47 protein-coding genes and 1 riboswitch (1 of these 48 running past the window's edge) are annotated in these 56,966 nt (G+C 61.4%); of the genes, 19 read left to right on the top strand and 28 right to left on the bottom strand.

The window, feature by feature from the left end:
• From Q8K09_RS21015 to Q8K09_RS20990, 6 genes are all read right to left on the bottom strand, one after another.
• Positions 1 to 618, bottom strand: partial view of a homoserine O-acetyltransferase gene (locus tag Q8K09_RS21015; protein ID WP_305256949.1) — the 5' portion only. Its footprint begins 522 nt before the window's first position; only the first 618 of its 1,140 coding nucleotides appear in the window; the start codon lies at positions 616 to 618; its stop codon lies off the left edge, out of view.
• A 100-nt stretch (positions 619 to 718) separates the two neighbouring features.
• Positions 719 to 2,701: a dynamin-like GTPase family protein gene (locus Q8K09_RS21010; RefSeq protein ID WP_305256948.1), complete on the bottom strand. Its 1,983-nt coding sequence runs from the start codon at positions 2,699 to 2,701 to the stop codon at positions 719 to 721.
• A 211-nt stretch (positions 2,702 to 2,912) separates the two neighbouring features.
• Positions 2,913 to 3,209, bottom strand: a complete 297-nt coding sequence (locus Q8K09_RS21005) for a DUF167 domain-containing protein (protein ID WP_305256947.1) — start codon at positions 3,207 to 3,209, stop codon at positions 2,913 to 2,915.
• A complete protein-coding gene (locus tag Q8K09_RS21000; RefSeq protein ID WP_305256946.1) occupies positions 3,209 to 3,799 on the bottom strand; it encodes a YggT family protein in 591 nt (196 codons plus the stop codon). The genes Q8K09_RS21005 and Q8K09_RS21000 overlap by 1 nt, the downstream gene beginning before the upstream one ends.
• A 40-nt stretch (positions 3,800 to 3,839) precedes the next feature.
• On the bottom strand, positions 3,840 to 4,673 hold the full coding sequence (gene proC, locus Q8K09_RS20995; protein WP_305256945.1) for a pyrroline-5-carboxylate reductase: 834 nt from the start codon (positions 4,671 to 4,673) through the stop codon (positions 3,840 to 3,842).
• A gap of 39 nt (positions 4,674 to 4,712) precedes the next feature.
• Positions 4,713 to 5,393 carry a YggS family pyridoxal phosphate-dependent enzyme gene (locus Q8K09_RS20990; RefSeq protein WP_305256944.1) on the bottom strand — a complete coding sequence of 227 codons (681 nt, stop codon included), beginning with the start codon at positions 5,391 to 5,393 and terminating at the stop codon, positions 4,713 to 4,715.
• Between the two features lie 54 nt (positions 5,394 to 5,447).
• On the opposite strand from Q8K09_RS20990, the gene Q8K09_RS20985 reads away from it, so the two are divergent.
• A complete protein-coding gene (locus Q8K09_RS20985; protein ID WP_172148722.1) occupies positions 5,448 to 6,482 on the top strand; it encodes a type IV pilus twitching motility protein PilT in 1,035 nt (344 codons plus the stop codon).
• Positions 6,483 to 6,594: 112 nt separating this feature from the next.
• A complete protein-coding gene (locus Q8K09_RS20980) occupies positions 6,595 to 7,740 on the top strand; it encodes a PilT/PilU family type 4a pilus ATPase (protein ID WP_305256943.1) in 1,146 nt (381 codons plus the stop codon).
• On the opposite strand, the gene Q8K09_RS20975 is transcribed toward Q8K09_RS20980, so the two are convergent.
• Together Q8K09_RS20975 and Q8K09_RS20970 are read right to left on the bottom strand one after the other, a co-directional pair.
• Positions 7,706 to 8,584: a TIGR03915 family putative DNA repair protein gene (locus tag Q8K09_RS20975; RefSeq protein WP_305256942.1), complete on the bottom strand. Its 879-nt coding sequence runs from the start codon at positions 8,582 to 8,584 to the stop codon at positions 7,706 to 7,708. The genes Q8K09_RS20980 and Q8K09_RS20975 overlap by 35 nt on opposite strands.
• On the bottom strand, positions 8,584 to 9,795 hold the full coding sequence (locus Q8K09_RS20970; RefSeq protein WP_305256941.1) for a putative DNA modification/repair radical SAM protein: 1,212 nt from the start codon (positions 9,793 to 9,795) through the stop codon (positions 8,584 to 8,586). Before Q8K09_RS20970 ends, Q8K09_RS20975 begins: the two co-directional genes overlap by 1 nt.
• A gap of 157 nt (positions 9,796 to 9,952) precedes the next feature.
• Between Q8K09_RS20970 and Q8K09_RS20965 the strand changes: the two genes are divergently transcribed.
• On the top strand, positions 9,953 to 10,351 hold the full coding sequence (locus Q8K09_RS20965) for a TM2 domain-containing protein (protein WP_305256940.1): 399 nt from the start codon (positions 9,953 to 9,955) through the stop codon (positions 10,349 to 10,351).
• 93 nt (positions 10,352 to 10,444) lie between these two features.
• On the opposite strand, the gene Q8K09_RS20960 is transcribed toward Q8K09_RS20965, so the two are convergent.
• The 7 genes from Q8K09_RS20960 to gshB form a co-directional block, all read right to left on the bottom strand.
• The gene (locus tag Q8K09_RS20960; protein WP_305256939.1) at positions 10,445 to 11,716 is read right to left on the bottom strand and encodes a dihydroorotase; all 1,272 of its coding nucleotides are present in this window, start codon (positions 11,714 to 11,716) and stop codon (positions 10,445 to 10,447) included.
• Positions 11,716 to 12,726, bottom strand: coding sequence for an aspartate carbamoyltransferase catalytic subunit (locus Q8K09_RS20955; RefSeq protein WP_305256989.1), 1,011 nt, complete (start codon positions 12,724 to 12,726; stop codon positions 11,716 to 11,718). The genes Q8K09_RS20960 and Q8K09_RS20955 overlap by 1 nt, the downstream gene beginning before the upstream one ends.
• A 5-nt stretch (positions 12,727 to 12,731) precedes the next feature.
• Positions 12,732 to 13,244, bottom strand: a complete 513-nt coding sequence (gene pyrR / locus Q8K09_RS20950) for a bifunctional pyr operon transcriptional regulator/uracil phosphoribosyltransferase PyrR (RefSeq protein ID WP_305256938.1) — start codon at positions 13,242 to 13,244, stop codon at positions 12,732 to 12,734.
• A 32-nt stretch (positions 13,245 to 13,276) separates the two neighbouring features.
• Complete coding sequence (gene ruvX / locus Q8K09_RS20945) at positions 13,277 to 13,714, bottom strand: Holliday junction resolvase RuvX (RefSeq protein ID WP_305256937.1); 438 nt, start codon at positions 13,712 to 13,714, stop codon at positions 13,277 to 13,279.
• A complete protein-coding gene (locus tag Q8K09_RS20940) occupies positions 13,714 to 14,283 on the bottom strand; it encodes a YqgE/AlgH family protein (RefSeq protein WP_305256936.1) in 570 nt (189 codons plus the stop codon). Before Q8K09_RS20940 ends, ruvX begins: the two co-directional genes overlap by 1 nt.
• Before the next feature lie 106 nt (positions 14,284 to 14,389).
• Positions 14,390 to 15,286 carry an energy transducer TonB gene (locus tag Q8K09_RS20935; protein WP_305256934.1) on the bottom strand — a complete coding sequence of 299 codons (897 nt, stop codon included), beginning with the start codon at positions 15,284 to 15,286 and terminating at the stop codon, positions 14,390 to 14,392.
• Positions 15,287 to 15,373: 87 nt separating this feature from the next.
• Positions 15,374 to 16,336: a glutathione synthase gene (gshB, locus tag Q8K09_RS20930; protein ID WP_305256933.1), complete on the bottom strand. Its 963-nt coding sequence runs from the start codon at positions 16,334 to 16,336 to the stop codon at positions 15,374 to 15,376.
• 243 nt (positions 16,337 to 16,579) lie between these two features.
• On the opposite strand from gshB, the gene pilG reads away from it, so the two are divergent.
• The 8 genes from pilG (at position 16,580) to Q8K09_RS20890 (ending at position 29,998) form a co-directional block, all read left to right on the top strand.
• A complete protein-coding gene (gene pilG / locus Q8K09_RS20925) occupies positions 16,580 to 16,987 on the top strand; it encodes a twitching motility response regulator PilG (protein WP_079203716.1) in 408 nt (135 codons plus the stop codon).
• Positions 16,988 to 17,031: 44 nt separating this feature from the next.
• Positions 17,032 to 17,397, top strand: coding sequence for a twitching motility response regulator PilH (gene pilH / locus Q8K09_RS20920; RefSeq protein ID WP_090498029.1), 366 nt, complete (start codon positions 17,032 to 17,034; stop codon positions 17,395 to 17,397).
• Positions 17,398 to 17,441: 44 nt separating this feature from the next.
• A complete protein-coding gene (locus Q8K09_RS20915) occupies positions 17,442 to 17,978 on the top strand; it encodes a chemotaxis protein CheW (protein ID WP_305256932.1) in 537 nt (178 codons plus the stop codon).
• A gap of 84 nt (positions 17,979 to 18,062) precedes the next feature.
• Entirely contained in the window at positions 18,063 to 20,111 is a 2,049-nt protein-coding gene (locus tag Q8K09_RS20910) for a methyl-accepting chemotaxis protein (RefSeq protein WP_305256931.1), read from the top strand.
• A 68-nt stretch (positions 20,112 to 20,179) separates the two neighbouring features.
• Positions 20,180 to 21,037 (top strand): CheR family methyltransferase, encoded by an 858-nt coding sequence (locus tag Q8K09_RS20905; protein ID WP_305256988.1) that lies wholly within the window; start codon positions 20,180 to 20,182, stop codon positions 21,035 to 21,037.
• A gap of 198 nt (positions 21,038 to 21,235) precedes the next feature.
• Positions 21,236 to 28,480: an Hpt domain-containing protein gene (locus Q8K09_RS20900; RefSeq protein WP_305256987.1), complete on the top strand. Its 7,245-nt coding sequence runs from the start codon at positions 21,236 to 21,238 to the stop codon at positions 28,478 to 28,480.
• Positions 28,477 to 29,496, top strand: a complete 1,020-nt coding sequence (locus Q8K09_RS20895; protein ID WP_305256930.1) for a chemotaxis protein CheB — start codon at positions 28,477 to 28,479, stop codon at positions 29,494 to 29,496. Before Q8K09_RS20900 ends, Q8K09_RS20895 begins: the two co-directional genes overlap by 4 nt.
• 31 nt (positions 29,497 to 29,527) lie before the next feature.
• Positions 29,528 to 29,998, top strand: a complete 471-nt coding sequence (locus tag Q8K09_RS20890; protein WP_305256929.1) for a chemotaxis protein CheW — start codon at positions 29,528 to 29,530, stop codon at positions 29,996 to 29,998.
• Positions 29,999 to 30,177: 179 nt separating this feature from the next.
• Here the strand turns inward: Q8K09_RS20890 and Q8K09_RS20885 are convergent, their stop codons facing one another.
• Together Q8K09_RS20885 and Q8K09_RS20880 are read right to left on the bottom strand one after the other, a co-directional pair.
• The gene (locus Q8K09_RS20885) at positions 30,178 to 30,897 is read right to left on the bottom strand and encodes a 16S rRNA (uracil(1498)-N(3))-methyltransferase (RefSeq protein WP_305256928.1); all 720 of its coding nucleotides are present in this window, start codon (positions 30,895 to 30,897) and stop codon (positions 30,178 to 30,180) included.
• Positions 30,898 to 31,038: 141 nt separating this feature from the next.
• A complete protein-coding gene (locus Q8K09_RS20880; RefSeq protein WP_305256927.1) occupies positions 31,039 to 32,445 on the bottom strand; it encodes an adenosylmethionine--8-amino-7-oxononanoate transaminase in 1,407 nt (468 codons plus the stop codon).
• A 253-nt stretch (positions 32,446 to 32,698) separates the two neighbouring features.
• Here Q8K09_RS20880 and Q8K09_RS20875 point away from each other — a divergent pair, with 253 nt between their 5' ends.
• Both Q8K09_RS20875 and Q8K09_RS20870 read left to right on the top strand, forming a co-directional pair.
• Entirely contained in the window at positions 32,699 to 33,244 is a 546-nt protein-coding gene (locus Q8K09_RS20875) for a cytochrome b (RefSeq protein WP_305256926.1), read from the top strand.
• A 63-nt stretch (positions 33,245 to 33,307) separates the two neighbouring features.
• On the top strand, positions 33,308 to 33,886 hold the full coding sequence (locus Q8K09_RS20870) for a YceI family protein (RefSeq protein ID WP_305256925.1): 579 nt from the start codon (positions 33,308 to 33,310) through the stop codon (positions 33,884 to 33,886).
• Positions 33,887 to 34,026: 140 nt separating this feature from the next.
• Here Q8K09_RS20870 and Q8K09_RS20865 read toward each other — a convergent pair whose 3' ends face one another.
• The 5 genes from Q8K09_RS20865 to ahcY all read right to left on the bottom strand — a co-directional run bounded on the left by Q8K09_RS20865 (position 34,027) and on the right by ahcY (position 41,039).
• On the bottom strand, positions 34,027 to 35,886 hold the full coding sequence (locus Q8K09_RS20865) for a DEAD/DEAH box helicase (protein WP_305256924.1): 1,860 nt from the start codon (positions 35,884 to 35,886) through the stop codon (positions 34,027 to 34,029).
• Between the two features lie 153 nt (positions 35,887 to 36,039).
• Positions 36,040 to 36,813 (bottom strand): ABC transporter substrate-binding protein, encoded by a 774-nt coding sequence (locus Q8K09_RS20860; protein WP_305256923.1) that lies wholly within the window; start codon positions 36,811 to 36,813, stop codon positions 36,040 to 36,042.
• A 174-nt stretch (positions 36,814 to 36,987) separates the two neighbouring features.
• Positions 36,988 to 38,361 (bottom strand): nucleotide 5'-monophosphate nucleosidase PpnN, encoded by a 1,374-nt coding sequence (gene ppnN / locus Q8K09_RS20855; RefSeq protein ID WP_305256922.1) that lies wholly within the window; start codon positions 38,359 to 38,361, stop codon positions 36,988 to 36,990.
• A 247-nt stretch (positions 38,362 to 38,608) separates the two neighbouring features.
• Entirely contained in the window at positions 38,609 to 39,454 is an 846-nt protein-coding gene (gene metF, locus Q8K09_RS20850) for a methylenetetrahydrofolate reductase [NAD(P)H] (RefSeq protein ID WP_305256921.1), read from the bottom strand.
• Between the two features lie 175 nt (positions 39,455 to 39,629).
• Positions 39,630 to 41,039: an adenosylhomocysteinase gene (gene ahcY / locus Q8K09_RS20845; protein WP_305256920.1), complete on the bottom strand. Its 1,410-nt coding sequence runs from the start codon at positions 41,037 to 41,039 to the stop codon at positions 39,630 to 39,632.
• Between the two features lie 23 nt (positions 41,040 to 41,062).
• A riboswitch (S-adenosyl-L-homocysteine riboswitch) is annotated at positions 41,063 to 41,157 on the bottom strand.
• Between the two features lie 139 nt (positions 41,158 to 41,296).
• On the opposite strand from ahcY, the gene Q8K09_RS20840 reads away from it, so the two are divergent.
• Complete coding sequence (locus Q8K09_RS20840) at positions 41,297 to 41,917, top strand: TetR/AcrR family transcriptional regulator (protein ID WP_305256919.1); 621 nt, start codon at positions 41,297 to 41,299, stop codon at positions 41,915 to 41,917.
• Between the two features lie 102 nt (positions 41,918 to 42,019).
• On the opposite strand, the gene preA is transcribed toward Q8K09_RS20840, so the two are convergent.
• From preA to hydA, 3 genes are all read right to left on the bottom strand, one after another.
• On the bottom strand, positions 42,020 to 43,294 hold the full coding sequence (gene preA, locus Q8K09_RS20835; protein WP_305256918.1) for an NAD-dependent dihydropyrimidine dehydrogenase subunit PreA: 1,275 nt from the start codon (positions 43,292 to 43,294) through the stop codon (positions 42,020 to 42,022).
• The gene (locus tag Q8K09_RS20830) at positions 43,295 to 44,662 is read right to left on the bottom strand and encodes an NAD(P)-dependent oxidoreductase (protein WP_305256917.1); all 1,368 of its coding nucleotides are present in this window, start codon (positions 44,660 to 44,662) and stop codon (positions 43,295 to 43,297) included.
• Between the two features lie 204 nt (positions 44,663 to 44,866).
• The gene (gene hydA / locus Q8K09_RS20825) at positions 44,867 to 46,306 is read right to left on the bottom strand and encodes a dihydropyrimidinase (protein WP_305256916.1); all 1,440 of its coding nucleotides are present in this window, start codon (positions 46,304 to 46,306) and stop codon (positions 44,867 to 44,869) included.
• 598 nt (positions 46,307 to 46,904) lie between these two features.
• Here hydA and Q8K09_RS20820 point away from each other — a divergent pair.
• From Q8K09_RS20820 to Q8K09_RS20805, 4 genes are all read left to right on the top strand, one after another.
• On the top strand, positions 46,905 to 48,392 hold the full coding sequence (locus Q8K09_RS20820; RefSeq protein ID WP_305256915.1) for an NCS1 family nucleobase:cation symporter-1: 1,488 nt from the start codon (positions 46,905 to 46,907) through the stop codon (positions 48,390 to 48,392).
• Between the two features lie 129 nt (positions 48,393 to 48,521).
• Entirely contained in the window at positions 48,522 to 49,805 is a 1,284-nt protein-coding gene (locus tag Q8K09_RS20815) for a Zn-dependent hydrolase (RefSeq protein ID WP_305256914.1), read from the top strand.
• Between the two features lie 99 nt (positions 49,806 to 49,904).
• Positions 49,905 to 50,291 (top strand): MAPEG family protein, encoded by a 387-nt coding sequence (locus Q8K09_RS20810; RefSeq protein WP_305256913.1) that lies wholly within the window; start codon positions 49,905 to 49,907, stop codon positions 50,289 to 50,291.
• Between the two features lie 101 nt (positions 50,292 to 50,392).
• Complete coding sequence (locus tag Q8K09_RS20805) at positions 50,393 to 50,842, top strand: cytochrome c (protein ID WP_305256912.1); 450 nt, start codon at positions 50,393 to 50,395, stop codon at positions 50,840 to 50,842.
• A 251-nt stretch (positions 50,843 to 51,093) separates the two neighbouring features.
• Here the strand turns inward: Q8K09_RS20805 and ligB are convergent, their stop codons facing one another.
• The 3 genes from ligB to Q8K09_RS20790 form a co-directional block, all read right to left on the bottom strand.
• Positions 51,094 to 52,767, bottom strand: a complete 1,674-nt coding sequence (ligB, locus tag Q8K09_RS20800; protein WP_305256911.1) for an NAD-dependent DNA ligase LigB — start codon at positions 52,765 to 52,767, stop codon at positions 51,094 to 51,096.
• Between the two features lie 104 nt (positions 52,768 to 52,871).
• Complete coding sequence (metK, locus tag Q8K09_RS20795) at positions 52,872 to 54,062, bottom strand: methionine adenosyltransferase (RefSeq protein ID WP_305256910.1); 1,191 nt, start codon at positions 54,060 to 54,062, stop codon at positions 52,872 to 52,874.
• 12 nt (positions 54,063 to 54,074) lie between these two features.
• Positions 54,075 to 55,091 carry a metalloregulator ArsR/SmtB family transcription factor gene (locus tag Q8K09_RS20790; protein WP_305256909.1) on the bottom strand — a complete coding sequence of 339 codons (1,017 nt, stop codon included), beginning with the start codon at positions 55,089 to 55,091 and terminating at the stop codon, positions 54,075 to 54,077.
• A 195-nt stretch (positions 55,092 to 55,286) separates the two neighbouring features.
• Between Q8K09_RS20790 and tkt the strand changes: the two genes are divergently transcribed.
• Positions 55,287 to 56,966, top strand: a 1,680-nt coding sequence (tkt, locus tag Q8K09_RS20785) for a transketolase (protein ID WP_305256908.1), incomplete at its 3' end; no start/stop codon positions are given.

Here is a 56,966-nt window from a genome sequence, read left to right as displayed (position 1 = left end):
CTGCGGGTCGGTGAGAATCGCCTGGCGCGCCACTTCGTTGAAGGCGATGTTCTGCGCCGACAGCTTGGGTGCCGAGGCGATCGCCAGGCAGTGGCGGATGCGCTCGGGATAGCTGATGGCCCACTGCATGGCCTGCATGCCGCCAAGGCTGCCACCGACCACCGCCGCCCACTGCTCGATGCCCAGGGCATCGGCCAGGCGCGCCTGGCTGTGTACCCAGTCTTCCACGGTCATCACCGGGAAGTCTGCGCCAAAGGGTTTGCCGGTGGCCGGATTGAGGCTGCTGGGGCCGGTCGAGCCATTGCAGCCGCCGAGGTTGTTGAGGCTGACGACGAAGAACCTGTTGGTGTCGATCGGCTTGCCGGGGCCGATGCAGCTGTCCCACCAGCCGGGCTTGCGCTCGTCCGCGCTATGGTAGCCGGCCGCGTGGTGGTGGCCTGACAGCGCATGGCAGATCAGCACCGCGTTACTCGCCGTGGCGTTCAGTTCGCCGTAGGTTTCGTAGACCAGTTGGTAGTCGGCCAGGCTGCGCCCGCAGGCAAGCGCCAGGGGTTCGGCGAAGTGCAGTGTCTGCGGGGTCACCAGGCCAACAGAGTCTTGGGGAAAGGCAGTAGACATCGACCCTGCTCGCAGTAAAGGAAGTGCCGCAGTCTAAAGAGCGCCGCCCCGTGCGGCAAGCGTGCGGGACTGCTGGCAGAGCCTTGCCCGCTTCGGGTGGTTATTCGCCGACGCTGTGTGGGCGTGCCACGCCTGGCAGGTTGACCACCTTACCCTGGCGCTGGATCGGTGCTGGACGGCGCAAGCTGCGCAGCATCTCACTGGCCTGGGCCAGTTGCTGCTGCAGTTCGTCACGGTAGCCGCTGAGTTGCTGGCCGCGCTGACGGGCTTGCTGGGTTTGCTGGGCCAGTGCCTTGAGCCGCAGCATGTGGCTTTCCAGCAGCTGTTTGTGTTCCAGGGTGTGCTGCATCAGCGGCATCAGCGCGTCGCTGGCCCACTGCCCGGCCTCAGCCCGCAAGCGTTGGTGCAGGCCGATGACCTCTTGTCCCAGGGTGGCAAAAAAGCGTTTGGTCAGGCTGCGCTGTTCAGTCAGCAGGGTTTTCAGGTGCAGGCGGAATTGGTCGGCCTGGGTCTGCAGCTGTTTGAGTTCACGCCGGTAGCGTTTGATGTTGAACTGCGGTGCATCGACACCTTGCAGCGGGTTCTCCTGATTGTGCCGGTGGTAGATGGCGGCGACCATCTTGTTGGCCGTCTCGGATTCATGCGTCAGGCTGTCCAGGTCATCCTCCACCGAGCGGAAGAAGTTCAGGATCGCCTGGTTGATGCCCAGGGTGGTCCAGCTGCCGGCAAGGTTCTTACGCACTGTATTCAGGTGTTCGTCGAGGCGTTCCGCACGCACAGCGATCTGCAGCAGCTCGCCTTGGCGCTTGAGCAGGCGCTGGTTGGTTTTCAGACCGAGTAGGCGCTTGTGGTGCAGGCTGTGGTCGTCCTTGGTTCTGGCGGTCAGCTCGAACAGTAGTTGGCCGTTGTCATGCTGATGATTGCTCAACAGCGCGTGCTGTTCGGTGACCTTCTCCAGGCGCAGATTGAGTAGATGCCGGCTGCTTTGCAGCAGGCCGAGCACCTGGTTGACTACACAGTCTTCGATCAGGCGTTCTTTCTGGCTGACGATGCGCTCGCACAGCAGGTTCTCCAGATTACTCATCTGGCTGCGCGTCAGCAGCGCCTGATCCTTGCGCACCTTGGCCAGCAGCGCCTGCTTGGCCGACAGCGGTAGCACGTCCTCCGGCTGGATGCCGAGTTGTCTGGCGGTGAGGTCGCGGATCTGGGTGATGGCGTTTTGTACGAAGGCTTCGCCCGCCAGGTCGTCCCACAGGATGTCGATCTTGTTGAGCACGGCGAACAGGCAGGTCTGGGTGTCGTCGTCGAGCTGGCGAATATGCTGCTGCCAGACGGCCATGTCGCTGGCGGTTACTCCGGTATCGGCGGACAGCAGGAAGATGATCGCCTGGGCGCTAGGCAGCATCGACAGGGTCAGTTCCGGTTCGCTGCCCAGGGCATTCAGGCCGGGGGTATCGAGGATGCGCAGGCCCTGACGCAGCAGCGGGTGATCGAAGTTGATCATGGCATGGCGCCATGCCGGCACCAGCACCTCGCCGGATTTACCGGTGCTTTGCAGGGTGTCAGGGTGGAAGCCCAGCTGAATGGCTTGTTCCACCGGCATTGGCTTGCTCTTCGTCACTTGGGTGAAGGCCTGAATCATGTTGTCCGGGTCGCTGAGATCCAGCGGGATGTTCACCCAGTGCCGGGGAATACGCTTGAACTGGGCGACGCTGGCCTCGGTGGCGCGGGTTTCGATCGGCAGCAGGCGGATGTAGGCGTGTTCCGATCGGGGGTCAAAGAACAGTTCCGTAGGGCACATGGTGGTGCGCCCGGCCTGGGACGGCAGCATGCGCTGGCCATACTCGGAGAAGAACAGGCTGTTGATCAGCTCGGTCTTGCCGCGCGAGAACTCGCCGACAAAGGCCAGGGTGATGTGGTCGGTACGCAGCAGCTTGAGGGCGCGTTCGAGCTTGGCATCCAGCGTCTCGGAACTGAGCCGATTGTTGACCAGCCAGCTGCGGTAGCGGGTGATCTGGCGCATCAGTTCGCGCTTCCAGCCGACGTAGGCATCGACCTGTTGACTGAGACGTTCCATGCTCATCCTGGCGTTCCTCTGGCTGGCGCGGCAGCGCCGTTACCGGCGCGGGTCTGCCCGGCAGTGCATGGCGGGCGCCGATGCTCCGGGCAGACAAGCATTATGCGGGGCGTGCAGGGGGTGTCAATTGGCTAGCATGTCGCTGGAAAACTACATGCAAGGGTGATACTGCGTTAAAAAACCGCCTGCCGGTATTTCGATCCGGCCTGATGGTCGCTCAGGTGGGGCGAGCGGTCAGTTCGAGCACGGCGGGCAGTTGTCGCGGTTGCTTGATGCGGACACGCTTTTGACGACTTTGCTGGCCACTTTCCAGGCTGACCTGGCTTTTGCTTACAGCAAAGGCGTCTGCGACAAAGGCCAGCAACTTGGCGTTGGCCTTACCGTCGACAGGCGGCGCGGTGAGGCGGATCTTCAGCCGCTCACCGTGCAGCCCGGCGAACTCGTCGCAACTGGCCTTAGGCTGCAGGTGGCAGTCGAGGATCAGGTCCTCGCCGTCCCAGCGATAAAAACTCATCAGATCGCCAGGCTGAGGCCCTTGAACATGCCGGACATCACCGCCAGGTTGCGAATCACCAGCATGTCGATCAGGTTGAGGATCAGGAAAGCCACGATCGGCGACAGATCCAGCCCGCCCATGCCCGGCAGAACGCGCCGGATTGGTGCCAGCAGCGGTTCGCAGATTTGACTCACCAGTTCTGCCGCCGGGTTACGGCTGCCTTGGGCGACCCAGGACAGGATCACGCTGATGATCAGGGCGAAGAAGAACACCTTGAGGAACAGGGCCGTGACGCCAATGATCGACCAGACCAGCAGTAGCAGCGGATCGCCGACGCCATTGCCCATCAGCAATAGAACCAGGGCCATGAGCACCAGTTGCACCAGGATCGCCAGCACCAGCGAGGCAATGTCGAGCCCGGCGAAACTGGGAATGACCTTGCGCAAGGGTTTGAGCAGCGGATGGGTGGCGCGCACGATGAACTGGCAGAGGGGGTTGTAGAAGTCGGCCTTGACCAGTTGCAAGATGAAGCGCAACAGCACAATAAGCAGATACAGGCTGCCGATGGTTTGCAGGATATAAACCGCTGCGGTACTCAGTCCGATCATGACTTGCTCCTTAATGGCCTATTTGTAGGGGCCGAGTGGTTTATTGACCCAGTTGCTCAGCCAATTCCGCGGAACGCCGCGCGGCGGCATTCAGCGCCTGTTCTACCAGCGCTTCGAAGCCGCCAGCCTGGAATGTCTTGATTGCTGCTTCGGTGGTGCCCGCCGGCGAGGTGACGCGGCGGCGCAGTTCGCTGGCATCGACATCACTGCCGGTCGCCATGCGTGCCGCGCCGAGAGCAGTATGTGCGCTCAGTTGTGCGGCGACGTTGCGGGGCAAGCCAAGTTTTTCTCCTGCGGCGGTCATGGCTTCGATCAACAGGAAGAAGTACGCCGGGCCGCTGCCGGATACAGCAGTGACCGCATCGATCAAGTGTTCTTCATCCAGCCACAAGGTCAGGCCGACCGCGCCGAGCAATTGCTCGGCCTGTTGGTGCTGTTGCGCCGAAACCCGGCTGTTGGCATACAGACCGCTGACGCCCTGGCGCAGCAGCGCCGGCGTGTTGGGCATACAGCGCACGACCGCAGGCGCCGCCTCTGGTCGGGCGCCGAGCCAGCTTTCCAGGCTGGCGCAACTGATGCCGGCGGCGATGGACACGATCAATTGATCCGCGCCGATATGATCGGCCAGCTCCAGGCAGACGGCTTTCATCACTTGTGGCTTGACGGCCAGAACGATCACGTCGCAGCCCTGAATGGCCTCGGCATTACTGGCGAAGGTTTCGATGGCGTGTTCGGCGCTGATCTTGGCGCGTTGTTCAGCACCATGGTCGCTGGCGCGAATGCAGTGTGCGTCGACGCCTTGGGCGCGCAGCCCGCCGATCAGGCTGGCGGCCATGTTGCCGGCACCGATAAAGGCAATGCGGGGAGAATTCATAGGAGGTTTCCTTTTATATCGAGTCGAGTAGAGCTGCACTCAGGAATAGTCACGCTCGCCAAACAGCGCGGTACCGATGCGCACCCACGTCGCCCCTTCGGCAATCGCCGCCTCAAGGTCATGACTCATGCCCATGGACAGGGTGTCGAGGTCGAGGTTCAGCATGGTTTGAAGTTCAGCAAGGCGGGAAAAAGCGGCCTGTTGCGTCGCTCGGTCGTCGCTGGGTTCAGGAATTGTCATCAATCCACGCAGCTTCAGGTTAGGCAGTTGGCTGACCGCCTTTGCCAATGCCGGCAACTCTTCGGGGCTGCAGCCTGATTTGCTGGCCTCGCCACTGACATTTACCTGCAGGCAGATGTTTAACGCGGGCAGGTGCGCCGGGCGCTGCGTGGACAGGCGTTCGGCGATTTTCAGGCGCTCCACCGAGTGTACCCAGTCAAATTGCTCGGCAATCGCCCGCGTCTTGTTCGACTGAATAGGGCCAATGAAATGCCAAATCAATGGCAGGTCGCGCAGATCGAGCTGTTTTTCCAGGGCTTCCTGCAGGTAATTCTCGCCAAAATCCTGCAAGCCCGCAGCATGGGCCTGGCGAATTGCCGTCGCGGGTTTGGTTTTGCTCACTGCGAGCAGGCCTATCGATGCACAATCTCGCCCCGAGGCTTGCGCCGCCTCACGGATGCGTGCTCCGACCTTTGCAATATTCTCTGCTATCGTGGACATTACTTGCGCCAGCCGCCTAGTGTTCGCGGCATTCTACCGTCATTAGGGAGTCCCATGGATATCACTGAGCTGCTTGCCTTCAGCGCCAAGCAAGGCGCGTCGGACCTGCATCTCTCTGCTGGTCTGCCGCCGATGATTCGGGTTGACGGCGATGTGCGCCGGATCAATTTGCCGGCCCTGGATCACAAGCAGGTGCATGCACTGATCTACGACATCATGAACGACAAGCAGCGCAAGGATTTTGAGGAGTTCCTCGAGACCGACTTCTCCTTCGAAGTGCCTGGCGTCGCACGTTTCCGGGTCAACGCCTTCAACCAGAACCGTGGCGCAGGTGCGGTGTTCCGCACCATTCCGTCCAAGGTGCTGACCATGGAAGACCTCGGCATGGGCGAGGTGTTCCGCAAGATTACCGACGTGCCCAGGGGCCTGGTGCTGGTCACCGGACCAACAGGTTCGGGTAAGTCGACTACCCTGGCGGCGATGCTCGACTACCTCAACAGCACCAAGTACCAGCACATCCTGACCATCGAAGACCCGATCGAATTCGTCCACGAGTCGAAGAAGTGCCTGGTCAACCAGCGTGAAGTGCACCGCGACACCCTGGGTTTCTCCGAGGCCTTGCGTTCGGCGTTGCGTGAAGACCCGGACATCATCCTGGTCGGCGAAATGCGCGACCTGGAAACCATCCGCCTGGCGCTGACCGCCGCGGAAACCGGTCACCTGGTGTTCGGCACCCTGCACACCACCTCGGCAGCCAAGACCATCGACCGGGTGGTTGATGTGTTCCCCGCCGAAGAAAAATCCATGGTGCGTTCTATGCTGTCCGAATCCTTGCAGGCGGTGATCTCGCAGACTCTGCTGAAGAAAGTCGGCGGCGGCCGGGTGGCGGCCCATGAAATCATGATTGGCACCCCGGCGATCCGTAACCTGATTCGTGAGGACAAGGTAGCGCAGATGTATTCGTCGATTCAGACCGGAGGCTCGCTGGGCATGCAGACCCTGGATGCCTGCCTGAAAACCCTGGTAGCCAAAGGCTTGGTCACCCGCGACAGTGCGCGGGAAAAATCCAAAACCCCGGAAAACTTCTAACCCTTATATCTGGTCAGCCGCGAGGCTGGCCGAGACCCAGATTGCTGGCGAGGCGCGCGCCCCAGCCGCTGGTGGTTGGCCAAGCGCGTGACAGTGATGGGCGAGATAACGCATGGAATTTGAAAAACTGCTGCGCCTGATGGTCGAGAAAGGCGCTTCTGACCTGTTTATCACTGCCGGCGTACCGCCGTCGATGAAGGTCAACGGCAAGATCATGCCAGTGACCAAAACCCCGATGTCTCCCGAGCAAACCCGGGAAACCGTGCATTCGGTAATGAATGATCAGCAGCGCCGCGACTTCGCCGAGAGTCACGAATGCAACTTCGCCATCAGTGCCCGTGGTATCGGTCGCTTCCGTGTCAGTGCCTTCTACCAGCGTAATCTGGCGGGGATGGTGTTGCGCCGGATCGAGACCAACATCCCGACCCTTGATGACCTCAAGCTGCCGGAAATTCTCAAGAAGCTGGCTCTGACCAAGCGTGGCCTGGTGCTGTTCGTCGGTGCCACCGGTACCGGTAAATCCACCTCGCTAGCGGCGATGATTGGCTACCGCAACAAGAACAGCAGCGGTCATATCATCTCCATCGAAGACCCGATCGAGTACATCCACCAGCACCAGAGCTGCATCGTCACCCAGCGCGAAGTCGGCATCGACACCGACTCTTTCGAGGTGGCGCTGAAGAACACCTTACGCCAGGCACCAGACGTGATCCTGATTGGCGAGGTGCGCACCCGCGAAACCATGGACCATGCCGTTACCTTCGCCGAAACCGGTCACCTGTGCCTGGCCACCCTGCACGCCAACAATGCCAACCAGGCGCTGGACCGGATTATCAACTTCTTCCCGGCTGACCGGCAGAATCAGGTATGGATGGACCTGTCGCTCAACCTCAAGGCTATCGTCGCCCAGCAACTGATCCCGACCCCGGACGGCAAGGGCCGCCGCGCGGTGATTGAGGTGCTGATCAACACCCCGCTGGCTGCCGACCTGATCCGCAAGGGTGAGGTACACGAGCTCAAATCACTGATGAAACGCTCCACCGAACTGGGCATGCAGACGTTCGACCAGGCGCTGTTCAACCTATACAGTCAGGGCGAAATCACCTACGAAGATGCGCTGCTTTACGCTGACTCGGCTAACGACTTGCGCCTGATGATCAAGCTGGGCTCGGAAACCGACGGCGATCATCTGAGCAGTATGTCCCAAGGGTTGTCGCTGGAAATCAGCGAAGAGGATCCGGGCAAGCGCTTTCGTTGAGAGGCGGCGCCTTCGCTGCGCTGCAGTGAATGCGTTTGCCGCCTTGGCGCGCGACCGCCTCGGCTTGGCCATTGCGCTGAGCGCCGGCGCGGGCCTGGCTCATCAGTTGTGGAATCAGCGGGCCTTCCGGCAGGTTTTTCCAGAAGCGCACAGGCAGGTTGTTCTGCAGTGCACTGCGGTTGAGGCGCGCCGGGTTGAAGGTGCTGCCGTAATAGGCCAGCCACAGCGCTTCACCGTCATCTTCGGGCGCTTGCGCCAGGCGTTGCCACTCACTCGGGCAGGGTCGGTGGTGGTGCAGGCGCTGGCCATCCCAATACACGCCGTCATCCGGTGTGGCAATCAGCCAGGTACTCCGGCCCAGTCGCTCGGCAAAGTGTCCGCTGGCGCTCCGTAGAATATCGTGGGCTGGTTCATGCCAGGCGACCAGTTGCGGGCCTTCGGCGTTTTCCGGCCGCGGGTGAAAGCGCAGAAATGCATGCAGATGATGGGTTTCGCGGCGCACCGCTTTTAGCCGTTTATGCAGCACGCTGCCGTCGATATCCCCGGGTAACATGGCGGCGCGATCGCCCTGGGCGACCCGCCAGAGAATCCGGTAGAGCAGGCTCCAGCGATCCGCGATGCGAAAGCGTGCCGCGCTCTGTAGCAACTCAAGCAGCTGCTTGGGGATGCGCGGAGCGGGTGCCTCCGACGGTGTGCTGACGGATACCGGTGCATGGTCAAACAGGCCGCCGGCGTCGCCGTCACCCAGCCAGTTGACCTGATGCGGTGCTACGCCTTGCTGCAATAGCCCTCTGGCAGCCTCACGCCAGCCGGTAAAACTGCCGTCGAACTGCACGCTGAGCATCACCACAGCGCCATCTGCGCGGGCGCTTCACTCAACTGCTGGCGCAGTAGCAGTGATTCGCGGCTGGCCTGCAGGGGACGATAGTCCTGGGTGACGATAAAAGGCTTGGCTTTTTCCAGGGCGCAGCGCAGGCGCGTCAGGTCTTCGAAGCGGATGCGTTTCTGTCGGCGTAGGGCGACCAGGCGCTTGGCGCTGAGTACGCCGATACCGGGTACGCGGGCGATCATCGCTGCTTCGGCGCGGTTGAGGTCGACCGGGAAGTGCTCGCGGTTGTTCAGCGCCCAGGCCAGCTTCGGGTCGATATCCAGGGCCAGATTACCGGGGCCGCTGAGCAGTTCTCCTGCCTCGAAACCGTAGCCGCGCATCAGAAAATCGGCCTGATACAGACGGTGCTCGCGCAGCAGTGGCGGCGCTTCGAAGGGCACGGTATTCGGGCTCTGCGGGATCGGGCTAAAGGCCGAGTAGTACACCCGGCGCAGGCGGTAGTCGCCGTAGAGCGAGGCGGCGGTATGCAGGATGGTGCTGTCGTCGGTGTCATCTGCGCCAATGATCATCTGCGTGCTCTGCCCGGCCGGGGCGAAACGCGGCGCACGTGGTTCCGCTCGGGCTTCGCTCTCGCCCAGATGGATCGAGTGCATGGCCTGCTTGATGGTGCGCACCTGTTTCTCCGGAGCCAGGCGGATCAGGCTGCTTTCGGTGGGCAGTTCGATATTGACGCTAAGGCGATCAGCGTAGCGGCCGGCCTCGGCAATCAGTCGCGGGTCGGCGTCGGGAATGGTCTTGAGGTGGATATAGCCGCGAAACTCGTGCTCTTCGCGCAGCAACTTGGCTACGCGGATCAGCTGCTCCATGGTGTAGTCGGCCGAGCGGATGATGCCTGAGCTGAGAAACAAACCGCTGATGCAGTTGCGCTTATAGAAGTCGATAGTCAGGGTGACCACTTCTTCCGGGGTGAAGCGCGCGCGCGGCACGTCGCTGGAGCGGCGGTTCACGCAGTATTGGCAGTCATACAGGCAGAAGTTGGTCAGCAGGATCTTCAGCAGGGCCACGCAGCGCCCGTCTGGAGTAAAGCTGTGGCAGATACCCATGCCGTTGGTTGAGCCGATGCCACTTTTACCTTTGGAACTGCGCGTGGGCGCACCGCTGCTGGCGCAGGATGCGTCGTACTTGGCCGCGTCGGCGAGGACAGTGAGTTTTTCGATCAGCTGCATGATGCGGCCTGCTTAACTGTTTATCCATACAGTATTTAGCAATAGTAAGCAGGGTTCAAGCGCTGATGTTTAAGGTGATGCCGCGGATTTCCTCGGGCCGCGAACCTCGGGTAGAGTCTGGCGTCAGATACAGCCCAAGCCATCAGGAGACACGCATATGCAGCGTCAGGACACGCACAGCAAACTTATCGGCTATTTGTTGTGGATATTTGGCTTTCTCGGCGCCCACCGCTTTTATTACGGCAAGCCTGTGACCGGGACCATCTGGTTTTTTACTCTTGGCTTGTTGTTCGTCGGTTGGATCATCGACCTGTTTTTGATCCCGGCGATGGACCGGGAAGCCGACCTGCGGTTTACCGCAGGCGACACCGATTACAACGTGGCCTGGATTCTGCTGACTTTCCTCGGCATTTTCGGTGTGCACCGCATGTACCAGGGCAAGTGGATTACCGGGATCATCTACTTGTTTACCGGTGGCCTGTTCCTGATTGGCGTGCTCTATGACTTCTGGACGCTGAACACCCAGATTTCGATCAAGAACGCCCAGCGCGGCTGACGGAAGCCATGCGTCAGCCGGCGCGCAATGGGCTTATCTCGTAGGGTGCGCAGTCAAGCGAGCACCGGGCGCACCCTACGAGAGGTATCTCACTCAGGCCTGATAGCTGATATGCCCATCGACCAAGGTGTAACGCACCGCGCCGGGCAGGCAATGGCCGATAAACGGGCAGTTGGCGCCTTTCGAGTGCCAGCTTTCCCCGGCCAGGGTCGAGGCCTGCGGATCGAATAGCAGCAGGTCGGCTGGCGCGCCTACGGCCAGTCGCCCGGCGGGCAGGCGTAAGGCCTGAGCTGGGCCGCTGGACAGGCGTGCGAGCAGCGTTGGTAAGTCGAGCAGACCGTCTTCCACCAGGCTCATGGCCAGCGGCAGCAGCAGTTGCACGCTGCTGATGCCCGGCTCGGTAGCACCGAAGGGCGCCAGCTTGGCGTCACGCTCGTGGGGTTGGTGGTGGCTGGCGATGGCCGAAATCACCCCGTTCTTGAGTGCCGCGCGCAGGCCATCGCGGTCGCCGCGGGTGCGCAGTGGTGGCTGTACGTGATACAGACTGGAGAAGTCGCTCAGCGCCTCATCGGTGAGGATCAGCTGATACAGCGCCACATCTGCCGTCACTGGCAGGCCACGGGCCTGGGCATCGGCGATCAGTTGGGCGCCGCGGGCGCTGGTCAGCTGGCTGAAGTGGGCGCGCACACCGCTTTGTTCGACCAGCAGCAGGTCGCGGGCCAGGGCCACCGTCTCGGCGGTTTCCGGAATGCCGGCCAGGCCGAGGAAGCTGGCAGTAGGGCCCTCGTGGGCCAAGCCGCCTTCAGCCAGGTCATGATCCTGGGAATGGAAGATCACCGTCAGGTCGAAGGTGGCAGCATATTCCAGGGCGCGGCGCAGGGTACGGGTGTTGCGGAAGCTATCCAGGCCGTTGCCGAAGGCCACGCAGCCAGCGTCGCGCAGGGCCACCAGTTCGGCCAGCTGTTCACCGTCCAGGTTTTTGCTCAATGCGCCGATGGGAAAGACTTTGGTGTGACCCGCCTCGCGGGCGCGGTCGAGGATCAGTTCGGCCACCGCCGGGGTGTCGAGTACCGGTTTGGTAAAGGGCGGGCAGCACAGGCTGGTGACACCACCAGCGGCTGCGGCCAGGGTTTCGCTGGCGATGCTGCCCTTGCGGCTGTAGCCGGGTTCGCGCAGGGCCACGGACAAATCGACCAGCCCAGGCGCTACTACGAGGCCTTGGGCGTTGATGGTTTTTTCTGCGACGAAGTCGAGCGGGGCCTGGCCAATGGCGATGAGCTTACTGCCGTCGATAAACAGGTCGCTGACTTGATCAAGGCCACTGCTTGGGTCGATGACGCGGGCACCGAGGATTGCGATACGCATCAGTTGGATTCCTCGGCTTCCTGGTTGATTTGACGCTGGGCGTTTTGCCCGCTCATGGCCATCGACAGTACGGCCATGCGCACGGCAATGCCGTAGGTGACCTGGTTGAGGATTACCGATTGTGGGCCATCGGCCACTGCCGACTCGATTTCCACGCCACGGTTGATCGGCCCTGGGTGCATGACCAGGGCATCCGGCTTGGCCAGGGCCAGACGTTGCTCGGTCAGGCCGAACAGGCGGTAGAACTCGCCCTCACTGGGCAGCAGGCCGCCGGTCATGCGCTCGCGCTGCAGGCGCAGCATGATCACCACGTCGACGTCCTTGAGGCCTGCGGCCATGTCGCTGTAGACGGTCACGCCGTACTGCTCGATGCCGACCGGCAGCAGGGTTTTCGGTGCGATCACACGGATGTCCGGGCAACCCAGGGTTTTCAGCGCGATCATGTTCGAGCGCGCCACCCGCGAGTGCAGGATGTCGCCGACGATGGCCACCGAAAGGTTCTCGAAACCACCTTTATGCCGACGAATCGTCAGCATATCGAGCATGCCCTGGGTCGGGTGGGCGTGGCGGCCATCGCCGCCATTGATGATCGCCAGGTTCGGGCAGACGTGTTCGGCGATGAAGTGCGCGGCGCCGGAGTCGGCATGGCGTACCACGAAGATGTCGGCTGCCATGGCCTCGAGGTTGCGCAAGGTATCGAACAGGGTTTCGCCCTTGCTGGTCGAGCTGGTCGATACATTGAGGGTGATGACGTCGGCAGACAGGCGTTGGGCTGCCAGCTCGAAGGTGGTGCGGGTGCGTGTGGAGTTCTCGAAGAACACGTTGCACACGGTTTTGCCGCGCAGCAGCGGTACTTTCTTCACCGCTCGCGCACCGACTTCGAGGAAGGAGTCGGCGGTGTCGAGGATTTCCGTCAGCAGCTCGCGCGGCAGGCCGTCGAGGGAGAGGAAGTGGCGCAGCTGACCTTGGTCGTTGAGCTGCAGCGGGCGCTTGGCATCCATGGGAGTCATCGCGATCATTCTCGGTTGGCCAGCGTCTGGAGTTCGAGGGTCAGCGGCGTGGGGCCGGACAGTTTTACCCGCTGATCGGCGGCGAGCGACAGGCTGGCGCCGACCACGTCGGGGCGGATCGGCAGCTCGTGGGCATTCAGGTCGAGCAGGCTGACCAGGGTCACGCTGGCCGGGCGGCCATAGTCGAACAGTTCATTGAGCGCGGCGCGGATGGTGCGGCCGCTCATCAATACGTCGTCGATCAAGACCAGATGCTGGCCTTCAACCTCGAACGGCAGTTCGGACGGCTGTACTTGCGGGTGCAGGCCGTTCTGGGTGAAATCATCGCGGTAAAAAGACACGTCGAGGATGCCCAGTGGCGCTGAATTGCCCAAGGCTTCGAGCAGCGCTTGCGCGACCCACACGCCACCTGTGCGAATGCCGATAAAGCGTGGTTCGCTGATCTGTCGCTGATTGAGGTGGTTGACCAGCGCTGCGGCCATTTGCGGCAGCAGTTCGGCGGGGTTGGGTAAGCTCATGGCAACACTCCAGATACAGACTCGGCGGGCGGTCAGCCCGAGCAATTTTCTTCTAGCCAGCCCTGCAATAAGAGTGCGGCGGCCAGGGCATCGACCGGGCGCTCGCGGTAGCCGCTGGTCTGTCCCTGTTGCAGGCGTTGGCCCTTGGCCTCATAGGTGGTCAGGCGTTCGTCGTGGGTGTGCACGGGCAGATTGAAGCGGCCGTTAAGACGCCGGGCGAATTTTTCCGCGCGGTCGCTCATCTCGCTTTTCGTGCCGTCCATGTTCAGCGGCAGGCCGACGACGATGGCGTCCGGCTGCCATTCCTTGATCAATGCTTCGACCTTCAGCCAGTCTGGTACGCCGTTTTGCGCCTTGAGGATGCACAGTTCGCGGGCCTGGCCGGTGATCACCTGGCCGACCGCAACGCCGATCTGCTTGCTGCCATAATCGAAGCCCAGTAACAGACGCAGCGGTTTGCTCACGCTCATCAGGCGTGCCCGGCTTGCGAGGTGAGCAGGCTGAGGTTGACACCCAGGCGCGCAGCAGCGGCGTTCAGGCGCTGATCGAAGGGCAGGTCGAAGAGGATGGTGCTGTCGGCCGGGCAGGTCAGCCAGGCATTATCGGTCAGCTCGGCTTCCAGTTGTCCGGTATCCCATCCGGCATAGCCGAGGGTGATCAGGTATTTATCCGGTCCGCTGCCGTCGGCAATGGCGAACAATGCGTCCTGGGAGGTGGACAAGCCCAGCTCGCCGAGTTCAAGGGTGGCCTGGAACTGCGGCCCGGTCGGGTGCAGGACGAAGCCGCGGTCTGTCTGTACCGGGCCGCCGGAAAAAATCAGCAGGTTGCGGCAGAGTACCGGTGGCTCGTCGTCAGGTCGCAACTGCTCCAGCACATCGGCCAGGCTGAGGCCGTTCGGGCGGTTGATCACCAGACCCATGGCGCCCTGCTCGTTGTGTTCGATCAGGTAGATCAGGGTCTGCGCAAAATTCGGATCGGCCATGTGCGGCATGGCAATCAGAAATTGGTGCTTGAGGTAGCTGGGTTTGGTGTCTTTCATGGGAATAGTTTCAGGCCTGGAGCCAAGAGCTTCAAGCGTCACGCTGCACGCTGCAAGAAAAAAACCTGATCCTGTGGCTTCGGTGAGCTGATTCTTGCGTGCTGCTTCAGTTGCTGGACAAGCGGTCGCCGCGCTCGAAGCGCCAGGTGCGGATAATTTCCAGGCGGTCGACATCGGCCAGGTCACCGGTGAACGGCGCGTAGGGCGCTGCCAGGCGCACGATGCGCAAGGCGGCCTGGTCAAGGAGTGGCTGGCCGGAGGATTCCAAGACCTGCACTTCGTAGAGCGTGCCGTCACGGTTGATTGATACCAGCACGCGCAGGCTGCCGTAAATTTGCTGGCGGCGTGCGTCGTCCGGGTAGTTGAGGTTGCCAACCCGCTCAACCTTCTTGCGCCATTCGTCCTTGTACCAGGCGCCCTTGTCACGCATGGTCGAGGCGGCACTCAGTCGGTGGATTTTCGGCCGTTTGGCATATTGCTGGATGTCATTGGCCAGCTCGGCTTCCAGGCTGGCAATTTCTGCAGAAAGTTGCGAGCTGTCGAATACCGGTGCCGGCGGTGCCTGCACTGTGGGTTTGACTGCTTCGCGTTTGACCTGGGTCTTTTGCGGTTGCGGGGTGCTAGTCGCTACTGCGGCTTTTGGTGCTTGCTGGCGAACCGCCGGTTGCGGCGCCGCGGCGGGCGGCGTCACGCGCTTGACTTGGGTGTCCTGAAACATGGCCTGCTCGGTGGTTTTCGGTGCGGCCTTGTGTTCCAGGGTGCCGCTACCCTGTTGATTGTCCTTGGCAAGAAAGTCGGCTTCTTTCGGTTTTTCCTCACTTTTGAAGCTCGATAGAGTGATTTCCAGGGTTTTGCTGATCTGGCTGGGCTCGGCCAGGCTAAAGCCCAAACCGAGAATCAGCGCGGCATGCAGCACCGCTGCGAGGAACAGGGTGAAACCCAGCCGATCCGCTGGACGGACGCCCGCGGCGGGTAGGTCGGGTGGGGTGGCGGCTGTGTTCATGCTGTTTCGGGTCTGTTCAAGTTGCCGCGCAGTCTGACGGCTTGGTGCCGCCAGCTGCAAGCGACACGCTTGAAGCTGCTACGTGCTTCAAGTTTTCGCCTTGGCGTGCAGCTTGCTTTCGATGACATCCATCAGGCGCTCGCCGATGCGGGTGTCGTAGGCGGCGTCTATCTCACGAATGCAGGTTGGGCTGGTCACGTTGATTTCGGTCAGGTAGTCGCCGATCACGTCCAGGCCGACGAACAGCAGGCCCTTCTCACGCAGGGTTGGGCCTACGGCGGCGGCTATCTCGCGGTCGCGTTCGGTCAGTGGGCGAGCCTCGCCACGGCCGCCAGCGGCAAGGTTGCCACGGGTTTCGCCGTGCGCCGGGATGCGCGCCAGGCAATAAGGCACTGGCTCGCCATCGATCATCAGAATGCGTTTGTCGCCTTCCAGGATGGCTGGCAGGTAGCGTTGCGCCATTATTTGCTGTGTGCCGTGTGCGGTAAGGGTCTCGAGGATCACCGAGAGGTTGGGATCGCCCTCGCAATGACGAAATATCGAAGATCCGCCCATGCCATCCAGTGGTTTGAGAATGATGTCACGTTGCTCTTTGGCAAACTCGCGCAGAATGTCGGATCGGCGACTGACCAGCGTTGGCGGTGTGCAAAGGGGAAACTGGGTGGCAAACAGCTTTTCGTTGCAGTCGCGCAGGCTCTGCGGGCGGTTGACCACCAGTACGCCGGCTTGCTCGGCCTGTTCCAATAAATAGGTGGAATAGACGAATTCGTTATCGAAGGGTGGATCCTTGCGCATCAGGATCACATCCAGTTCGGCCAGCGCGACGTCGTCTTCGGCGCCCAATTCGTACCAGCGCTGAGGGTCATTGAATACGTTGAGTGGGCACAGGCGGGCACGTGCTTCGCCCTTGGCCTGGTAAAGGTCTTTCTGCTCCATATAGAAGAGCGACCAGCCGCGTGCTTGAGCGGCCAGCAACATGGCCAGCGAGCTGTCCTTTTTAAAGGCGATCTGGGCGATGGGGTCCATGACAATGCCGAGGCGAACGCTCATGGGGGAATTTCTCCGTGAAAGGCAGCAGTTTAGAGGGTGTCGGGACGAACATGTGGCGTCAGGGTGGCGCTGGGGCGGCGGGTGGTCAAGGAAAAACCTTGCACTTTCGCGGCTTATAGCTTGCATGGGGAGAGTGTGCTAAAAAGGCCCGGCGATTGGGTTACAACCCATCGGTGGTAAGGCCTCAGGCGCACTGATAGAAAGCGAAAAATAACGACTCACCGAGGCAATGGTAGGGCAAACATGGAACAGCATTCCGAGGGTTTGAGGGTGATGGTGATCGACGATTCGAAAACGATTCGTCGTACCGCGGAAACCCTTCTGAAAAAAGTGGGTTGCGAGGTAATTACCGCAGTTGATGGCTTCGATGCCTTGGCAAAGATCGCCGATACCCACCCCAATATTATTTTTGTCGACATCATGATGCCGCGGCTCGATGGCTATCAAACCTGCGCCCTGATCAAGAACAACAGTGCTTTCAAGTCCACCCCGGTGATCATGCTGTCCTCCAAGGATGGCCTGTTCGACAAGGCCAAGGGGCGCATCGTCGGCTCCGATCAATACCTGACCAAGCCTTTCAGCAAGGAAGAGTTGCTGGGTGCGATCAAGGCCCATGTCCCTAACTTCACTCCGGTGGAACAGGCATCCTGACGTCTGCAGCGCTGTAGACGCCTTTTCATGTATTGGGAAACACCATGGCTCGAATTCTGATTGTTGATGACTCGCCGACCGAGATGTACAAGCTGACTGCCATGCTGGAAAAAAATGGCCATCAGGTGCTCAAAGCGGAAAATGGCGCGGACGGTGTCGCTCTGGCGCGTCAGGAAAAGCCTGATGCGGTATTGATGGACATCGTCATGCCGGGCCTTAACGGCTTTCAGGCAACCCGTCAGTTGACCAAGGACGCCGACACCAGCCACATCCCGGTGATTATCGTTACCACCAAGGATCAGGAAACCGACAAGGTCTGGGGCAAGCGCCAAGGCGCCAAGGACTACCTGACCAAGCCGGTTGACGAAGCAACACTGCTGAAAACCCTGAATGCCGTCTTGGCGGGTTGATGGCGTGCCAGTAACCAAATAATAAGCAGAAGGCCACGGTTGGCATGTCGGACGCGCAGACACCTTTTCAAATACTCCTCGAAATCGATCAGCGCTGCAGGTTGCTGGCGGCGGGCTTGCCTATGCAGCAAGCCACCGTGCAAACCTGGAGCGGTATTGGTTTTCGTATGGGTGAGCGCTTTTTCGTCGCGCCTATGGGTGAGGTGGGGGAGGTCCTGCATGAGCCTCGGCATACCTTGTTGCCCGGGGTTAAAAGCTGGGTCAAGGGCGTAGCCAATGTGCGCGGTCGTCTGCTGCCGGTGATGGATCTGTGCGGTTTCTTCGGTAACGAGTTGTCGCCACTGCGCAAAAAACGACGTGTGTTGGTGGTTGACCACCAAGACGTATTCGCGGGCCTGACGGTCGATGAAGTGTTTGGTATGCAGCATTTTCCGGTGGACACTTTCTCCGAGCAGCTGCCGCTGCTCGAGGCGTCCATCGCGCCGTTTATTCATGGCGTGTTTCAGCGTGAGCAACCCTGGTTGGTATTCAGTCCTCATGCACTGGCCCAACATCAGGGGTTTCTCGATGTCGCGTTATAAAGCTTTTTCGGTTGGGTCGGCTCTGTCGGCCTGTTGGGGTTGTGTGGGAACCGTAGTGCGGTCGGTCCAGGCGGGGGCCAGGAAATGAAAAAACTAAATGCAGGCAATTTATTCGCGAGTACGCGCAGCAGTTCGCTGATCGCCGGGCTGTTCATCGTCCTGATCGTCTCTATCGTGCTGTTGTTCGCCAACTTCGCCTACATCAACACGCAATCCAACTACGATACGGAATACATCGGCCACGCTGGTGAGTTGCGCGTTCTGTCTCAGCGTATCGCGAAGAACTCCACCGAAGCGGCTGCGGGTACTGCCGAGGCCTTCGGTCTTCTGCGTGATGCGCGTAACGACTTTCAAAATCGCTGGGGTTACCTGACTGACGGCAACGAGGAGAGTGGTGTGCCCTCTGCGCCAGAGTCCGTGCAGGCTCAGATGAGTGCCGTGCAGGAGGATTGGGACAGTCTGCGGCAGAACACCGACGCCATTCTGGCTAGCGAACAGACCGTTCTGTCGCTTCACCAAGTGGCCGAAACCTTGGCAGAAACTATCCCGCAGCTGCAGGTCGAGTACGAAGAAGTGGTCGACATCCTGCTGGAAAGCGATGCGCCAGCCGCTCAGGTGTCAGTGGCCCAGCGTCAGTCGCTGCTGGCTGAACGTATTCTCGGTTCGGTGAACAAAGTACTGGCCGGCGACCAAGACTCGGTTCAGGCAGCCGATATGTTCGGTCGCGATGCCAGCCTGTTCGGCCGGGTATTGAACGCGATGCTGGAAGGCAATACGGCGATGGAAATTGCCAAGGTCAACGACGCGGAAGCGCTCGAGCGACTGGGAGAAATTTCCGAGCTGTTCGAGTTTGTTTCCGGTTCGGTAGACGAGATCCTCGAGACCTCGCCGGAACTGTTCCAGGTGCGTGAGTCGGCCAACGGCATTTTCTCCGTCTCGCAAACCTTGCTGGATAAAGCCTCCGAGCTGGCCACAGGGTTTGAAGACATGGCAGATGGCCGTGCCATCAACACCCTGGCCGGTTATGTACTGGGCATTCTTGCGCTGGGCTCGATCATTCTGATCGGCATCGTGATGGTGCGCGAGACCAACCGTCGCCTCGCCGAGACTGCCGAGAAGAACGAGCGTAACCAAGCGGCGATTCTGCGCCTACTCGACGAAATTGCCGACCTCGCCGATGGTGACCTGACTGTTGCCGCGACCGTGACTGAAGACTTCACGGGCGCCATCGCCGACTCCATCAACTACTCCATCGACCAGTTGCGCGACCTGGTAGTGACCATCAACCTGACCGCCGTGCAGGTAGCCGGCGCCGCCCAGGAAACCCAGGCCACAGCGATGCACCTGGCTGAAGCTTCCGAGCACCAGGCTCAGGAAATCGCCGGTGCATCGGCTGCGATCAACGAAATGGCCGTGTCGATCGACCAGGTATCGGCGAACGCCTCGGAGTCCTCCGCGGTAGCGGAACGTTCGGTAGCCATCGCCAACAAGGGTAACGAGGTCGTACACAACACTATCACCGGCATGGATAACATCCGTGAGCAGATCCAGGACACCTCCAAGCGGATCAAACGCCTCGGTGAGTCGTCCCAGGAGATCGGTGACATCGTCAGCCTGATCAACGACATTGCTGACCAGACCAACATCCTCGCACTGAACGCCGCGATTCAGGCCTCCATGGCCGGTGATGCGGGTCGCGGCTTCGCCGTGGTAGCGGACGAAGTACAGCGCCTGGCAGAACGTTCATCTGCCGCAACCAAGCAGATCGAGGCGCTGGTTAAGACGATTCAGACCGACACCAACGAAGCCGTTATCTCAATGGAACAAACGACCTCCGAAGTGGTGCGCGGTGCTCGTCTGGCCCAGGACGCCGGGGTCGCGCTGGAAGAGATCGAGAAGGTATCGAAGACTCTTGCGGCCCTGATTCAGAACATCTCCAACGCCGCTCGCCAGCAGGCTTCTTCTGCGGGGCACATTTCCAACACGATGAACGTGATCCAGGAAATCACCTCGCAAACATCGTCCGGTACAACGGCGACCGCCAAGAGCATTGGTAACCTGGCCAAGATGGCCAGCGAGATGCGTAAGTCTGTTTCCGGCTTTACCTTGCCGGAAAGCGGCGGACAGGCGTAGACATGCGTGGCGTGGTGGCCTTGTCCGGTCGCCACGCAGCGCTTATGGCCATGAGCGAGAGGCACGACATGCAGTCAGGCGCCTGGTCTTTGCAACCGGTGGTAGATATGCCGGCTGCCGAATTTTGTGCCTGGCAGGCGCTGCTTGAGGAGCGCACTGGTGTGGTGCTCAGCGAGCAGCGGCGAGCGTTTCTGCAGACCAACTTGAGTGTGCGCATGCGTGAGCTGGGGGTGGCGGATTACGCCACCTATTATCAGCAGGTCACGGATGGCCCGCGCGGTGCGGTCGAATGGTCGACCCTGCTAGATCGTCTTACCGTTCAGGAGACCCGCTTTTTTCGCCATCAGCCATCGTTCGAGGTGCTCGAGCGCTACTTGCACGAGCGACTGCAACACGGCTTGCCTCGTCCATGGGAGCTGTGGAGCGTGGGTTGCTCGAGTGGTGAGGAGCCTTATTCGTTGGCGATTACCGCGGCTGAAGTGTTGCGAGGCAGTCAGCAGCCCGGGCACTTCGGCGTAACGGGTACCGATATCAGCCTGAACGCGTTGAGTAAGGCGCGTGATGGCCAATATGGCGCGCGCAAGTTGCAACAAATGGATACTGAGCTGGGGCAGCGCTACTTTGCGGCCCAGGCCGATGGACGTTTCAAGGTGATACCGGACCTGGCTGCGCGAGTGTGTTGCGCCAGGCTCAATGTGCTGGAACTGGCCAAGGCGCCAATGTTCGGTATGGACGTTATTTTTTGTCAGAACTTGCTGATCTACTTTCGCCGCTGGCGTCGCCGCGAGATCCTCAACTGCTTGGCCGAGCGCCTGGCTCCGGGTGGTCTGCTGGTGGTGGGAGTAGGTGAAGTAGCTGGTTGGCAGCATCCGGACTTGTTGCCGGTGGCCGACGAGCGAGTGCTGGCTTTTACCCGCAAGGGATAGCAGGTCGTTGAGAACAGTAGGCGTGGTAGCGAGTCAACGCAGGCAAGAATGCGACTGCGGGTGCATTCGACTTTACGAGCTGTAAACGAGCAGTCCGACTGGACTCGTATCCGGGCCTGCTTTTAACGCAGCGATGGCAGCGCAGGTAGTTTTTCAACAGCCTGATAAGGCAGAGCCAAGTATATGAGTGGAGCGGCTATGGGGGATCGGCACGACTATGTCGCCCTGGAGTGGGTCAAAGGCGAAATCGCGGAAACCCTGAAACAGGCGCGCCAAGCCCTGGAGGCGTACGTCGAGAATCCGCAGGATTCGACGCGCATGCGCTTCTGCCTGACCTATGTGCATCAGGTACACGGCACTCTGCAAATGGTGGAGTTTTACGGCGCCGCCTTGCTCGCCGAAGAAATGGAACACCTGGCCCAGGCGTTGATGGAAGGTCGCGTTGTCAGCCAGGGCGAAGCTCTGGAAGTGCTGATGCAGGCGATTCTGCAGCTGCCGGCCTACCTTGACCGCATCCAGACTGCCCGCCGTGACCTGCCGATGGTGGTGTTGCCGCTGCTGAACGACCTACGGGCTGCCCGCGGCGAAAAACTGCTCTCGGAAACCAGCCTGTTTTCGCCGGATATGTCCGTGCGTGCGCCGGCCGTGTCGGCCGAGTCCCTGGGCGCGCTGCGCACCGCTGAACTGCCGATACTGCTGCGCAAGCTGCGCCAGATGCTGCAAGTGGCTCTGGTCGGGGTGATTCGCAATCAGGACCTACCGACCAACCTGGGCTATATGGCACGAGTTTTCGGCCGTCTTGAAACCCTGTGCAAGGACGCGCCACTCGGCCCGTTGTGGCAAATCGCCTCTGGCCTGGTCGAGGGCCTGGCCAGTGGTGGCGTGGCCAACAGTACGTCGGTCCGTACCCTGCTCCGTGAGGTTGATAAAGAGCTCAAGCGCCTGCTTGAGCAGGGTGTGGACGGTATCAACCAGCCTGCCCCAGACGTACTGACCAAAAACATGTTGTTCTACGTGGCCAAGGCCCCAGCTCAGTCGCCACGTATCAGTGCCTTGAAGGAGCAGTTCCGTCTTGACGATGCGCTACCGGACAGCGATCTCGTCGATGAGGAACGCGCCCGTCTGGCCGGCCCGGATCGCGATGCCATGCGCTCGGTGGTCGGCGCGTTGTGTGAGGAGTTGGTGCGGGTCAAGGACAGCCTCGACTTATTCGTGCGCAGCGACCGTAATCAGGTTGCCGAGCTGGATAGCCTGCTGGCACCGCTCAAGCAAATTGCCGACACCCTGGCGGTGCTCGGTTTCGGCCAGCCACGTAAAGTCATTCTCGATCAGATTGACGTGGTTCATGGCCTGGCTCTCGGCCGGCAAGCGCCGAGCGATGCGGTGCTGATGGATGTCGCCGGTGCGCTGCTGTATGTCGAGGCGACCCTGGCCGGCATGGTCGGTCCGGTCACCGATAGTGGCCGCGAAGAGAGCCATTTGCCCATCACCGATGTGGCGCAAATTCACCAGTTGGTGATCAAGGAAGCGCGCAGTGGTCTGGAGCAGGCCAAGGACGCGATTATCGAATTTATCGCCTCGCAGTGGAATCACGAACACCTGGCGCGTGTACCGGAGTTGTTGACCCAGGTGCGCGGCGGCCTGGCGATGATTCCGTTGCAGCGTGCTGCGGATCTGCTCAATGCGTGCAATCGCTATATCCAGGAGCAGCTGCTGGCGCGCAAGGCTGTGCCGAATTGGCAGAGTCTCGACTCCTTGGCTGACGCGATCACCAGCGTCGAGTACTACCTCGAACGCCTGGCCGAAGACCATGGTAGCCAGGGTGACCTGATTCTCGATGTGGCCGAAGAAAGCCTGGAGAACCTCGGCTACCCGCTGAAAGAAAAGCCCTCGATTCTCGATCCGGTAGAAGACGTTGCGCCGCTTGCCAATCCCCTGGATGACATCCAGGTACTGGCTGATGACGAGGCGCTTGAGTTGCTGGACGCGCCGGTTGAGCCTGTGGCCCCAGAGGAACTGAGCGCTATTACCTCTGCTGCAGTCGATGCCGAACGCGCGCTTGACGACGATAACCTGAGCCAGGTTGCGCTGGATGAAGATGAACCGACCAGCGATCCGGCACAGTTGCCGGCCCTCGACCTCGGTGACGAGCCGCAAGCGCCGCTGGTCGACTTCAGCAGTGATGCCCTGCAGTTGGAAGAACTGAGCCTGGATCAACTGAGCAGCACGGGTCACTGGGATGAAGCCGAGCTGGAATCGCTGGGCGTGCCCGAGGTTGAGCTGCCGAGCGCGGCACCAATAAATGACGCCTCAGCCGCCGCCAAGCAGTTGTCGCTGGCCGATGTCATGGCCGCGCCACTGCAGGCGATCAATCCGCCGGCTCACGATGTGCCGCCGAGTTTGCTGCCACCGCCGGATGATGAAGAGTCAATCGACGATGAGTTGATGGACGTATTTATCGAGGAAGTCGGCGAGGTGCTAGAAACCATCGCCGAGTACTTCCCAGCGTGGTGTGCCGATAGCGAGAACAAGCAAGCCCTGGCAGAGATTCGCCGTGCCTTCCACACACTCAAAGGCAGTGGGCGGATGGTTCGGGCGCTGGTGATCGGCGAACTGGGCTGGGCGATCGAAAACCTGCTCAACCGGGTACTCGATCGCAGCATCAAGCCGGATGCCGAGGTGCATCAGGTGATTGCCGATGTGGTGGCCCTGATGCCCGCTCTGGTCGATGAGTTCGCCGCCAAGGCTCAGCGCCAACGTGACGATGTCGACCTGCTAGCCGCCACCGCGCATGCGCTGGCGAAAGGTCAGCACCTGCCGACAGGCGTTGCGCCGGCTGCCCAGGAAGCACGTGTTGCGGACGCCGCAGTGGTCGCTGCTGGCGTCGATGAGCCGCTCGAAGTGCTCGATGGCGAGCCCCTCTACGGAGAGCCCCTCGATAGCGAGCCCCTCGATCCGCAACTGTTGGAGATTTTCCGTAATGAAGCGGAAACCCACCTCGATAGCCTGGTCGGTTTTCTGGCCGATTGTGCCCAGGAACTGCCGCGGCCGGTCACCGACGATTTACAGCGTGCCCTGCACACCCTCAAGGGCAGTGCCTACATGGCCGGGATTCTGCCAATTGCAGAGATCGCTGCGCCGCTCGAGAAGCTGGCCAAGGAATTCAAAAGTAATCTGATCCCCATGGATCTGGCCGAAGCCGAATTATTAAGCGCTGCCGAGAAGTTGTTCCGCTTGGGCCTTGAGCAGTTGGAGACTCACCCCTTGGCGCCTCTGCCTGGTGCCCCGGCGTTTCTGGAGCGCACGCACAGCTTGCACCAGGACCGCCTCGCTGCAGCGCAAAGCAGTCGCGAGAGTGAGCAGGGCGAACTCCGCGATCCGCAGCTGATCAGCATCTTCCTCGCCGAAGGCATGGACATTCTGCTGGATGCCGAGGCGTTGCTGCAGCGCTGGCGTGAGCATCCGTCCGATCGCCAGGAGCTGAGTGCCTTGCTGGACGAGTTGACCACCCTGGGGCGCGGCGCGGAAATGGCCGAGTTGCCGCAGATCGATGAGCTTTGTGAGGCACTGCTCGACCTTTACGGCGCGGTGGACGAAGGCAGCCTGGCGGTCAGCGAACGCTTCTTCAGTGAGGCCGCGTTGGCCCATGAAGCGCTGATCAGCATGATGGACCAAGTGGCTGCAGGCCTGCAGGTCAGTGCCGAGCCTGCACGAGTCGAGGCATTACGCGGTCTGCTCGCTGAGGCGCTGGATCCGCGCGCGCTGGCGCTGCTGTCTTCCGGTGGCCAATCGGGCCTGGAGGTCGTCGACCTGGATGCGGCAACAGCGGCGCTCGAGCATTCCCCATGGATGCTCGAGAGTGACAGTGATACGGCTGCGGTAGTTGAATCGCCCGACTACATGGACGAGCCGGTTACGCGGACATCGGGCCATGAGGCGCTCGACGCCGAGATGGTCGAAATTTTTCTCGAGGAAGCAGTCGATATCCTCGAGAGTGCCGGGCAAGCGCTAGAGCGCTGGAGCACAGAGCCGGACAACAAGGCTGTTCTGTCGTCATTGCAGCGTGATTTGCACACCCTCAAGGGTGGTGCCCGAATGGCCGATATTCGTCCGATTGGCGATCTCGCCCATGAGCTGGAGTCCTTGTACGAAGGCTTGATGGATCGGCGCTTCAGCCATTCTCTGCCGCTCGTTGCTCTGCTGCAGCAAAGCCATGACTGCCTGGCCATCTTGTTGGAACAGTTGCAAAACCAGGCTGAGTTGCAGCAGCCCTGCGAACTGATCGAGGCGATTCGTCGTTTCCGTCAGGACGCAGGTGCGCAGAGCTTGTCAGCCGTGGCAACTGCCGCAGAACCTGTCCCCGAAGCCGAAGCCGAAGCCGAAGCCGAAGCCGAAGCCGAAGCCGAAGCCGAAGCCGAAGCCGAAAACGAGCTGTTGTTGCAGGCCGAGGGCGAGATGGAGCTGGGCTTGCTGGAGGCTCCCGGTACTGAGCCTGAGCCGAATCTTGCGCTAGCCGATACGCAGGGCTCATCAGCATCTGCGGTAAACGATGCAGGCCAGTTCGCGCCGCTAGATCTAGAGGATCATCCCGACCAGGAGTTGGTGGACATCTTCCTTGAGGAAGGCTTCGACATCATCGACAGTTCCGGCGCGTCTCTGCAGCGCTGGATGGAAGACGTCGACAACAGCCTTGATCTGGAGTCTCTGCAACGCGACCTGCACACCCTCAAGGGTGGTGCGCGGATGGCGGAAATTCGAGAAATTGGCGACCTCGCCCATGAGCTTGAATTCCTTTACGAAGGACTTGCTGATGGTCGGCTGCGCCCTAGCCCGGAGCTGTTTGGGCTGCTTCAGGCCTGCCATGATCGACTGGCTGAGATGCTCGATGCCGTGCGAGGCAAGCGCGCGGTACCCGATGGCGATGCGCTGATCGAGACGATCAGGCAGTTTCGCGCCAACCCGGACCAGCAGCTGAGCATGCCGTCTGCGCTGCAACTCAATGCCATATCCGAAAGCCCGGATGAAGACGATGGCGAGTCGGATATCCTCGATATTTTCCTGGAAGAAGCCGACGACCTGCTGGAAGCCATGGAAGCTGCTATGGGTCGCTTGGACCAGAGTCGTGACGACGGCACGGCGATCGACGACATGCTGCGCGTTCTGCATACCCTCAAGGGTGGGGCGCGGCTGGCCGGACAAAACCGTCTAGGCAACCTGGCCCATGACCTGGAATCACACCTGAGCGAGGCCCTGCTGCAAGGCGCGCCTTGGCCGGAAAGCCTGTATCTCGACGTGCAATCGGGCTTCGAGGGACTGCAGAAAGAACTCGACCAATTGCGTCAGCGTCTGCAGGCCAGTCTGGTGGATGAAGACAGTGCAGCGGCTGGCGTTGAGCCGGCGGCGGCAAAAGCCCCGAGTCTGATTGCCCCCATTGTTGCCGCCAGCGATCTACCGCCTCGCGAACTGGTGGCAAAAGCGCTGCCATTCGTCCGTCGCGCTCAAGAGGCTGCACAGGAGGCTGCTGCACGCCGCGCCCCGCAAGAGCTGGTAAAGGTGCCGGCGGAATTGCTCGAAGGCCTGGTTAATCTGGCCGGTGAAACGTCGATCTTTCGCGGCCGGGTCGAGCAGCAGGTCAGCGATTTCGGTTTCACCCTGAGTGAGATGGAAGCGACCATTGATCGAGTGCGTGATCAGCTGCGCCGGTTGGATATCGAAACCCAGGCGCAGATCCTCAGCCGCTACCAGGCCGAGGCTGAGCGTGCTGGCTATGAGGATTTCGACCCGCTGGAAATGGACCGTCATTCGCAATTGCAGCAGCTTTCACGCGCGTTGTTCGAGTCTGCCTCCGACTTGCTCGACCTGAAAGAAACCCTGGCGCTGCGCAACCGCGATGCAGAAACCCTGTTATTGCAACAGGCGCGGGTCAACACCGAATTGCAGGAAGGCTTGATGCGCACTCGCATGGTGCCTTTCGAACGCCTGGTTCCGCGGTTGCGACGGATTGTCCGTCAGGTCGCTGGTGAATTGGGCAAGCAGGTTGAATTCGTTCTTGGCAATGCCGATGGTGAGATGGACCGCAGCGTGCTTGAGCGGATTGTCGCGCCGCTGGAGCATATGTTGCGCAACGCCGTCGACCATGGCATCGAGTCGGCCGAGGTGCGTCGTGCTGCCGGCAAGCCTGCGCACGGCACCATTCGCCTTAACCTGGGCCGTGAGGGCGGTGATATCGTCTTGACCCTCAGCGATGACGGCGGTGGGATCAAGCTCGATGCCGTGCGGCGCAAGGCCATCGAGCGTGGTTTGATGGACGAAGAGTCTGATCTGAGCGATCACGAAATTCTCCAGTTCATCCTCGAGGCGGGTTTTTCCACTGCCGAGGCGGTCACCCAGATTTCCGGGCGTGGCGTTGGGATGGATGTGGTGCATTCCGAGGTCAAGCAACTCGGCGGCTCCATGAGCATCGACTCGACACCGGGTGAAGGTACCCGCTTTGCCATCCGTCTGCCGTTCACCGTCTCGGTCAACCGCGCGCTGATGGTGTTGTCGGGTGAAGACCTGTACGCCATCCCGCTGAACACCATCGAAGGCATCGTGCGGATTTCGCCCTACGAGCTGGAGGCCCTCTACGAACAGAACGCCGCGGGCACGGCGGATACGCCACGCTTCGAGTACGCCGGTCAGGCCTACGAGTTGCGCTATCTCGGTGACCTGTTGAATAACGGCCAGCAACCCAAGTTGGTCGGCCAGAGTCTGCCTCTACCGGTGATTCTCGTGCGTTCGAGCGAGCATGCCGTAGCAGTGCAGGTCGACTCCTTGGCCGGCTCTCGCGAGATCGTGGTGAAAAGTCTCGGGCCGCAGTTCTCCAGTGTGCACGGTATTTCCGGGGCGACTATCCTCGGTGACGGCCGCGTGGTGGTTATCCTTGACCTGCTGGCAACCATCCGTGTGCTGCACGCGCGCTTGGTCAATCAATTGCAGCCGCGCACGCTCAGGCTTTCCGCGACCGCTGCAGAAATTGAAGCGGATCGGCCGACCCTGGTCATGGTGGTCGACGACTCGGTCACTGTACGCAAGGTCACCAGCCGCCTGCTCGAGCGTAACGGGATGAATGTATTGACCGCCAAAGACGGTGTGGACGCCATCTCTCAATTGCAGGAGCACAAGCCCGACATCATGTTGCTTGATATTGAAATGCCGCGCATGGACGGTTTCGAAGTGGCGACCCTGGTGCGTCACGATGAGCACCTTAAAGACCTGCCGATCATCATGATTACCTCGCGTACCGGTGCGAAGCACCGTGAGCGAGCGCTGGCGATCGGCGTCAACGAATACCTCGGCAAGCCTTACCAGGAATCGTTATTGCTCGAAAGCATCGCGAAATTGGTGAACCGCCAGCCGAGTGAGCGCGGCCCGAATCATCGCCGTCCGGATACACCAGCATGACCGAGAGAAATGTGGCCCGCATTGCGGTCATTGCCGATACCTCGCTGCAGCGCCATGTACTGCAGCAGGCGTTGACCGGGAGTGGCTATCTGGTGGTGCTCAATAGCGATCCGGCGCGCCTGGATGAGGCGACCCTGGCGGCTTGCGAGACTGACTTGTGGTTGGTCGATCTGGCCCAGTCTGAGGACTTTCCGCTGGTCGACGACCTGATGGAAAACGCCAGCGCCCCGATTTTATTTGGCGAAGGACATGCTCCGGAGCGGCATTCGGAAAATTATCCGCGTTGGGAGCGACGCCTGTTCGGCAAGTTGAAGAAGCTGATCGGCGACCCATCGCAAGCCGTTGGCCCCAGCCTCCAGGCATTACTCTCGGAGGCTCAGCGCCCGTCCCGCCTGGACTTGCCGCGCGTGCTCGCCGATACGCCGCTGGTGGTCGGCGAGGTGGCCCGCCAGGTCTGGTTGTTGGCCGCGTCGCTTGGCGGTCCGGAGGCAGTCAAGGCTTTCCTCGACGCCTTGCCGGGCGGTTTGCCGGTCGGCTTCGTCTATGCGCAGCATATTGATCCCAGTTTCGAGTCGGCGCTGCCGCAGGCAGTCGGTCGGCATAGCCAGTGGCGCGTCAATCTGGCGCGTCATGGCGATGCGGTGCGCTGTGGTGAAGTGGTCGTGGTGCCGATTAGCCGTGAGCTCGGCTTTGACGAAGCAGGCGCCATGCACATCAGTGAGCGTACCTGGCCTGAACCCTACAGCCCGTCGGTCGATCAGATGATGCTCAATCTTGCCCAGCACTTTGCCGGGCTCTGTGGCGTCATCGCGTTCAGTGGCATGGGCAGCGATGGCAGTGCCGCAGCGGCGTATGTGCGCCGCCAAGGTGGGACCATCTGGACCCAGCGTGCCGATACCTGCATCTGCCCGAGCATGCCAGACAGCCTGCGTGAGGGTGGTTACAGCACGTTCAGCGGCGACCCTCGTGAACTGGCCTCAGGGCTGGTCAATCATTTGGCCGAGCAGTGCAGTTAATCCGGGGCGCTGCCCTGCATAGGACCTTTCCATGAGCCAAGCCATCGCCACCCCGAATACCGTCAACAGCCTGACCGCCCTGCTGGTGCCACTGGCCGACCGTACCCTGTTGCTGCCAAACGTGGCCATTGCCGAGCTGATTGCCTATCGCGCGCCGCAAGTCAGTGCGGGTATGCCGGCCTGGTTTCTCGGCCAGGTTGGCTGGCGTGACCTGAGTTTGCCGCTGTTGTCGTTCGAAGCAGCTTCCGATGGGCAGGCTCAGGTAGGCTCCACTGCACGTGTGGTGATTATCAATGCCCTTGGCGGGCGCCCCAAGGTCAAGTTCATTGCCTTGTTGGTGCAGGGCATCCCGCGCTCGGTAAAAGTCGGCGTCGAACTGCTGCGCGCTGATGTGCCGCTTGCCCCGTTAGAGTTGGATGCGGTGGTGATTGGTGAGGATGTGCTGAAGATCCCCGACCTGATTGGCCTCGAGCAGAAGTTGGCGGATGCCGGGTTGATCTGAGGCGGGTGTGAACAAACCCTCGCTTACCGCGACCGTCTGCAAACGCCCTGCGCTGCGAGCTATTACCTCGAGCAGTCCGTGTCACTCGCCGCAGGCAGTGCACCACCGGTTTATCGGTGTGACACAAAAGCTGGCGGACTGTCGCTGCGCCCAGCCATCTACGTTCGCGCTAGCAGTTTTTAGAAGTCGCCCCACAGCTGCTGTGCCACGCTGAGCGCCACCACCGGCGCAGTTTCCGTGCGTAGCACGCGCGGGCCCAGGCGAGCGGCGTGGAAGCCGGCGCTTTTCGCTTGTGCCACCTCTGCATCCGCCAAGCCGCCTTCCGGGCCAATCAGAAAGGCCAGCGACTGCGGCTTATCGTGACTGGCCAGCGGCTCGGCGACGGGATGCAGGACGAGTTTCAACTCCGCCTCGGTCTGCTCGAGCCAGTCGGCCAGAACGAGCGGCGGGTGGATGGCAGGAATCACCGTGCGGCCGCACTGCTCGCAGGCACTGATTGCCACCTGGCGCCAATGGGCCATGCGCTTGTCGGCACGCTCATCTTTCAGGCGCACCTCGCAGCGTTCGCTGACAATCGGGGTGATGGCATTGGCCCCCAGTTCGCAGGCCTTCTGAATCGCCCAATCCATGCGTTCACCACGCGACAGGCCTTGGCCTAGGTGGATGTGCAGTGGCGACTCGGCCAGCCCGGCGAAGGTTTCGCGCAACTCGACGCGCACGGTTTTCTTGCCGACGTCGATCAGCTCCCCGAGAAACTCGTTGCCGCTGCCGTCGAACAACTGCACGGTATCGCCAACGGTATGGCGTAGCACGCGGCCGATGTAGTGGGCCTGGGTTTCCGGTAGCTCATGCTGGCCGAGTGACAGCGGGGCGTCGATAAAGAAGCGGGATAGGCGCATAGGGGCGAACCTGGGACAAAGGTGCAAATTTTAGCCGTAGGGTGCGCCGTGCGCACCGGTTTCCGTCGGGTGGATCACGCTCTTTTCATCCACCGGAAGATCGCAAGGGCGGATGGGTGAAGCGTCCTACGACGCATGTCGTTAACCCGGATCACGAAAACCCGGATAGCGAGTGTTGCTCACAGCCACGCTGACCGAGTTACGGGTGGCGATGTCGATGCCTTCACTGGCCACCTCCGCGAGGAAGTCGATTTGCTCTTCAGTGATCACATAGGGCGGCAGGAAATACACCACGCTGCCCAGTGGGCGCAGCAGGGCGCCTCGCTGTAGGGCGTGCTGGTAGACCTTGAGGCCGCGGCGCTCCTGCCAGGGGTAGGCGGTCTTGCTGGCCTTGTCCTGAACCATTTCGACGGCCAGGGCCATGCCGGTCTGGCGCACTTCGGCGACATGCGGGTGATCGACCAGGTGCGCGGTGGCGCTGGCCATGCGCGCGGCCAGCGCCTTGTTGGCCTCGATGACGTTGTCCTGCTCGAATATATCCAGCGTTGCCAAGGCTGCCGCGCAGGCCAGCGGGTTGCCGGTGTAGCTGTGCGAGTGAAGGAAGGCGCGCAGTGTGGTGTAGTCGTCGTAGAACGCCTGGTACACCTCATTGGTGGTCAGGCACGCCGCCAGGGGCAGGTAGCCGCCGGTCAGCGCTTTCGATAGACAAAGGAAGTCGGGGCGGATGCCGGCCTGTTCGCAGGCGAACATCGTGCCGGTGCGTCCGAAGCCGACGGCGATCTCGTCATGAATCAGGTGCACGCCGTAACGGTCGCAGGCCTCACGCAGCAGCGTGAGGTAGATCGGATGGTACATACGCATGCCGCCGGCGCCCTGGATCAGCGGCTCGACTATTACCGCCGCGACCTCATGGCCGTGCTCGGCCAAGGTTTGCTCCATGTGGGCAAACATGGCCCGCGAGTGAGCTTCCCAGCTCATGCCGTCGGGCCGGAAATAACAGTCCGGGCTGGGCACCTTGATGGTGTCCAGCAGCAGCGCTTTGTAAGTGTCGGTAAACAGGGCGACATCGCCGACCGACATGGCCGCGATGGTTTCGCCGTGGTAACTATTGGTCAGGGTGACGAAGCGCTTTTTCTCGGGTTTGCCGACATTCAGCCAATAGTGAAAGCTCATCTTCAGCGCAACTTCGATACACGATGAGCCGTTGTCGGCATAGAACACCCGGTCCAGGCCGGCCGGGGTCAGCTTGACCAGGCGCTCGGACAGTTCGATCACAGGCGCATGACTAAAGCCGGCGAGGATCACATGTTCCAGTTGGTCGACCTGGTCCTTGATACGTTGGTTGATGCGCGGGTTGGCATGGCCGAACACGTTGACCCACCAAGAGCTGACCGCATCGATGTAGCGCTTGCCGTCGAAGTCTTCCAGCCATACGCCTTCACCGCGCTTGATCGGTACCAGGGGCAGCTGTTCGTGGTCTTTCATCTGGGTACAGGGGTGCCAGAGCACATTCAGGTCGCGCTGCATCCAGTGGTCGTTCAAGCTCATCGAAATACTCTCCCTATCATCTGCGGCAAGCCTATCAGATGCCTCTGCGCCTATGTGCGCCAACGCCGGCTATCCGTTAGGTGTCACCTGAACTTCTGAGCGGCCGGACAAACTAATCACCGGAAGCGGGGATGTCAGGGTTAGCATCGTATTTCCCGATATTTCAAAGCGAAAAATTCCGCTTTTAATCGATAGGTTTGTCGCTAACCTGTTGGGACAATTTTCAACCAACGATTTTTCTGGAGCCTTCTCAATGCAGTGGCGCAACACCTCCTCGCATTACGGCTTGACCAGCATTGCCTTGCATTGGCTGGTGGCAGTGAGCGTTTTTGGCCTGTTCGGCCTGGGTTACTGGATGGTCGGCCTGGATTACTACAGCAGCTGGTATCAAACCGCGCCCAATCTGCACAAGAGCATCGGCATCTTGCTGTTCGCAGTGATGCTGGTGCGCGTGCTCTGGCGCTGGGTCAGCCCACCCCCGGCCACCCTGGCCAGCCATGGCCGGTTAACCCGCCTGGGGGCAAAGTTTGGTCACGCCTTCCTCTATCTGGGGTTGTTCGTACTGATGGTCTCCGGCTACCTGATTTCTACCGCTGATGGCCGGGGTATCGGCGTATTTGGTTTGTTCGACGTGCCGGCGACCATCACCAGCATTCCGCGCCAGGAAGATGTCAGCGGCCTGGTGCATGAGTACCTTGGCTGGGCCGTGGTGATCTTTGCTGGTATCCACGGATTGGCGGCACTCAAACATCACTTTATTGACCGTGACCGCACGCTGCTGCGCATGTTCGGTCGCTGAAGTTGCTCTGGGGGCGCGGAATGGTCCGCGTGCCAAATTATCCAACCTCACAAGGAAATGCCCATGTTGAAGAAGACCCTCGCTGCCTTGGCCCTTGGCTCCGCTCTGCTCGGTGCTGGTTATGCCACGGCTGCCGACTACGCCATCGACAAACAAGGTCAGCACGCTTTCGTCAATTTCAAGATCAGCCACTTGGGTTACAGCTGGCTGTACGGCACCTTCAAGGACTTTGACGGCAGCTTCAGTTTCGACGACAAGAACCCGGAGGCCAGCAAGGTCAGCGTTGTTCTGAATACGGCCAGCGTTGACACCAACCACGCCGAACGCGATAAACACATTCGCAGCGATGATTTCCTCAGTGTTGGCAAGCACCCGACGGCGACCTTCGAGTCCACGTCGGTGAAGTCCACCGGCGAAGGCACCGCTGACATCACGGGTAATCTGACGCTCAATGGTGTGACCAAGCCGGTGGTGATCGCCGCTGCGTTTATTGGTCAGGGCAGTGACCCGTGGGGCGGCTACCGTGCCGGCTTTGAAGGCAGCACCATGCTCAAGTTGAAGGACTTCGCGATTGAGAAGGACCTCGGTCCAGCCTCTGCGGAAGTTGAGCTGATCATCTCGGTAGAAGGCGTACGCAAGTAAGATCTGCTGTCGCCGAGGGCGACGATCTTGACTGTGATCGCGTAGGTCAAAGCAGAACGCCGACCCCAGGGTCGGCGTTTTTGCAGGTGCATGAACGACAACGCCGACCCTGAGGTCGGCGTTGTCGTTAGTCGTGCTGCTTAGCTTTCACGATTACGCGTCAGCAGTGCAGGCTTCTCGCCGCGCGGACGATTGCTCGGCAGCTGGTCGAGTTGATCAGGCGTCGGGAAGCGCTCAGTGCTGCGCGAACCTTTGTGCACGATCACCGGCTGCTTGTCGCGAGGGCTTTTTACGGCGCCCTCTTGGCGTGGCAGTTCATCGCGATTAAGCGAGGTGGTCGTTTCACGCGAGTCACGTGGCGGACGGGCACGGCCGGAGCCATTGCGACCTTGGCCGCCAGCGCCTTGGCGTTTACCTTGGCTGCCAGCGCCAGCGCCAGCGGCACTGCCTGAACCGCTACGCGGGTTGTTACTTGGCGTACGTGGACCCTGACCAACACCGTTGCTGGCGCTGGGGCCCGAAGCAGGCGCACCGGGCCGACGGCCGCGGTTCTGCTGCTTATTCTGGTTCGGGCTGACATAGTCGGCACGATTACCAAAGTTATCGATTTCGTCGTCGCGGAACTCATCCGGCGCCCGATCCGGCGGCAGAGCAGGCACTGCCGGCGCTGCGGAGCGACCGCTTTGCGTGCTGCGTGGCTGCTGCGAGCGGGCAGCTTGAGGCTTGGCCTTGCCGCTGTCTTTGCCCTTGTCCTTACGGCCGCCACCGTGGCGTTCACCTTCCGGCTTGGCGCCGCGGGGTTGACGTGGTTTCTGCGGTTCGCGAACTTCCGGGCGCTCTGCTTCAACCGTGCTGGCGTCGAAGCCAAGCAGGTCGCCGTCAGCGATCTTCTGCTTGGTCATCCGCTCGATGCCCTTGAGCAGTTTTTCTTCATCGGGTGCGACCAGCGAGATTGCTTCGCCGCTGCGGCCGGCACGACCGGTACGACCAATACGGTGAACGTAGTCTTCCTCGATATTCGGCAGCTCGAAGTTGACGACATGCGGCAACTGGTCGATGTCCAAGCCGCGTGCGGCGATATCGGTGGCAACCATGATCCGCACGTTACCGGCCTTGAAATCGGCCAAGGCTTTGGTACGCGCATTCTGGCTCTTGTTGCCGTGAATCGCGACGGACGACAGGCCGTGCTTGTCGAGGTACTCGGCCAGACGATTGGCGCCGTGCTTGGTGCGGGTGAAGACCAGCACCTGTTCCCACGCGCCAGCGCTGATCAGGTGAGCAAGCAGGGCGCGCTTATGGCTGGCCTGCAGGCGGAATACACGCTGTTCGATGCGCTCGACGGTGGTATTCGGCGGTGTAACCTCAATGCGCTCGGGGTTATGCAGCAGCTTGCCGGCGAGGTCGGTGATGTCTTTGGAGAAGGTCGCCGAGAACAGCAGGTTCTGCCGTTTTGTCGGCAGGCGAGCCAGGACCTTCTTCACGTCATGCACGAAGCCCATGTCGAGCATGCGGTCGGCTTCGTCGAGAACCAGGATTTCCACGTGGGACAAGTCCACGGCACGCTGGCCGACCAGGTCGAGCAGGCGACCGGGGCAGGCTACCAATACGTCGACGCCTTTGGACATGGCCTGAACCTGGGGGTTCATGCCGACGCCGCCGAAGATGCAGGTGCTGACGAATTTCAGGTCGCGGGCATAGAGTTTGAAGCTCTCGTGAACCTGGGCAGCCAGCTCGCGAGTGGGAGTCAACACCAGTACGCGCGGTTGTTTCGGGCCGTGGCGATGCTCGCGATCCGGGTGACCGTTGGGGAACAACAGTTCCAGGATCGGCAGGGCGAAACCGCCGGTTTTGCCCGTCCCTGTCTGGGCTGCAACCATGAGGTCACGGCCTTGCAACACGGCGGGAATGGCCCGCTGTTGCACCGGGGTAGGCTGGGTGTAGCCCGCTGCCTCGATGGCGCGGACTAAAGCCTCGGAGAGACCGAGGGAGGCAAAGGACATGAGTAATCCTGTCTAGTGAGGGCGAGGCCCTATGGGGTGTATTGCCTGACTTGAATCGCGCTTGGGGGGCGCAATCCCGTCCGGTACTGCTGGTCTCTGGTGACTAGCATCCGGGCGCAAGCCTGGCGGGAAGCAGGGAGTATAACAGAGCCGCTAGTCTGTGCGCGTTTCAGACTGCTCGATGGCCTGCGGCGTAACCGGCTGGAGGTAGCGCCGTAGAATCCCGGCATACTCTGGGCTGGCTTTCAGGCGTTTGAGTTCATGCTCGAAGCGCGGCAGGAGTGCTGCGGTGTCGCGCTTGCGGCTGAATGCGGCGTACACCCGATCGCTATAAAGCGGTTGCGGGTTGAAGTCGATGGCCGCCTGCATGCCCAGGCTGTTGGCAGTATGCAAGCCAACAGCGCGGTCGGTAATGACCAGGTCGATGCGTCCGAGCAACAGCTTGCCGAAGTTTGCCTCCAGAGTTGGGGCACTCTCACGGATAAAATGTGTGGCGCTGGCAAACGACGGGTCGCCGTAGGCATAGCCAGGCTCGGTGCCCACGCGCAGACCGCGCAAGTCCTCAATCGAGTCGATCCTGTGCGGGCGCGCAGTGGCGTAGAACAAGACCATGGCGCTTTCGGCCATGGGCTCGTCGGGGAAAATCATGTGGCGTGCCCGGTCTTCGCTGTAAAAAGCATCCAGCAGAATGTCCAGCTGGCCATCACTCATTTTGCGCAGGCAGCGGCGCCAGGGCTCGAGGGTGATTTCGTAACTGATGCCCAGGTTGGTCAGCACCAGGTGCAGGAGGTCGGCATCGATGCCGCGCACCTGGCCGTTCTCCAGCAGTGTGTAGGGCGGCCACTCATTGGTACAGACTTTCAGCGGCTGGGCATTGATGTGGAGGCTGTAGGCGAGCAGCACAAGCAGTACATACAGCCTTCTCATTATGCTGTGACCTCGGCGATTGAAGGGGTGCGTGTGCGCCCACTTAATATAGACGCTGCTTGTTCAGGTCGATGGGCCTTTTAGAACTTCTTACAAGGCCACCGCATCCAGGCGCATGCTGCGGGCGTTGAGTGCCTGGAGACGGGGTTGCGACGGCGCTCACGGTGTGATTTTTCAGGTCACCAGCTTGTAGCAAGGCACGTAGGCGGTGTTGCCCGGCAGCTTCATGCGGTGCTGATCGACGAAGGCCTGCAGCAACTGGTCGAGTGGCTGCATGATGTCTTGGTCGCCGGTGATCTCGTAAGGGCCGTGCTGTTCAATTCGGCGAATGCCCTGGTCTTTGACGTTGCCAGCGACAATCCCGGAGAACGCGCGGCGTAAATGCGCTGCCAGTTCATGTACCGGCTGGTTGCGGGTCAGTTTGAGGCTGGCCATGTTTTCGTGGGTCGGTTCGAAGGGGTGTTGAAAATTCTCGTCGATTGTCAGCAGCCAGTTGAAGTGGAAGGCGTCATTCTGCTTGCGCCGATACTGCGTCACCTCGTTGATGCCCAAGGCCATCTCGCGTGCTACCTGGCTCGGGTCATTGATGATGATCGTGCAGCGTTGCTGCGCTTCAGGGCCGAGCGTGGCGCCGACGAACGCATACAGCTGCTCGATGTAGGGCGCGGCTTTTTTCGGCCCGGTCATGATCAGCGGGAACGGTAGGTCCTTGTTGGCCGGGTGCATCAGGATGCCGAGGAAATACAACAGCTCTTCGGCGGTACCGGCGCCGCCAGGGAAGATGATGATGCCATGGCCTACGCGGACGAACGCCTCCAGGCGCTTTTCGATATCCGGCAGGATTACCAGTTCGTTGACGATCGGGTTGGGCGCTTCGGCGGCGATGATGCCGGGCTCGGTCAGGCCCAGGTAACGGCCGCTGACATTGCGCTGCTTGGCGTGGGAGATGGTGGCGCCCTTCATTGGCCCTTTCATCACGCCGGGGCCGCAGCCGGTGCAGATGTCCAGGCCGCGCAGGCCCAACTCATGGCCGACTACCTTGGTGTATTTGTATTCTTCGGTGCTGATCGAATGGCCGCCCCAGCACACCACTATTTTCGGTTCGACCCCGGCCCGCAAGGTTCGCGCGTTGCGCAACAGGTGAAACACGTAGTCGGTGATGCCCTTTGAGCTGCTGAGGTCCACCCGTTTGTTTTCCAGTTCGCTCTGGGTGAAGACGATATCGCGCAGTGCGCTGAACAGCATTTCCCGGGTACTGGCGATCATTTCGCCGTCAACAAAGGCGTCGGCAGGGGCGTTGAACAGCTCCAGGCGAATACCACGATCCTGCTGCAGGATGTGAATTTCAAAATCCGGATAGGCTTCCAGGATGGTCTTGGCGTTGTCGCTGTGCGAGCCGGTGTTGAGGATCGCCAGGGCGCACTGGCGAAATAGCGAGTAGACGCTGCCAGAGCCGGTCTCGCGCAGTTGTTGCACCTCGCGTTGCGACAGGGTTTCCAGGCTGCCCTTGGGGGTCACTGTGGCGTTGGTGGTTTTTCTTATAGCCATTGCGGCGCTCCAGGGTTGTTATCCAGCCAAGGCCATACATGGCCAGGCACGGTCAAAAGAGGGGGCGGGCTGTGGCAGCCTCTGCTCCAGGTTGATGGCGTCGCGCAGGCTTGCTTGCCCGGCTGCGTTTGCAGTGAGCTTAACAGCCTGCGGACATCAAGCCTCGCCGCGAGCGGTCGTGACGCGGCAAGCACCTTGCCGGGCAGCCGGGCAGTGGAGGCGCTGGATAAAACCGCCCGGCAGCGCCTTAGCGCGGCAGCTTGAGATTGTTCCAGATCGCCAGGCTGGGTTCTGTCTGATTCATGCTGTAGAAGTGCAGGCCCGGCGCGCCGCCCTGTAGCAGGCGTTCGCACATCTCGCTGATTACCTGCTCGCCATAGGCGCGAATGCTGTCGCTGTCGTCGCCATAGGCCTCTAGCTGCTTACGCACCCAGCGCGGCAACTCGGCGCCACAGGCGTCGGAAAAGCGTGCCAGCTTGCTGTAATTGGTGATCGGCATGATGCCGGGGACTACCGGAATATCCACGCCCAGCTTGCGTACCCGCTCGACGAAGTAGAAGTAGCAGTCGGCATTGAAGAAGTACTGGGTGATCGCGCTGCTCGCGCCGGCCTTGGCCTTGCGCACGAAGTTAGCGATGTCATCCTCGAAGTTGCGTGCTTGCGGATGCATCTCCGGGTAGGCGGCGATTTCGATATGGAAGTGATCGCCGGTCTCTTCACGGATGAAACTGACCAGCTCGTTGGCGTAGCGCAGTTCGCCGCTGGCCATGCCCATGCCGGACGGCAGGTCGCCACGCAGGGCAACGATGCGTTCGATACCGGCATTCTGGTAGAGCTTCAGCAGCTCGCGCAGCTCGGCCTTGGAGTCGCCGACGCAGGACAGGTGCGGTGCAGTGCTCACGCCGACATCGTTGTTTAACTGCAGTACGGTATTCAGGGTGCGGTCGCGGGTCGAGCCGCCCGCACCGTAAGTGCAGGAGAAAAAATCGGGGTTATAGGTCGCCAGTTGGCGCGCCACATTCAACAATTTTTCGTGCCCGGCTTCGGTCTTGGCAGGGAAGAATTCGAAGCTGTAACGGCGTTCTTGAGACATGGAGAAGGTGTCCTTCGTGGGGCGGGTTAGCGACGCCAGCCACATGAGTTAAGGAAGTCTATGGCTTCTGCGCAGTGCGTCACCCGCCAAGTAGCCGGCGGGGATACGCTAGATGCCTGTCGCCTGCGATGGCGGGTTTCGCCGCAGCGCGGCTAACCCACCTTCCGGGCTAGGTTTAGTAGCGATAGGCATCCGGCTTGAACGGGCCTTCCACGGTGACGCCGATATAGTCGGCTTGGGTCTTGGTCAGCTGAGTGATCACGCCGCCGAAGCCCTTGACCATTTCCAGTGCCACTTCTTCGTCGAGCTTCTTGGGCAGCACTTCCACCGTCAGGCGCTCGGCTTTCTGAGCGGCAGACAGGTCGGCGTACTTCTGGCCGAACAGGAAGATCTGCGCCAGCACCTGGTTGGCGAACGAGCCGTCCATGATCCGGCTCGGGTGGCCAGTGGCGTTGCCCAGGTTAACCAGGCGGCCTTCGGCCAGCAGGATCAGGTAGTCATCGTTGTGCGGATCGAAGCTGCCGGCGCCGGTGCGGTGGATCTTGTGCACCTGTGGCTTCACTTCTTCCCATGCCCAGGTCTTGCGCATGAAAGCGGTGTCGATTTCGTTGTCGAAGTGACCGATGTTGCACACCACGGCGCGCTTCTTCAGGGCCTTGAGCATGTTGGCGTCGCAGACGTTGACGTTACCGGTGGTGGTGACGATCAGGTCGATCTTGCCCAGCAGTTGCGCGTCGATGCTGGCGGCGGTGCCGTCGTTGATGCCGTCGATGAATGGCGAAACCAGTTCATAACCATCCATGCAGGCTTGCATGGCGCAAATCGGGTCAACTTCGGTCACGCGTACGATCATGCCTTCCTGACGCAGCGACTGCGCCGAGCCCTTGCCCACGTCGCCATAGCCGATCACCAGCGCTTGCTTGCCGGACAGCAGGTGGTCGGTGCCGCGCTTGATCGCGTCGTTCAGGCTGTGACGGCAGCCGTATTTGTTGTCGTTCTTGCTCTTGGTCACCGAGTCGTTGACGTTGATCGCCGGGATCTTCAGCTCACCCTTGGCCAGCATCTCCAGCAGGCGGTGTACGCCGGTGGTGGTTTCTTCGGTGACGCCGTGGATGCGCTCGAGCATCTGCGGGTATTTCTTGTGGATGATCTCGGTCAGGTCGCCGCCGTCGTCGAGGATCATGTTGGCATCCCATGGCTGGCCGTCCTTGAGGATGGTCTGCTCGATGCACCACTCGTACTCAGCTTCGGTCTCGCCCTTCCAGGCGAATACCGGGATACCGGCGGCAGCAATGGCAGCGGCGGCCTGGTCCTGAGTCGAGAAGATGTTGCACGACGACCAGCGTACTTCGGCGCCCAGTGCGGTCAGGGTTTCGATCAGCACGGCGGTCTGAATGGTCATGTGGATGCAGCCGATGATCTTCGCGCCTTTCAGCGGCTGCTCGTCGGCGTACTTGCGGCGCATGCCCATCAGGGCAGGCATTTCCGATTCGGCAATAATAGTTTCGCGACGGCCCCAGGCAGCCAGGGACATGTCGGCGACTTTAAAGTCGGTAAAAGCGGCAGGCGTCAGTACAGCGCTCATAAATGAGTTCTCCATTCGTTTGTGTCGAATGGGCGCCGTTGATGCGTTTGGTTAACGCCCCATCCGAGCCTGACAAACCCCCTGTTGGATAAGGGTTGCTGCAGCGCCCCTCGGACGGGTGGCGGGAGCGACCGGGCTGTGCCGGTCGTTTGAAACATCGCGATTATAGCGATGCTGAGCGCCAAGCCCAAGGCTTTCCGTCGCCCGGGATGGAAGTGGGTGGTAGCCTTGGCCAATTCCGCCGCAATGGATCGAACATGGGTACTCACAAGAGCGAGATTCGCCGCCGCAATGTCGACAAGATCCTTCTGGCCGCCGAGCAGGTGTTCGCCGAGCGTGGCTATGCCGGCACGTCCATGGGCGACATCGCCGAACAGGTCGGGTTGCCGCGCTCCAACCTGCACTACTATTTCAACACCAAGGACGACCTCTATCGTGCGGTGCTGCTCGGCCTGCTCGATGTGTGGAAGCAGGATGCCCTGTGCTTCGAGATGTACGACGATCCGCGGGTGGTGCTCAGCACCTATATTCGCGCCAAGATGAACCACTCGCGTACCCGCGCGCATGGCTCCAAGGTCTGGGCCGACGAAATCATCCATGGCGCACCGATGCTTGGCGCGACGCTGGATGACAGCCTGTACAGCTGGGCGAAGATGAAGGAGGCGAAGATTCGCCAGTGGGTGGAAGACAAGCGCATCCTGGCAGTGGAACCCGCGGCATTGCTCTACATGATCTGGGCTTCGACCCAGCATTACGCCGACTTCAGCCACCAGGTAGGGGTACTCAACGATCACCAGCCGCTATCCGATCTGCAGTTCGAGCGGGCGGTGCAGACAGTGACCAGTGTGATCTTGCGCGGGATTGGGCTGGAGCCGTAAACACGTTGGCCACGGTTTGAATGGGCCGCCGAGGCTGTGCGCACCAGGACCCTGCGAAAGGTGCTGGTGCGCGCGGCGCACCCTACTGGCTGGCGCCCTGGCTTAGCTCGCCACGCGATACGGATTACGCGGATCGTGGTTCCAGTCGAGGAAGGGCTTGCCGGTGTCCTGGGGCACCATCTCGATGCAGTTCTCCACCGGGCAGGTGATCTGACACAGGTTGCAGCCCACGCACTCTTCGTCGATCACCTCGTACTTATGCGTGCCGTCGGCTTGGGCCAGGCTGGCAATGGCTTGGTGCGAGGTGTCTTCGCAGGCGATGTGGCAGCGCCCGCAGCCGATGCAGGCGTCCTGGTCGATCTTGGCGATCACCTGGTAGTTGATGTCCAGGTACTTCCAGTCGGTGGTATTGCCCACTGCCTTGCCTGAGAAATCCTGCAGGCTGGCGTAGCCCTGACTGTCCATCCAGCGCGACAGGCCGTCTTTCATCTCTTCTACTATACGAAAGCCATGCAGCATGGCCGCTGTGCACACCTGCACCGCGCCGCAGCCCAGCGCCACGAATTCCGCCGCATCGCGCCAACTGCCGATGCCGCCGATGCCGCAGATCGGCAGGCCTTGGGTTTCCGGATCGCGGGCGATTTCGGCGACCATGTTCAGGGCGATGGGCTTGACCGCCGAGCCGCAGTAGCCGCCGTGGGTGCTCTGGCTGCCGACGATAGGGTTGGCGACCATGCGCTCCAGGTCGACGCTGGTGATCGAGTTGATGGTGTTGATCAGCGATACCGCATCGGCACCGCCGCGATAGGCGGCGCGGGCAGACAGGCGCACGTCGGTGATGTTGGGCGTCAGTTTGACGATCACCGGCAACGAGCTGTAGGTCTTGCACCAGCGGGTGACCATTTCCACGTATTCCGGGACTTGGCCGACCGCCGCGCCCATGCCGCGCTCGGGCATGCCGTGGGGGCAGCCGAAGTTCAGCTCGATACCGTCGCAGCCGGTGGCTTCCACCAGCGGCAGGATGGTTTTCCAGGACTCTTCGACGCAGGGCACCATCAGCGACACGATCATCGCGCGGTCCGGCCAGTCCTTCTTCACCTGGGTGATTTCGCGCAGGTTGATTTCCAGGGATCTGTCGGTGATCAGCTCGATATTGTTGAAGCCGAGCACTTGGCGGTTAGGGCCGAAGTGCGCCGAATAGCGCGACGACACATTGACCGCGGCCGGGTCTTCGCCAAGGGTTTTCCACACCACGCCGCCCCAGCCGGCTTCGAAGGCGCGGACCACGTTGTAGGCTTTGTCGGTGGGCGGCGCGCTGGCCAGCCAGAACGGATTAGGGGCCTTGATACCGGCGAATTCGATGGATAGATCGGCCATTTATGCGGCCTCCACGTTGAGCATCAGATGAGAGTGGATGGCCTCGGCGGCCAGCTTGCCGTGCTGCACGGCTTGTACGGTGAGGTCCTGGCCCAGGGCGGTGCAGTCGCCGCCGGCATACACGCCGGCCACGCTGGTTTGCAGCTGGGCGTCGACCCAGATGCGCTCGCCCTCGCGCTTCAGTTCACTGGCTAATGGGTCGCTCAGAGCTTGGCCGTCAAACGCCTGGCCGATGGCGCTGAAGATGGCGTCGGCAGCCAGCTCGAAGGTTTGCCCGGTGTTCTGCAAACGGCCGTTCTCCACGTGGGTGCGGGCGAAGCGCATGCCACGCACCTGGCCTTGCTCGTTGAGCAGCACGGCGTCCGGTTGCGCCCAGGTCAGCAGGCGCACTTGATTGGCTTTGGCAATGTCCTGCTCATGCTCGGTTGCGCCCATTTCTTCGAAGCCACGGCGATAGACCAAGTTGACGTCGCGCGCGCCGAGCTTGCTCATCTGCACGGCCATGTCGATGGCGGTATTGCCGGCACCGAGCACGATGCAGCGCTCAGCCATGGGCAATTGGCTCAGGTCATCGCTCTGGCGCAGTTCGCGGATGTAATCGGTGGCGGCGAGCAGCCCCGGTGCGTCCTCGCCCGTTAGGCCGAGGCGCTTGCTGGCGGCCAGACCGATACTGAGGAACACTGAATCGAACTGCTGATGCAGCGCGCTCAGGCTGAGGTCGTCGCCCAGTTTTTGGCCATGACGGATTTCGATACCGCCGATCTGCAGGAGAAAGTCCACCTCGCGCTGGGCGAAGTCGTCGACCAGTTTGTACTTGGCGATGCCGTATTCGTTGAGGCCACCGGCTTTCTCGCGGGCCTCGAAGATCACCACCTCATGGCCGTGCATGGCCAGGCGATGGGCGCAGGACAAGCCCGCGGGCCCGGCGCCGACCACGGCGATGCGCTTGCCGCTGGCCGGGGCGCGCTGGAACGGGTGCTCGCTGAACTGCGCGTTGTCGATGGCGTAGCGCTGCAGCAGACCGATCAGCACCGGCGCGCATTCCTGGGCGTTGTTGCGCACGCAGGCCTGCTGGCAGAGGATTTCGGTGGGACAAACACGGGCGCAGCTGCCGCCGAGAATATTCGCCGAGAGGATTTTTTCGGCCGCACCCTGGACGTTTTCATGGCTGATATTGTGAATAAACGAGGGGATGTCGATCTCGCTGGGGCAGGCGTTGATGCACGGCGCGTCGTAGCAATACAGGCAGCGAGCACTTTCCAGAGCGGCCTGGCGAGCGGTGAGCGGCGGGGCCAGATCGCTGAAGCGATCGACCAGTTCGGCGGCGCCGGCATCCGGTCGCGGCAAATGGCTGAGGGTGTCTATCACGGTTATTGCCTCACGGTTTTGTGGCTTTTATTGGGCAGTTAACAGCGTATAAGCGGCCGTCCGGCCTCTGCGGGCCGGTGTGGCGGAATGGCTTGCGGATATTTTTGTAGGAGGGGCCGGGCGGCGTTCCGCTTTAGCCGCGACAGATCTTGAACTGTCCGCATTTTCGCGGCTAAAGCCCCTCCCACGGACCTAGGTTCTGCCTTAGCGCTCGACGGCAGTCGGGCGATTCTTTTCGGCGCGTTTGCTTAGCAGGTCGAACACCGCCGGGTAGGCCGGGCGCTCGACATAGCGGCCGGCGCCGCGTTCGGCGCGCAGGTCGCCATCGACCCAGACCAGCTTGCCCCGGCTGATGGTGTGGCTGGGCACGCCGCGCACGGTCTTGCCTTCGAAGATGTTGAAGTCGACCTGCTGGTGATGGGTTTTCGCCGAAATGGTCCGCGTGCCTTCGGGGTCCCAGAGCACCAGGTCGGCATCGGCGCCAACGCGTAGTGAGCCTTTGCGCGGGAACAGGTTGAAAATTTTCGCGGTGTTGGTGCTGGTCAGCGCAACAAAGTCGTTCATCGACAACTTGCCGCTATTGACCCCTTCATCCCAGAGCACCGCCATGCGGTCTTCGATGCCGGCAGTGCCGTTGGGGATCTTGCTGAAATCGTCGCGCCCGGCGGCTTTCTGGTCGGCGCAGAAGCAGCAGTGGTCGGTGGCGGTGGTATGCAGGTTGCCCGATTGCAGGCCGCGCCAGAGCGCCTCCTGATGCCCGCGCGGACGGAACGGCGGACTCATCACGTAGCCCGCGGCGGTTTGCCAGTCGGGGTGGCGGTACACGCTGTCATCCAGCAGCAGGTGGCCGGCGAGCACCTCGCCGTATACCGGCTGGCCCTTGGCGCGGGCATAGGTGATTTCATCCAGAGCCTCCTTGGTCGAAACGTGCACCAGGTACAGCGGTGTGCCGAGGGTTTCGGCGATGCGAATGGCGCGGCTGGCGGCTTCACCTTCAACTTGCGATGGCCGCGACAGCGGGTGCGCTTCCGGTCCGGTCATCCCTTGGGCCAGCAGCTTGTTCTGCAGGTGATAGACCAGTTCGCCATTCTCGGCATGCACGGTGGGCACCGCGCCCAACTGCAGGCAGCGCTCGAAGCTGGCGACCAGGGTGTCGTCGGCGGCCATGATGGCGTTCTTGTAGGCCATGAAGTGCTTGAAGCTGTTGACCCCGAATTTCTCCACCAGCTCGCCCATCTCGGCGGCGACCTGCTCGCTCCACCAGGTGATGGCGACATGGAAGCCGTAGTCGGACGCTGACTTCTCCGCCCAGCCGCGCCAGGTGTGGAAGGCTTCGAGCAGCGATTGCTGCGGATTGGGAATCACGAAGTCGATAATCGAGGTGGTGCCGCCGGCCAGTCCGGCAGCGGTGCCGCTGAAGAAGTCTTCGCTGGCCACCGTGCCCATAAACGGCAATTGCATATGGGTGTGCGGGTCGATGCCGCCAGGCATCAGGTACTGGCCACTGCCGTCGAGCACCTGACAGCCTGCGGGGGCGTCGAGGTTGTCGCCAATGGCCTGGATCAGGCCGTCGGCGCAGAGCACATCGGCGCGGTAGCTTTCCTCATGGGTAACCAGGGTGGCACCACGGATCAACAGCGACATAGCGAGTTCCTCTCAGGCAGACCGGTGCGTGCCGGTTCTTGGTGTTATGACCTGTCTGGCGAGAGGGATTCAATTCCTGTCACGCCTGACAGGAATTGAATCTAGTCGCTGCCAAACGATTGATCAAGAATATTTTTTAATGCGTTTAAATGTTTTTAAGTCATTGAAAATAAACATAAAAATACACATAAAAGCAAAATGGTGCACGGCCTCACCATTTTGACGCACTTGACAAGAACCAAATATGGTCAAGATTTCCTATTGAAAATCAGCCGGTTGAGCGCGAGCAGTGAGTCGCTCCGGGTGATGGCAGAACCTGTGTCTGCACCAGTTTGAATCCTGACTGGTCAGACAGGCTTCTTTGGTTCTCTACTGGCAAGCTGCCGAAAACCATTGAGGAGCGCAGGCCGTTTTACATAGCTGTTATTAATCAGTTGGTTAGCTCGTTTTTAAGGGCTTTTTAGTGGGTGTGTGAAGTTTTCGGCACGCTTATTGATTGTCGCCGTTACCGAGCTGGCCGGTCCTGAGACGTAAAAACACTCCGGCCATCGGCTCCGCCTGATGAGCGAACAATCAGAACAATTCCTGGAGAGGCCTCATGCAACAGAGCAGATCGCAAGTGACCGAGCGCGACGGCTTGTACGAACTGGCCGCTGGCCCCGACGTACTCGACAGCCCGCGCTATAACCCTGATATCGCCCCGACCCAGGTGCATGAGCGCACCTGGAACAAATGGCATATCACCGCGCTGTGGGTCGGCATGTCGATCTGTGTGCCGACCTACACCCTGGGCGGCGTATTGACCGCCTATTTCGGCCTGTCGGTGAGCGAGGCGCTGCTGGCGATCCTGCTGGCCAATATCATCGTGCTGATCCCGCTGACGCTGAACGCCTTCCCCGGCACCAAGTACGGCATCCCGTTTCCGGTGTTGCTGCGTTCCTCGTTCGGGATCATCGGTTCCAACGTGCCCTGTCTGATTCGCGCCGTGGTGGCCTGCGGCTGGTTCGGCATCCAGACCATGTTCGGCGGCCTGGCCATCCACCTGTTCCTCGGTTCGATCTTTGAGGGCTGGAAGAGCCTGGGCGGCACCGGCGAGGTGATCGGTTTTATGGTCTTCTGGACGCTCAACTTGTGGGTGGTGCTGCGCGGCGCAGAGTCGATTAAATGGCTGGAAACCCTCTCCGCACCGCTGCTGGTGCTGGTCGGTGCCGGCCTGCTGGTGTGGGCGCTGCCCAATGTGTCGATGAGCGAATTGCTGGCGCAGCCGGCCAATCGTCCTGAGGGCGCTGGTGTGACCAGTTACTTCCTTGCCGGGTTGACCGCCATGGTTGGCTTCTGGGCCACCTTGTCGCTGAACATCCCCGACTTCAGCCGTTACGCCAAGAGTCAAAAGGATCAGATCATCGGCCAGATCATCGGCCTGCCGCTGACCATGTTCCTGTTTGCTTCCCTCGGTGTGGTGTTGACTGCCGCCTCGGCCTCGCTGGTCGGGGAAACCGTCTCCGACCCGGTCAGCCTGATCGGTCATATCCAGAGCCCCGGCTGGGTCGCCCTGGCCATGGCGCTGATCATCGTCGCCACGCTGTCGACCAACACCGCGGCGAATATCGTCTCGCCGACCAATGATTTCCAGAACATCGCGCCCAAGCTTATCAATCGCACCAAGGCGGTGATCCTAACCGGCCTGATCGGCCTGGGCCTGATGGGCCATGAACTGCTGAAAAAGCTCGGCCTGCTGGTCTCCGACCTGAGCCTGGAAAGCGTCTATTCCAACTGGTTGCTGGGCTATTCGAGCCTGCTCGGGCCGATTGCCGGGATCATGGTGGTGGACTATTTCTTGATCAAGAAACAGCAGCTCGACCTAGCCGGTCTGTACCGTGATGACGTTTACCCCGCCTGGAATCTGTTCGGCTTTATCGCCTTTGGTGTGCCGGTTGCCCTGACCCTGCTGTCGCTTGGCAGCAGCGCGTTCAGCTGGTTCTACGACTACGGCTGGTTCACCGGCTCCTTCCTCGGCGGGCTGATCTATTTCGGCCTGTGCAGCCTGCGAAGCGCGCAGCCGGTAGTGGCCAAGGCCCCGGTTTAAGGCCGCAGCATCGCGGGCAATGACAGCCCGCACCTGTAGCAGCGGGCCATGCCCGCGATGCAATCCAGCAGACGCGCCCAGCTCCAGCGGGCGCGTCACAGACAACTAGAAAGGCCCAAGGAGAACACCATGAACACTGCCGTTGACGTTCTGCAATCCAGCCAGCCACACATCAACAGCGAGCGCCTCTGGCAATCGCTGATGGAGCTGGCGCAGCTCGGTGCCACCGTCAAGGGCGGCGTTTGCCGCCTGGCCCTGACCGACCTTGACCGCCAGGCGCGCGACCTGTTCGTGCGCTGGTGCGAGGAGGCCGGTTGCACGGTGACGGTTGATGGCGTCGGCAATATCTTTGCCCGCCGCCCAGGACGCAACGCCGCCCTGCCGCCAGTGATGACCGGCAGCCATATCGACACCCAGCCCACTGGCGGCAAGTTCGATGGCTGCTTCGGCGTGCTGGCCGGTGTCGAGGTGCTGCGCACCCTCAATGATCTGGGCGTGCAGACCGAAGCGCCATTCGAGGTGGTGGTCTGGACCAACGAGGAAGGCTCACGCTTTGCCCCGTGCATGATGGGCTCGGGCGTGTTTGCCGAGAAATTCACCCTGGCAGAAACCCTGGCCAAGCGTGATGCCGAGGGCATCAGCGTCGGCGAGGCCTTGAACGCCATCGGCTACGCCGGCACACGTGCGGTGACCGGTCATGCGGTCGGCGCCTATTTCGAGGCGCATATCGAGCAGGGGCCGATCCTCGAAGACCAGGGCAAGACCATCGGCGTAGTGCTCGGCGCACTCGGGCAGAAGTGGTTCGATCTCAATCTCAAAGGTGTTGAGGCCCACGCCGGGCCGACGCCGATGCACCTGCGCAAGGATGCGCTGGTCGGCGCCGCTGCCGTGGTCGCGGCGGTCAATCGGGTGGCGCTTGAGCATCAGCCGCATGCCTGTGGCACGGTCGGCTGCCTGCAGGCTTATCCCGGTTCGCGCAACGTGATTCCCGGTGAAGTGCGCATGACCCTGGATTTCCGTCACCTGGAACCCGCGCGGCTGGATTCGATGATCGCCGAGGTGCGCCAGGTGATTGAGGCAACGTGTGCCAAGCATGGGCTGAGTTTCGAATTGACGCCGACGGCGGACTTTCCACCGCTGTATTTCGACCAGGGTTGCGTCGAGGCGGTGCGTGGCGCCGCCGCAGGACTGGGCTTGGCGCATATGGATATCGTCAGCGGCGCCGGGCATGACGCGATCTTTCTCGCCGAACTGGGTCCGGCCGGGATGATCTTTGTGCCGTGCGAAGGCGGTATCAGCCACAACGAAATCGAGAATGCCGCACCCGCGGATTTGGCCGCCGGCTGTGCGGTGCTGTTGCGGGCCATGCTCGCTGCCTCAGCGGCGCTGGCCGAGGGTAAACTGGCGGCCTGATTGGCCGATACGCCATCGGCTGCTTGCGATTGGGTCATGGACGACCACTGGTCGGCAGTGCAAGCTTGTGGGCCGCTGTCCTCAAGCTATGGAGTCGCCATGACAACTGCCTACTGGTGCGTGCTGGTCGCGCTGTTTCTGCCTTACCTGTCGACCGTCACGGCCAAAGCCGTCAGTGGCGGCTTCAGCCCGCGACACAATTACGATCCGCGGGCTCTACTGGATAATCTCAGTGGCATCGGCCGGCGCGCCAACAATGCCCAGCTCAACAGCTTCGAGGTCACCCCGGCGTTTGCTGCGGCGGTGATCATCGCCCACCTGGCCGGCGGCGCCGAGCAGGCCTTGCTTGATCAGCTGGCCATCGCCTTCGTGATCAGTCGTCTGCTCTATTTGCTCTGTTACCTGGCTGACTGGGCCGCTGCTCGCTCGTTGGTATGGTTCATCAATATGGGGCTGATCATCAGTTTGTTTGTGGTTGCGGCTTGAGTTGCTGACATCTGCGGCAAAACACCACGCTTGGCCTGCTGGCAATGGATGGCGATACTGTTTGCCGTTATTTGGCCCAAGCTGTTTGTCGTGAAGGTGTTATGAAGCTGAAAAGCCTGTTCCTCGTTGTGCTTGCCCTGACCCTGAGTGCTTGCGGGGGAGTTGATCCGAACTCACCGCAGGGCCAGCGCCAGGCCATTTTCAAACAGATGCTCCAGGTCAGCGAAGACCTTGGCGGCATGCTGCGCGGGCGTATTGCGTTTAAGGAGCAGCGTTTCGTCAGTGGCGCCGCCGAACTTGATCAACTGGGTCGCACGCCTTGGCAGCACTTTCCCCAGGTCAAGGAAGAGGGCGGTGAGACCCGCGCCAAGGATGAGGTCTGGCAGCGTCAGGCGCGGTTCCAGCAACTGGCCCGCGAGATGGAAGCCGGCACTGCCGCGCTGGTTGCCGCGACTGCCGTAAGCCCGCTGAAAAGTGCCGACCTTGTCGTGCCTGTGCAGCGCGTCGAGGACAGCTGCAAAGCCTGCCACGAAGAGTTTCGCGCTTACTAGCGCACATCACGCCTGATCTTGCGTTTTTTGTAGGAGCCAGCTTGCTGGCGATCCCTGCAGATCAATAGCATCGTCGGAGTGCCGAACCACAGCAAACTGGCTCCTACAGTGTCCATATGTTTGGCGCGACACTGGGAGCCTGTTGTCTCGCGGCCTGACCCCGGGCCGGGTCGCGCATCGGCGTGGCTAGGTGGTGCGCGCGGCGCACCCTACGTGGATTGGCCCGCGTGCCAAGTGTCCTGCTGAATCGCTTAAAAACCGTCGACGCCTGCCGTGCGCAGTTGCTCGCGCAGAGCCTGTACCTCTGGGTGTTGAAAGAAGGCCTGCAGTTGCGCTGCGCGGCTCGGGCCGATGCCCGGCTGGCGCTGCCACTGCGCGTTGCTGCGTTGCGCCAGTTCGTTCCAGTTGTCGGCCAGTGGCGCCGTACCGCTGGGCGGCAGACCGAGCGCGTGCAGCCAGTCGGCAAAGGGGCGTTGCCGGGCCAGGGCAAAGCTCTGTTCCAGCGTGCTGGCGCTGCGCGGGCCTAAACCGGGCACCTCGGCTAATTGCACGGCGGAGAGCGTCAGCCAGTCGAGCAGGCCGTCGAGTTGCTGCGCCTGCAGCAGCTTGTCCCAGGTGCCGGGGCCGACCCCAGGTAACGCTAATCCCTGTTTGCCACTGAGCCAGGCCAGGCGTGCGCGGAACTGGCTGGTACAGGCCGGCGTTATCCGCCAGCAGCTCAGTGCATGGTGGTCGTCGCTTTGCGGTGCCTGCACTGCAGGACGCTGCTGGCTGCGCCAGACCACACTCTGCAGTTTGGGAATGGTCAGCCCGGCCAGCTGGATGGCGACCTGATCGCCGGGGCGAATGTCCAGGGTCTGCCAGCGCTGCAACGAGCCGAGGCTGACATATTCGATCCGGCGTTCGTCCAGTCTGATCGGCTGCAAGCGCAGCACCGGGGTGATCCGCCCGCTGCGGCCAATGCGAAAATCCACCGCCTGCACCACCGTCAGCGCCTGAGTCAGCGGGTATTTCCAGGCCGCCGCCCAGTGCGGTGGCTCGGCTTGCCAGCGCTGTGCTGGCGGTCGATTGCCCTGGCGCAGCACCACGCCGTCGCTGGCGAAGGGCAGCGCGCTTCGGTACCAGTGCTGGTGCCAGTGCCTGGCCTCGCTAAACGAGCGGATCGGCTGGCTGAGTTGCGCGCTATCGGCAAAGCCTAGTGCGTCGAGTTGCTGCAGGCGCTCGCGCATCTCGGTTGGACCATCCGGCCAGTCCCAGACGAACAGGCCGATACCGGCGGCGTGTTCGTCGTCGAGCGTTTGCCGTGCCAGCAACCCGGCGACCCGGCCGCGTGCGCCCAGACCGCCGGCCTCGGCCTGTACATGCTGGGGCAGGCGCCAATAGAGTTCGCCTTGCAGGGTCAGGTTCTGCGCCGCCTGCAGGCGTTGCGGGATCGCGGGCAGGCGGCGCGCCTGGGCCGTCCAGTCCTGGCCGCTACGGCCGTCACCACGGCTGATGACCTGGTGCAGGTGGCCGCCGCGGTAGACCAGAGTGACTGCCACGCCATCGACCTTGGGCTGGATCCACAGGTCGCTGCGTGTGGCGATCCAGTCCTGCACGGCGGCGTCATCCGCCAGCTTGCGCAGCCCGGTCTGCGCCACCGGATGCAAAGTCCGCCCGGTGTTGCCGGTCAGGGGGTCGGCCGGCAGCGTGCCGATCCCGGCAAAGCAACTGCGCCACTGCTCCAGCCGGACGAGCGCCTGATCGTATAGTTCGTCGGCCACCAGGGACGTGCCCTGGCGGTGGTAGGCCTGGTCCCAGGCGGCGATCTGTTCGCTGAGTGCGCTTATCTCACTCTCGGCACGCGCGGCAGGCCACTCCGGGCAGGGCGCGGCCAAGGCATCAAGGGCAAGCGCTAACAGGAGTGGCGCGATCCAGGTCTTCATCATGAGCTTCCTTGCTCGGGGACTAGGCTTTACAGCCTAGTTGGTTTTTGCCAGACAACAAAAAGCCCCGCGCGGGGCGGGGCTCTCGGTCTTGCAGGTGGGCTTTACAGACCGCCAGCCGCGCGCAGTTCGGCGGCCCTGTCGGTTTTTTCCCAGGTGAAGGCGGTGAAGGTGTCGTCGCCGACGCTCATCTCAACCGGGATGCGGCCGAAGTGACCGTAGGCGGCGGTTGCCTGGTACATCGGGTGCAGCAGGTCGAGCATGCGGGTGATGGCGTAGGGGCGCAGGTCGAAGTGCTCGCGTACCAACTGAATGATCTTGTCGTCGCTGATCGTGCCGCTACCAAACGTGTTGATCGAGATCGAGGTCGGTTGAGCCACGCCGATGGCGTAGGACACCTGGATCTCGCAACGCTCGGCCAAACCTGCAGCGACGATGTTTTTCGCCACATAGCGCCCGGCGTAGGCCGCCGAGCGGTCAACCTTGGATGGGTCTTTGCCGGAGAAGGCGCCGCCGCCGTGACGGGCCATGCCGCCGTAGGTGTCGACGATGATCTTGCGCCCAGTCAGGCCGCAGTCGCCCACCGGGCCGCCGATGACGAACTTGCCGGTCGGGTTGATGTGGTACTGCGTATCTTTGTGCAGCAATTCTGCCGGCAGGGTGTGCTTGACGATCAGCTCCATGACCGCTTCCTGCAGGTCGGCCTGGCTGATTTCCGGGTTGTGCTGGGTCGACAGTACAACGGCGTCGATACCAACCACCTTGCCGTTTTCATAGCGGCAGGTGACCTGGGATTTGGCGTCCGGGCGCAACCACGGCAGCAAACCGGACTTGCGCGCTTCGGCCTGGCGCTCTACCAGGCGGTGGCTGAAGACGATAGGCGCGGGCATCAGCACGTCGGTTTCGTTGCTGGCGTAGCCGAACATCAGGCCTTGGTCGCCAGCGCCCTGGTCTTCCGGCTTGGCCCGGTCGACACCCTGGTTGATATCCGGGGACTGCTTGCCAATGATGTTGATTACGCCGCAGGTGGCACCGTCAAAACCAACGTCGGAGCTGGTGTAGCCGATGTCGCAGATGACGTCGCGGACGATCTGTTCGAGATCGACCCAGGCGCTGGTGGTGACTTCGCCGGCGACAATCGCCACGCCGGTCTTGACCAGGGTTTCACAGGCCACACGGGCGTTTTTGTCCTGGGCGATGATGGCGTCGAGCACCGCATCGGAAATCTGGTCGGCAATCTTGTCCGGATGGCCTTCGGAGACGGATTCGGAGGTAAAAAGGGAGTATTCGCTCATCGATCGGTTTTCCTATTGTTTACCGGTGACGGTGGCCCGCAGGCCGCTGTTTTCATAGGGGTTGGCAAAGTGCCGCACCTGAATCTGGAAGCCGTTGCGCAGGCCCACATACAGGCTTTCTCTGGGGGTCAAGCCTGCTGCGATGGCCCAGTGGGCCAGGTCGTCCTGTTCGAAGCCCAGCCAGAGATCACCGCAGGCCTGTTTCGCCCAGCTTTGGTTGTGGCTGCAGAGATCGGTGATCAGCAGGCTGCCGCCGGGTTTTACCCGCAGTGCCAGCTGTTTTAGTGCCTCGGCCGGGGCGGCGAAATGGTGCAGGACCATATTCAGTACCAGGCAGTCGGCAGGCGGATAGTCATCATTCAAGGCATCGGCTAGTTGCAGTGCAACATTGGCCAAACCGTCCTGTTCACAGCGCATGCGTGCCAGTTCGAGCATCGCCGGGCTGTTATCCAAGGCAGTCACCCGGCTGAAGCGCTTGGCCAGTTCGGGCAAAAAACTGCCGTCGCCCGGGCCGATTTCCAGCGCCGTGGCGGATGCCGCAAAGGCCAGGGAGTCGAGCAGCGAGAGCAGGCTGTCGCGGTACTGCGGCAGGCCGACGATCAGGTCTTGCTGGGCCTGGAAACTGGCCGCCGTACGGGCGAAAAAATCCCGGCTGGCAGCGGCGCGCTGGCTGTGCACTCCGGCAATCCGCTCCTGCACGTCGCTGGGCAATTGCAGGTTATCCACTTCATCAAGCAGGGCCGCATGCAGGCGACTACCCGGATGTTCGTTATTGGCCAGGGCGCGGCGGTAGAAGATCGCATTGCCTTCGCGGCGGGTGGCGACCAGTCCGGCCTGGGCAAGCACCTTCAAGTGATGGCTGATGCCCGATTGGCCGATGGCGAAAATCTGCGCCAATTCCAGCACGCCAAAGGAGTCGTTGCTCAGCGCGCGGAGGATATTCAGGCGCAACGGGTCGCCGCTGGCCTTGCACAGGGCGGCAAGGGCGTCGACAGGCTCGAAGGTCAGATGTGGCGCGCGCATATTCATAATGCCGAGTAGTCTAGTCGGTCATTTTTCATCCAGCAATACCAATATCAAAAAGTTTTGATATTGGTATTGCTGGCGCAAAAGCCAGAAAACATTGGCTCTGCGACTATCTGTCATTGCCCCGACGGGCTCCACTGGGCGAAAATGGGCGCCTTTTTCGACCTTCCTGTTGCAAAACCCGTAGGAGATTCAGTGATGCCCAGCCGTCGTGAGCGAGCCAATGCCATTCGTGCCCTCAGCATGGATGCCGTGCAGAAAGCCAACAGCGGCCACCCGGGTGCCCCTATGGGTATGGCGGATATCGCCGAAGTGTTGTGGCGCGACTACCTCAAGCACAACCCGAGCAACCCGAGCTTCGCCGACCGTGACCGCTTCGTGCTGTCCAACGGCCATGGCTCGATGCTGATCTACTCGCTGCTGCACCTGACCGGCTATGACCTGGGCATCGAAGACCTCAAGCAGTTCCGGCAGATGCACAGCCGTACCCCCGGTCACCCGGAATATGGCTACACCCCGGGCGTGGAGACCACCACGGGTCCGCTCGGCCAAGGTCTGGCCAATGCCGTGGGCTTCGCCCTGGCGGAAAAAGTGCTGGGCGCGCAGTTCAACCGCGACGGCCATCCGATCGTCGACCACTTCACCTACGCCTTCCTTGGCGACGGCTGCATGATGGAAGGCATCAGCCATGAAGTCAGCTCGCTGGCCGGTACCTTGGGTCTGGGCAAGCTGATCGCCTTCTACGACGACAACGGTATTTCCATCGACGGCGAAGTCGAGGGCTGGTTTACCGATGACACGCCGAAGCGCTTCGAGGCCTACGGCTGGCAGGTGATCCGCAATGTCGACGGCCATGACGCCGAAGAAATCAAGATCGCCATCGACACCGCGCGCAAGACCCTGGATCAGCCGACCCTGATCTGCTGCAAGACCACCATCGGCTTTGGTTCGCCGAACAAGCAGGGCAAGGAAGACTGCCACGGCGCACCGTTGGGCGTTGACGAAATCGCCCTGACCCGCGCCGCTCTGGGCTGGAACCATGGCCCGTTTGAAATCCCCGCGGATATCTACGCCGAGTGGGACGCCAAGCAAGCCGGTGCTGCCGCTGAGGGCGAGTGGGATCAGCGCTTTGCCGCCTATGCCGCCGCCTACCCGGAACTGGCCAGCGAATTCACACGTCGCATCGCCGGCGAGCTGCCAGCCGATTTCGCCGAGAAAGCCGCTGCCTATATCCAGGAAGTTGCCGATAAGGGCGAAACCATCGCCAGCCGCAAGGCCAGCCAGAATGCATTGAATGCCTTCGGTCCGCTGCTGCCAGAGTTCCTCGGCGGTTCCGCCGACCTGGCCGGCTCCAACCTGACCCTGTGGAAGGGCTGTAAGGGCGTCTCTGCGGAAGACGCCTCCGGCAACTACATGTTCTACGGCGTGCGCGAGTTCGGCATGAGCGCGATCATGAACGGCGTTGCCCTGCATGGCGGCTTCGTGCCCTACGGTGCGACCTTCCTGATCTTCATGGAATACGCGCGCAATGCGGTGCGCATGTCGGCGCTGATGAAAAAGCGCGTGCTCTATGTGTTCACCCATGACTCCATCGGTCTCGGCGAAGACGGCCCCACCCACCAGCCGGTGGAGCACCTGGCCTCCCTGCGGGCCATGCCGAACCTCAATGTCTATCGCCCGGCGGACGCCGTGGAGGCCGCCGAGTGCTGGAAGCTGGCCCTATCGACGCCCACCACCCCCTCGATCATGGCCCTGTCGCGCCAGAAGGTGCCGGCCGCCCGGACCGAGCCTGCGGGTGAAAATCTGTCCGCCCGGGGCGCCTATGAGCTGCGCGCCGCCGATGGCGAGGCCAAGGCCACCCTCTTCTCCACCGGCTCG

This window comes from Pseudomonas sp. (genome assembly GCF_030683065.1).
In the GTDB taxonomy this organism is placed as follows: Bacteria; Pseudomonadota; Gammaproteobacteria; order Pseudomonadales; family Pseudomonadaceae; genus Aquipseudomonas.
Note: the sequence above shows the minus strand (reverse complement) of the source record. Positions and strands in the feature narration are given on the sequence as shown.

Bases quoted from the DNA above. Each gene is read 5' to 3' on its own strand.
- Q8K09_RS20885 (WP_305256928.1), bottom strand. From the start codon at position 30,897: ATGCGCCTATCCCGCTTCTTTATCGACGCCCCGCTGTCACTCGGCCAG.
- Q8K09_RS20915 (WP_305256932.1), top strand. From the start codon at position 17,442: ATGTCGGACGCGCAGACACCTTTTCAAATACTCCTCGAAATCGATCAG.
- Q8K09_RS20865 (WP_305256924.1), bottom strand. From the start codon at position 35,886: ATGTCCTTTGCCTCCCTCGGTCTCTCCGAGGCTTTAGTCCGCGCCATC.
- proC (WP_305256945.1), bottom strand. From the start codon at position 4,673: ATGAATTCTCCCCGCATTGCCTTTATCGGTGCCGGCAACATGGCCGCC.
- Q8K09_RS20900 (WP_305256987.1), top strand. From the start codon at position 21,236: ATGGGGGATCGGCACGACTATGTCGCCCTGGAGTGGGTCAAAGGCGAA.
- Q8K09_RS20985 (WP_172148722.1), top strand. From the start codon at position 5,448: ATGGATATCACTGAGCTGCTTGCCTTCAGCGCCAAGCAAGGCGCGTCG.
- Q8K09_RS20870 (WP_305256925.1), top strand. From the start codon at position 33,308: ATGTTGAAGAAGACCCTCGCTGCCTTGGCCCTTGGCTCCGCTCTGCTC.
- ahcY (WP_305256920.1), bottom strand. From the start codon at position 41,039: ATGAGCGCTGTACTGACGCCTGCCGCTTTTACCGACTTTAAAGTCGCC.
- Q8K09_RS20840 (WP_305256919.1), top strand. From the start codon at position 41,297: ATGGGTACTCACAAGAGCGAGATTCGCCGCCGCAATGTCGACAAGATC.
- Q8K09_RS20990 (WP_305256944.1), bottom strand. From the start codon at position 5,393: ATGTCCACGATAGCAGAGAATATTGCAAAGGTCGGAGCACGCATCCGT.
- metF (WP_305256921.1), bottom strand. From the start codon at position 39,454: ATGTCTCAAGAACGCCGTTACAGCTTCGAATTCTTCCCTGCCAAGACC.
- Q8K09_RS20940 (WP_305256936.1), bottom strand. From the start codon at position 14,283: ATGAAAGACACCAAACCCAGCTACCTCAAGCACCAATTTCTGATTGCC.
- gshB (WP_305256933.1), bottom strand. From the start codon at position 16,336: ATGAGCGTTCGCCTCGGCATTGTCATGGACCCCATCGCCCAGATCGCC.
- preA (WP_305256918.1), bottom strand. From the start codon at position 43,294: ATGGCCGATCTATCCATCGAATTCGCCGGTATCAAGGCCCCTAATCCG.
- Q8K09_RS20890 (WP_305256929.1), top strand. From the start codon at position 29,528: ATGAGCCAAGCCATCGCCACCCCGAATACCGTCAACAGCCTGACCGCC.
- Q8K09_RS20980 (WP_305256943.1), top strand. From the start codon at position 6,595: ATGGAATTTGAAAAACTGCTGCGCCTGATGGTCGAGAAAGGCGCTTCT.
- Q8K09_RS20935 (WP_305256934.1), bottom strand. From the start codon at position 15,286: ATGAACACAGCCGCCACCCCACCCGACCTACCCGCCGCGGGCGTCCGT.
- pilH (WP_090498029.1), top strand. From the start codon at position 17,032: ATGGCTCGAATTCTGATTGTTGATGACTCGCCGACCGAGATGTACAAG.
- ppnN (WP_305256922.1), bottom strand. From the start codon at position 38,361: ATGGCTATAAGAAAAACCACCAACGCCACAGTGACCCCCAAGGGCAGC.
- Q8K09_RS20815 (WP_305256914.1), top strand. From the start codon at position 48,522: ATGAACACTGCCGTTGACGTTCTGCAATCCAGCCAGCCACACATCAAC.
- metK (WP_305256910.1), bottom strand. From the start codon at position 54,062: ATGAGCGAATACTCCCTTTTTACCTCCGAATCCGTCTCCGAAGGCCAT.
- Q8K09_RS20805 (WP_305256912.1), top strand. From the start codon at position 50,393: ATGAAGCTGAAAAGCCTGTTCCTCGTTGTGCTTGCCCTGACCCTGAGT.
- Q8K09_RS20820 (WP_305256915.1), top strand. From the start codon at position 46,905: ATGCAACAGAGCAGATCGCAAGTGACCGAGCGCGACGGCTTGTACGAA.
- Q8K09_RS20875 (WP_305256926.1), top strand. From the start codon at position 32,699: ATGCAGTGGCGCAACACCTCCTCGCATTACGGCTTGACCAGCATTGCC.
- pyrR (WP_305256938.1), bottom strand. From the start codon at position 13,244: ATGAGCTTACCCAACCCCGCCGAACTGCTGCCGCAAATGGCCGCAGCG.
- Q8K09_RS20970 (WP_305256941.1), bottom strand. From the start codon at position 9,795: ATGCAGCTGATCGAAAAACTCACTGTCCTCGCCGACGCGGCCAAGTAC.
- Q8K09_RS20860 (WP_305256923.1), bottom strand. From the start codon at position 36,813: ATGAGAAGGCTGTATGTACTGCTTGTGCTGCTCGCCTACAGCCTCCAC.
- Q8K09_RS20955 (WP_305256989.1), bottom strand. From the start codon at position 12,726: ATGACTCCCATGGATGCCAAGCGCCCGCTGCAGCTCAACGACCAAGGT.
- Q8K09_RS20960 (WP_305256939.1), bottom strand. From the start codon at position 11,716: ATGCGTATCGCAATCCTCGGTGCCCGCGTCATCGACCCAAGCAGTGGC.
- Q8K09_RS20880 (WP_305256927.1), bottom strand. From the start codon at position 32,445: ATGAGCTTGAACGACCACTGGATGCAGCGCGACCTGAATGTGCTCTGG.
- Q8K09_RS20965 (WP_305256940.1), top strand. From the start codon at position 9,953: ATGCAGCGTCAGGACACGCACAGCAAACTTATCGGCTATTTGTTGTGG.
- ligB (WP_305256911.1), bottom strand. From the start codon at position 52,767: ATGAAGACCTGGATCGCGCCACTCCTGTTAGCGCTTGCCCTTGATGCC.
- Q8K09_RS20905 (WP_305256988.1), top strand. From the start codon at position 20,180: ATGCAGTCAGGCGCCTGGTCTTTGCAACCGGTGGTAGATATGCCGGCT.
- Q8K09_RS20810 (WP_305256913.1), top strand. From the start codon at position 49,905: ATGACAACTGCCTACTGGTGCGTGCTGGTCGCGCTGTTTCTGCCTTAC.
- ruvX (WP_305256937.1), bottom strand. From the start codon at position 13,714: ATGAGCGTGAGCAAACCGCTGCGTCTGTTACTGGGCTTCGATTATGGC.
- Q8K09_RS20895 (WP_305256930.1), top strand. From the start codon at position 28,477: ATGACCGAGAGAAATGTGGCCCGCATTGCGGTCATTGCCGATACCTCG.
- Q8K09_RS21005 (WP_305256947.1), bottom strand. From the start codon at position 3,209: ATGAGTTTTTATCGCTGGGACGGCGAGGACCTGATCCTCGACTGCCAC.
- Q8K09_RS20910 (WP_305256931.1), top strand. From the start codon at position 18,063: ATGAAAAAACTAAATGCAGGCAATTTATTCGCGAGTACGCGCAGCAGT.
- Q8K09_RS20975 (WP_305256942.1), bottom strand. From the start codon at position 8,584: ATGCTCAGCGTGCAGTTCGACGGCAGTTTTACCGGCTGGCGTGAGGCT.
- pilG (WP_079203716.1), top strand. From the start codon at position 16,580: ATGGAACAGCATTCCGAGGGTTTGAGGGTGATGGTGATCGACGATTCG.
- Q8K09_RS21000 (WP_305256946.1), bottom strand. From the start codon at position 3,799: ATGATCGGACTGAGTACCGCAGCGGTTTATATCCTGCAAACCATCGGC.
- Q8K09_RS20790 (WP_305256909.1), bottom strand. From the start codon at position 55,091: ATGAATATGCGCGCGCCACATCTGACCTTCGAGCCTGTCGACGCCCTT.
- hydA (WP_305256916.1), bottom strand. From the start codon at position 46,306: ATGTCGCTGTTGATCCGTGGTGCCACCCTGGTTACCCATGAGGAAAGC.
- Q8K09_RS21010 (WP_305256948.1), bottom strand. From the start codon at position 2,701: ATGAGCATGGAACGTCTCAGTCAACAGGTCGATGCCTACGTCGGCTGG.